42 protein-coding genes and 5 pseudogenes are annotated in these 48,989 nt (G+C 45.2%); 26 read left to right on the forward strand and 21 right to left on the reverse strand.

Annotation, left to right across the window (positions count from 1 at the left end; genetic code table 11):
* Positions 1-614: 614 nt before the first annotated feature.
* The 3 genes from U5K35_RS17535 to U5K35_RS17545 form a co-directional block, all read right to left on the reverse strand.
* The gene (locus U5K35_RS17535; RefSeq protein ID WP_416221667.1) at positions 615-2,114 is read right to left on the reverse strand and encodes a S10 family peptidase; all 1,500 of its coding nucleotides are present in this window, start codon (positions 2,112-2,114) and stop codon (positions 615-617) included.
* A gap of 280 nt (positions 2,115-2,394) precedes the next feature.
* On the reverse strand, positions 2,395-2,703 hold the full coding sequence (locus U5K35_RS17540; protein ID WP_322572822.1) for a hypothetical protein: 309 nt from the start codon (positions 2,701-2,703) through the stop codon (positions 2,395-2,397).
* Entirely contained in the window at positions 2,700-3,827 is a 1,128-nt protein-coding gene (locus tag U5K35_RS17545) for a Fic family protein (RefSeq protein WP_322572823.1), read from the reverse strand. The genes U5K35_RS17540 and U5K35_RS17545 overlap by 4 nt, the downstream gene beginning before the upstream one ends.
* 244 nt (positions 3,828-4,071) lie before the next feature.
* Between U5K35_RS17545 and U5K35_RS17550 the strand changes: the two genes are divergently transcribed.
* Positions 4,072-4,431: a hypothetical protein gene (locus U5K35_RS17550; protein ID WP_322572824.1), complete on the forward strand. Its 360-nt coding sequence runs from the start codon at positions 4,072-4,074 to the stop codon at positions 4,429-4,431.
* A gap of 27 nt (positions 4,432-4,458) precedes the next feature.
* Here the strand turns inward: U5K35_RS17550 and U5K35_RS17555 are convergent, their stop codons facing one another.
* From U5K35_RS17555 to U5K35_RS17565, 3 genes are all read right to left on the reverse strand, one after another.
* A complete protein-coding gene (locus U5K35_RS17555) occupies positions 4,459-6,543 on the reverse strand; it encodes a S9 family peptidase (RefSeq protein ID WP_322572825.1) in 2,085 nt (694 codons plus the stop codon).
* A 117-nt stretch (positions 6,544-6,660) separates the two neighbouring features.
* Entirely contained in the window at positions 6,661-8,394 is a 1,734-nt protein-coding gene (locus U5K35_RS17560; protein ID WP_322572826.1) for a Na/Pi cotransporter family protein, read from the reverse strand.
* 112 nt (positions 8,395-8,506) lie between these two features.
* Positions 8,507-10,030 (reverse strand): bifunctional GNAT family N-acetyltransferase/carbon-nitrogen hydrolase family protein, encoded by a 1,524-nt coding sequence (locus tag U5K35_RS17565; RefSeq protein ID WP_322572827.1) that lies wholly within the window; start codon positions 10,028-10,030, stop codon positions 8,507-8,509.
* Positions 10,031-10,088: 58 nt separating this feature from the next.
* Here U5K35_RS17565 and U5K35_RS17570 point away from each other — a divergent pair, with 58 nt between their 5' ends.
* A complete protein-coding gene (locus tag U5K35_RS17570; protein WP_322572828.1) occupies positions 10,089-10,424 on the forward strand; it encodes a hypothetical protein in 336 nt (111 codons plus the stop codon).
* A gap of 824 nt (positions 10,425-11,248) precedes the next feature.
* Here the strand turns inward: U5K35_RS17570 and U5K35_RS17575 are convergent.
* Positions 11,249-13,219: a fructose-1,6-bisphosphatase gene (locus U5K35_RS17575; protein WP_322572829.1), complete on the reverse strand. Its 1,971-nt coding sequence runs from the start codon at positions 13,217-13,219 to the stop codon at positions 11,249-11,251.
* 268 nt (positions 13,220-13,487) lie between these two features.
* On the opposite strand from U5K35_RS17575, the gene U5K35_RS17580 reads away from it, so the two are divergent.
* The 6 genes and pseudogenes from U5K35_RS17580 (at position 13,488) to U5K35_RS17615 (ending at position 21,108) form a co-directional block, all read left to right on the forward strand.
* Complete coding sequence (locus U5K35_RS17580; protein ID WP_322570518.1) at positions 13,488-14,126, forward strand: hypothetical protein; 639 nt, start codon at positions 13,488-13,490, stop codon at positions 14,124-14,126.
* A 2-nt stretch (positions 14,127-14,128) separates the two neighbouring features.
* Complete coding sequence (locus tag U5K35_RS17585) at positions 14,129-14,350, forward strand: hypothetical protein (protein WP_322570517.1); 222 nt, start codon at positions 14,129-14,131, stop codon at positions 14,348-14,350.
* A 69-nt stretch (positions 14,351-14,419) separates the two neighbouring features.
* A complete protein-coding gene (locus U5K35_RS17590) occupies positions 14,420-15,316 on the forward strand; it encodes a pitrilysin family protein (protein ID WP_322572830.1) in 897 nt (298 codons plus the stop codon).
* The gene (locus tag U5K35_RS17595; protein ID WP_322572831.1) at positions 15,274-17,241 is read left to right on the forward strand and encodes a M16 family metallopeptidase; all 1,968 of its coding nucleotides are present in this window, start codon (positions 15,274-15,276) and stop codon (positions 17,239-17,241) included. Before U5K35_RS17590 ends, U5K35_RS17595 begins: the two co-directional genes overlap by 43 nt.
* A 275-nt stretch (positions 17,242-17,516) precedes the next feature.
* A pseudogene (locus tag U5K35_RS17605) lies at positions 17,517-19,242 on the forward strand (carbon starvation protein A).
* 576 nt (positions 19,243-19,818) lie between these two features.
* Positions 19,819-21,108 carry a DEAD/DEAH box helicase gene (locus U5K35_RS17615; RefSeq protein WP_322572834.1) on the forward strand — a complete coding sequence of 430 codons (1,290 nt, stop codon included), beginning with the start codon at positions 19,819-19,821 and terminating at the stop codon, positions 21,106-21,108.
* Between the two features lie 82 nt (positions 21,109-21,190).
* Here U5K35_RS17615 and U5K35_RS17620 read toward each other — a convergent pair whose 3' ends face one another.
* Positions 21,191-23,707 carry a M14 metallopeptidase family protein gene (locus U5K35_RS17620; RefSeq protein WP_322572835.1) on the reverse strand — a complete coding sequence of 839 codons (2,517 nt, stop codon included), beginning with the start codon at positions 23,705-23,707 and terminating at the stop codon, positions 21,191-21,193.
* Between the two features lie 85 nt (positions 23,708-23,792).
* Between U5K35_RS17620 and U5K35_RS17625 the strand changes: the two genes are divergently transcribed.
* The 5 genes from U5K35_RS17625 to U5K35_RS17640 all read left to right on the forward strand — a co-directional run bounded on the left by U5K35_RS17625 (position 23,793) and on the right by U5K35_RS17640 (position 29,468).
* Positions 23,793-25,703 carry a bifunctional metallophosphatase/5'-nucleotidase gene (locus tag U5K35_RS17625; RefSeq protein WP_322572836.1) on the forward strand — a complete coding sequence of 637 codons (1,911 nt, stop codon included), beginning with the start codon at positions 23,793-23,795 and terminating at the stop codon, positions 25,701-25,703.
* Positions 25,704-25,733: 30 nt separating this feature from the next.
* Positions 25,734-26,615: a sterol desaturase family protein gene (locus U5K35_RS17630; protein ID WP_322572837.1), complete on the forward strand. Its 882-nt coding sequence runs from the start codon at positions 25,734-25,736 to the stop codon at positions 26,613-26,615.
* 24 nt (positions 26,616-26,639) lie between these two features.
* On the forward strand, positions 26,640-26,828 hold the full coding sequence (locus tag U5K35_RS19840) for a GNAT family N-acetyltransferase (RefSeq protein WP_416221663.1): 189 nt from the start codon (positions 26,640-26,642) through the stop codon (positions 26,826-26,828).
* Positions 26,788-26,931: a GNAT family N-acetyltransferase gene (locus U5K35_RS17635; RefSeq protein WP_416221664.1), complete on the forward strand. Its 144-nt coding sequence runs from the start codon at positions 26,788-26,790 to the stop codon at positions 26,929-26,931. Before U5K35_RS19840 ends, U5K35_RS17635 begins: the two co-directional genes overlap by 41 nt.
* Before the next feature lie 101 nt (positions 26,932-27,032).
* Positions 27,033-29,468 carry a zinc-dependent metalloprotease gene (locus tag U5K35_RS17640; protein WP_322572839.1) on the forward strand — a complete coding sequence of 812 codons (2,436 nt, stop codon included), beginning with the start codon at positions 27,033-27,035 and terminating at the stop codon, positions 29,466-29,468.
* Between the two features lie 289 nt (positions 29,469-29,757).
* Here U5K35_RS17640 and aat read toward each other — a convergent pair whose 3' ends face one another.
* The 3 genes from aat to uvrB all read right to left on the reverse strand — a co-directional run bounded on the left by aat (position 29,758) and on the right by uvrB (position 33,237).
* Positions 29,758-30,291: a leucyl/phenylalanyl-tRNA--protein transferase gene (gene aat, locus U5K35_RS17645; RefSeq protein ID WP_322572840.1), complete on the reverse strand. Its 534-nt coding sequence runs from the start codon at positions 30,289-30,291 to the stop codon at positions 29,758-29,760.
* 314 nt (positions 30,292-30,605) lie between these two features.
* On the reverse strand, positions 30,606-31,169 hold the full coding sequence (locus U5K35_RS17650) for a class I SAM-dependent methyltransferase (protein ID WP_322572841.1): 564 nt from the start codon (positions 31,167-31,169) through the stop codon (positions 30,606-30,608).
* Positions 31,170-31,188: 19 nt separating this feature from the next.
* Entirely contained in the window at positions 31,189-33,237 is a 2,049-nt protein-coding gene (gene uvrB / locus U5K35_RS17655; RefSeq protein WP_322570504.1) for an excinuclease ABC subunit UvrB, read from the reverse strand.
* Positions 33,238-33,377: 140 nt separating this feature from the next.
* On the opposite strand from uvrB, the gene tyrA reads away from it, so the two are divergent.
* Positions 33,378-34,508, forward strand: a complete 1,131-nt coding sequence (gene tyrA / locus U5K35_RS17660; protein WP_322572842.1) for a bifunctional chorismate mutase/prephenate dehydrogenase — start codon at positions 33,378-33,380, stop codon at positions 34,506-34,508.
* Positions 34,509-34,812: 304 nt separating this feature from the next.
* Complete coding sequence (locus U5K35_RS17665; RefSeq protein ID WP_322572843.1) at positions 34,813-35,280, forward strand: GNAT family N-acetyltransferase; 468 nt, start codon at positions 34,813-34,815, stop codon at positions 35,278-35,280.
* Between the two features lie 211 nt (positions 35,281-35,491).
* On the opposite strand, the gene U5K35_RS17670 is transcribed toward U5K35_RS17665, so the two are convergent.
* Positions 35,492-37,549: a glycoside hydrolase family 97 protein gene (locus U5K35_RS17670; RefSeq protein ID WP_322572844.1), complete on the reverse strand. Its 2,058-nt coding sequence runs from the start codon at positions 37,547-37,549 to the stop codon at positions 35,492-35,494.
* 235 nt (positions 37,550-37,784) lie between these two features.
* Between U5K35_RS17670 and lpdA the strand changes: the two are divergent.
* The 10 genes and pseudogenes from lpdA to U5K35_RS17735 all read left to right on the forward strand — a co-directional run bounded on the left by lpdA (position 37,785) and on the right by U5K35_RS17735 (position 44,990).
* A pseudogene (gene lpdA, locus U5K35_RS17680) lies at positions 37,785-39,207 on the forward strand (dihydrolipoyl dehydrogenase).
* Between the two features lie 331 nt (positions 39,208-39,538).
* On the forward strand, positions 39,539-40,129 hold the full coding sequence (locus tag U5K35_RS17685) for an energy transducer TonB (RefSeq protein ID WP_322572864.1): 591 nt from the start codon (positions 39,539-39,541) through the stop codon (positions 40,127-40,129).
* Between the two features lie 177 nt (positions 40,130-40,306).
* Positions 40,307-41,085 (forward strand): annotated as a pseudogene (gene lipB / locus U5K35_RS19845) (lipoyl(octanoyl) transferase LipB).
* Positions 41,082-41,962: pseudogene (gene lipA, locus U5K35_RS17705) on the forward strand (lipoyl synthase). Before lipB ends, lipA begins: the two co-directional pseudogenes overlap by 4 nt.
* A gap of 67 nt (positions 41,963-42,029) precedes the next feature.
* Positions 42,030-42,605: a glycerol-3-phosphate acyltransferase gene (locus U5K35_RS17710; protein ID WP_322572850.1), complete on the forward strand. Its 576-nt coding sequence runs from the start codon at positions 42,030-42,032 to the stop codon at positions 42,603-42,605.
* Positions 42,606-42,734: 129 nt separating this feature from the next.
* Complete coding sequence (locus tag U5K35_RS17715; protein ID WP_322572851.1) at positions 42,735-43,010, forward strand: NAD(P)-binding domain-containing protein; 276 nt, start codon at positions 42,735-42,737, stop codon at positions 43,008-43,010.
* A 315-nt stretch (positions 43,011-43,325) separates the two neighbouring features.
* Positions 43,326-43,746 (forward strand): annotated as a pseudogene (locus U5K35_RS19850) (NAD(P)H-dependent glycerol-3-phosphate dehydrogenase).
* Between the two features lie 53 nt (positions 43,747-43,799).
* Complete coding sequence (locus U5K35_RS17725) at positions 43,800-44,294, forward strand: helix-turn-helix domain-containing protein (protein ID WP_322572853.1); 495 nt, start codon at positions 43,800-43,802, stop codon at positions 44,292-44,294.
* A 331-nt stretch (positions 44,295-44,625) separates the two neighbouring features.
* Positions 44,626-44,772 (forward strand): hypothetical protein, encoded by a 147-nt coding sequence (locus U5K35_RS17730; protein ID WP_322572854.1) that lies wholly within the window; start codon positions 44,626-44,628, stop codon positions 44,770-44,772.
* An 8-nt stretch (positions 44,773-44,780) separates the two neighbouring features.
* Positions 44,781-44,990 (forward strand): hypothetical protein, encoded by a 210-nt coding sequence (locus tag U5K35_RS17735; RefSeq protein ID WP_322572855.1) that lies wholly within the window; start codon positions 44,781-44,783, stop codon positions 44,988-44,990.
* 355 nt (positions 44,991-45,345) lie between these two features.
* Here the strand turns inward: U5K35_RS17735 and U5K35_RS17740 are convergent, their stop codons facing one another.
* From U5K35_RS17740 to U5K35_RS17750, 5 genes are all read right to left on the reverse strand, one after another.
* Positions 45,346-45,546, reverse strand: a complete 201-nt coding sequence (locus tag U5K35_RS17740) for a hypothetical protein (protein WP_322572856.1) — start codon at positions 45,544-45,546, stop codon at positions 45,346-45,348.
* 146 nt (positions 45,547-45,692) lie between these two features.
* Positions 45,693-45,881, reverse strand: a complete 189-nt coding sequence (locus U5K35_RS17745; RefSeq protein ID WP_322572857.1) for a hypothetical protein — start codon at positions 45,879-45,881, stop codon at positions 45,693-45,695.
* Positions 45,882-46,462: 581 nt separating this feature from the next.
* Positions 46,463-46,630 carry an Hsp33 family molecular chaperone HslO gene (locus tag U5K35_RS19855; protein ID WP_416221665.1) on the reverse strand — a complete coding sequence of 56 codons (168 nt, stop codon included), beginning with the start codon at positions 46,628-46,630 and terminating at the stop codon, positions 46,463-46,465.
* Positions 46,631-46,696: 66 nt separating this feature from the next.
* The gene (locus tag U5K35_RS19860) at positions 46,697-46,909 is read right to left on the reverse strand and encodes an Hsp33 family molecular chaperone HslO (RefSeq protein WP_416221668.1); all 213 of its coding nucleotides are present in this window, start codon (positions 46,907-46,909) and stop codon (positions 46,697-46,699) included.
* Positions 46,910-46,920: 11 nt separating this feature from the next.
* Positions 46,921-47,127: a hypothetical protein gene (locus tag U5K35_RS17750; protein ID WP_322572858.1), complete on the reverse strand. Its 207-nt coding sequence runs from the start codon at positions 47,125-47,127 to the stop codon at positions 46,921-46,923.
* A gap of 172 nt (positions 47,128-47,299) precedes the next feature.
* Here U5K35_RS17750 and U5K35_RS17755 point away from each other — a divergent pair, with 172 nt between their 5' ends.
* Positions 47,300-47,503 carry a hypothetical protein gene (locus tag U5K35_RS17755; RefSeq protein ID WP_322572859.1) on the forward strand — a complete coding sequence of 68 codons (204 nt, stop codon included), beginning with the start codon at positions 47,300-47,302 and terminating at the stop codon, positions 47,501-47,503.
* Here U5K35_RS17755 and U5K35_RS19865 read toward each other — a convergent pair.
* The 4 genes from U5K35_RS19865 to U5K35_RS17770 form a co-directional block, all read right to left on the reverse strand.
* Positions 47,453-47,683 (reverse strand): DUF6159 family protein, encoded by a 231-nt coding sequence (locus U5K35_RS19865; RefSeq protein WP_416221669.1) that lies wholly within the window; start codon positions 47,681-47,683, stop codon positions 47,453-47,455. The genes U5K35_RS17755 and U5K35_RS19865 overlap by 51 nt on opposite strands.
* A gap of 467 nt (positions 47,684-48,150) precedes the next feature.
* Complete coding sequence (locus tag U5K35_RS17760; RefSeq protein WP_322572860.1) at positions 48,151-48,354, reverse strand: hypothetical protein; 204 nt, start codon at positions 48,352-48,354, stop codon at positions 48,151-48,153.
* Positions 48,347-48,526, reverse strand: a complete 180-nt coding sequence (locus U5K35_RS17765) for a hypothetical protein (protein WP_322572861.1) — start codon at positions 48,524-48,526, stop codon at positions 48,347-48,349. Before U5K35_RS17765 ends, U5K35_RS17760 begins: the two co-directional genes overlap by 8 nt.
* Before the next feature lie 119 nt (positions 48,527-48,645).
* Positions 48,646-48,915, reverse strand: coding sequence for a hypothetical protein (locus U5K35_RS17770; RefSeq protein ID WP_322572862.1), 270 nt, complete (start codon positions 48,913-48,915; stop codon positions 48,646-48,648).
* Positions 48,916-48,989: the final 74 nt, after the last annotated feature.

A 48,989-nucleotide genomic window follows, 5' to 3' on the forward strand; every position in this document is an offset into this window, starting at 1 on the left:
TTTCAAAAATCCGATTTTTTTGCCTTTTAAGGTTTGGTAATGAACGCTATTGTCTATTAATAATCTAATCGCTGTACCGTCCTGTAGGGACGGAATATGGGTAAAAAAATGCGACCTCCCCATATAAAACCGTGCCGTAGGTACGGAATATCTTTAAACGCAATCCACACCGATATAGAAAACAGCTCTTATGTTGCGTACCTAACGGCACGCCGGTATTCGATGTGATTACTCTTTTTCTACCCATATTATGTCCCTAGCGGGACATTTGGGTAGCCAATCAGTTTATTTGCAAAAAGCTCCTGTCATGCGTGTGAATAAAGGATTTAGGCATTTCTCGCGGAGTTACGCGGATTTTACCGAGGATTTTCGCAGAGAATACTTCGTGGCAAAAAGTGACTCCAAATCCATTATTTATGCAGGTGAGGGATTCAATCAAGTGAGGTTCATTTTTCATATTTCTTGAAGGAAAAAACCGTTCCAACCACCCCTAGCCCCTCCTTCATAAGGAGGGGATTCTACTATTTTCAACTACTTTTCTGTAAAGTTAACGCAAATGCCCCTAACTCCTCCTTTGTATGGAGGGGAAGGTTTTAAAGCGGTCAAAATTGGAATCAATATTTTGCAGATTCTCCATTTGTAAGAGAGTTACGAATGAACTCCCGGATGTGCTCGTTGGATGTGGCTAAATCTTCCTGCCGCAGATACATCATGTGTCCGCTTCGATACCCTTCAAACCGCAGGCGATCCGAAACCTTTCCGCTTCGATCCATATTCCACATTACATATTTGGCAGAAAAGTAGTCAGTGGCTCCATCAAAATATCCGCTTTGAATCATAACGTGCAGAAATGGATTTTCACCCATTGCGCGGCGGAGATTGTTTGCAGTGTTATTTTCGCTTCGATCCCATGGATGAACAGGTCCGAAGATGTTGTATTGAAGATCTGTTTCGTAGCCTAATTCCTCACGCAGATAGTAGTTGATTGCAGAGGTAAAAGAGTGATTCCAGGCTGTAAGAGCCGGATCATGATCATAACCGTCACCGGCATCCTGCCGGTCTATTCCTCTGTAGCGGGAGTCAAGCCGGCCCACGGTCATGCCCTCATCACGCAGCAGCTCCTTCCAGTAAAATGAAGTGGGGAGTGTCAAATTGTGATTTAAAATATGCTGCTTGTCAATGCCGGAGTAGCGGGATACGGTTTCTGCAATTTGATCTCGTCGCTCAGCCGGCAAAGAGCCGCCGCGCGCAACAGCAGGCAGATATTCATTGATGGTGAACTCCTCAACTTCAGGCAGAATTTCGTATAGATCACGCTGTTGAAGATCGGGTGTCAAAACATTGTGATACCAGGCTGTGGCAGCATAATAGGGAAGTTTAAGAATTTCAGACCGCGGTGTCATAGCAGGTGGCTCCAGCCCCATACCGGTTGGTGATACTAAAATCACACCATTTACGAATATCCAATGAGAGCTTTGAAGCTGTCCGGCGAGACCGGCCACACGTGTTGTTCCGTAGCTTTCACCCTTCAGGTATTTTGGTGACGTCCAGCGGTTGTGCCGGGATACGAAATTATCGATCCACTCGGCGAGATATTGTATATCTGCGTTCACACCAAAGAACTCGCTGCGTTCGGCCTCTTCATTCAGAATCCGGGAGAATCCCGTATTGACCGGATCCACGTAAACAATGTCGGCCACATCCAGGATGGAGTGCTCATTATCGGAAACCCCGTAAGGCTGAACCGGATGTCCTTCATCATCAATGTTAAGAAACTTTGGGCCGGTATAGCCGATGTGCATCCATACAGATGCTGAACCGGGACCTCCGTTAAATGAGAAAACCAGCGGACGATTGGAAACATCATCCACATCTGTTCGCCGGTAATAGACGTAAAAAAGGGAAGCATCGGGCTCACCATCATCGTTCCAGACGGGCTGGGTTCCTGCGGTTGCTTCATATCGGATGCGATTGCCCTTGATGGTCACCTCGCCCTCTGTTGTTACGGCGCTTTCGGCTTCAAGAACCGGCTGGGCATGTGAACTGGAAACAGTTGACAGGTTGATTACAAAAATGATCAGGAGCGGGAATAGTGTAGAGAGTAAAGTTTTCATCATTTGTTATGAGGTTTAATGGCAGGTAAAATTGAATGTTAATATAGCTGACGGTTTGAAACTGAACAATAAGAAGGAAAAAGAGCTATTTTTTTTATTAGCGTAAATTCGATACAAGAAAACAGATGACGGATTTGACCAATTCTCCCCTATTAAGAGGCTCCGAGCGACAACGACACGTGAAACGAAATTAAGAGGGGTAACCAAAGTAAATTTCATTTTTTGATGAAGATCCCCCTCACCCTCCTTTTTTCTAAGGGGGGAGTTTAAATTCTAAATATCATTTCGAGCTCACATTAATTAAAAATAAAAGCGGTTGGCTTTGCATAATAAGAATGTTTTTTATTGCCGGTATAGTTGCTGTTTCAGTTTGAACACCGACTTTCCTTGTCAGCTCATTAAGATCTCGGTCTATGATGTTAGGTATGTATCCTTGCTTTTCCAGAAACGGACGCAGTTGAGCTTCCTCTACATTTGAGGTTCCCTCCCTGTACTGCCAATCCCCGAGGTAGTCGTATTTAAGTCGATCTCGGAATAGTTTTACTACCCGGTTTTGTGTATTGCGTTCTATCTGACCTACGTCTGTCATGATTTAAATAGGTCTAAATATTCTTTAAAAATGTACAGCCGGTTTCTTTCAGCACCGGTTACCTCGTACAAAATTCCGTGCTCTTCAAGTGAATTTATGAGCTTGTAAGCGGTTGGCATAGATACTTCGGCTACTTCACTTGCTCGATCTGCAGAAATAAGAGGGCGCTTATATAGGTGATTAACCACTTTTTGTGCATTCGCGGATCTGGCTCCCATGGCTTGTAGCACCTTATCCACGTCTTTCTGCAGTTTCAGAATGCCATCAAAGGTTTGACTACTGCTTTTCGCAGTTTCAATAACTCCTTTCAAAAAGAATTGAATCCATGCTGAAAGATCATCCTTTAGCCTCACTCTCATCAGGTAATCATAGTAATCTGTTCGGTTTTTCTCAAAATAGTCGGACAGGTAGAGTATAGGCTGCTTCAATATTCCGCAGCTCACAAGAAATAGTGTAATCATCAGCCTGCCAACCCGACCGTTTCCATCCAGAAAAGGGTGAATCGTTTCAAACTGGTAGTGCATAATGCCAATTTTAATCAGGTCGGGCAGATGGAGGTTTTCATCGTGCATAAAGTTCTCCAAGTCTCCCATTAATTTCGGGATATTTTCATGAATAGGGGGTACGAACATAGCCTCGGAAACAGTTCCTCCCCCAATCCAATTCTGACTTTTTCGAAACTCTCCGGGCTGTTTCGTCTCCCCGCGCACTCCCTGCATGAGCACACTGTGGGTATTCCGGATAAGCCTGGAGGAAAATGGCAGCTTTTCAAGTTCGTGAATGGCACTGCTCATGGCTGCGATATAGTTCTGAACTTCCTCCCAGTCATCGCGCTTCTCTGCCGGCACATTCTCCTTGTCCATCAGCGCTTCCTCGATATGCGTTTGAGTTCCCTCGATCTTGGAGCTTTGGGTAGCCTCCTTGGTAACGTGCATACTAATGAACAGATCGATATTTGGGATGTACTCAGAGTACATATCCAAACGGCCAAGCTGACGGTCCGCTTTACTTAAAAGCTCAATAACCTTCAGATCGTCAAGCTGCCACTCCCTGTGCAGAAGTGAGGGCTCAAAACTCTCGTAATGTCCCTGGCTGACATATTTTCCTGCTTTAAAGTTTTTCATGAAAAGTTAAATAGTGCTATTCTTATTTAAGATATTCGATAAAAACTTAAATAAGGAACTTTACTATTTAAGGCAAATGCGATTTTCTTAAATAAGAAGCGTTAAAACCAAGTACTTATATTAGATCACGCAACCTAATAAGGCTAAAATTGAATGTTAATATAGCTGAGGGTTTGAAGCTGAACAATAAAAAAGGAAAAGGTTTGTTATTATTACAATTAAGAACAAAATCGGCTGGCTAAGCATGAAAAAAATATTTTTTATTGCCGGTATAGTTGCTGTTTCAGGTATTGTAAATGTGGTTTCGGCCCGGCAGTCTGATTCACTCGAGTCTTCGGATTCAACTGCGGTATTCCGGCAATGGGTTGAAAGTTTGCCGGATTCCGTAAAAGTATCCGTCCCTTCCGACTCTCTTAAAAGTATTTTCTTTAACTGCATGGATAACCAATTCAGTATGCCAATTTTTGAACCTGACACTGAGTTGACAGAAAATATGCCTCAGTTAAAGCCACCGAAAGTGGATGAAAAAATGATTCTCCCACAGTTTGAAAAATGCCCCGATCAAAAATGGCCGATACAAAAAAAGAGGGATAATAAGCCCTAGCTTCCCATCCCCCGTTTTTCAGTTAATCTATTCCTGATTTAACCAGTGGTCAAACCAGCTACGCTTTCTTTCAAGTCGATCGACCAGAAGCCAAGGCTCGCCGGTTCGCGATAATCCGTGAGAAGAGCGAGGATATCGGACAAACTCCACGGGTACCTGCATCTTCTTTAAAGCGATATACCACTGTTCCCCGTCTGTTATCGGTGTTCTCCAGTCTTCTTCACTGTGTATAATCAAGGTCGGGGCTTCTACATCTTCCACATATTTCAGCGGAGACAGATCCCAGTAGAGTTCCTGTTGCTCCCATGGGTAGCCGCCAAATTCAAAGTCTGTAAGTCCCTGTGCATCGGAAGACCCGTACCAGCTGAACCAGTTTGATATAGACCGGCTGGTTACTGCAGCTTTAAACCTGTCGGGAAATCGGGCGGTAAGCCAGTTGGTCATATATCCGCCGTAACTTCCACCCCCAACGCCTATACGATTCTCATCGATATCAGGATATTTTTCAAGAACGGCCTCGATACCTGTCATGAAGTCCTCTTCATCCAGAAAGCCCCACTGTTCTTTGGTGGCATACATGAAGTCGTGGCCGTAAGAGGAGGAGCCTCTCGGATTTGGGTAGAAGACAAACATTCCTGAAGCTGACAGCGTATGAAACGCCTGAAACCAGGTGTTGCCGTAATAGGAGTGCGGTCCGCCATGAATTTTCATCACCAGCGGGTAGGATTCACCCTCTTCATAGCCAACCGGCTTGATAACCCATCCCTGAATTTCGGTACCGTCATCCACGGTCCACAAAATCTCTTCCGCAGGATTAACGGTTCGGTCTGCCATCCACTCTTCGTTGAAGCGGGTGAGCTGAGCTTCCCGGCTTCCATCGGCTCGGGAAACAAAAACCTCGGCCGGTGTAACGGCATCCGTTGAGGTATATGCCATAAAACGACCATTATCTGTTGTTGAGAAACTACCTAACCTGCGTTCACCCTCTGTAACCTGCCTGACCTCGCCACCGGTTCGGTTGACTTCAAACAGATGTGAGTTTCCACGGATTTGCGAACCGAATCGTAGGGCGTTTCCATTTGCTGTCCACTCGGGTGTACCCGGCGAGAGATCCCAGTTTGCAGTCAGGTTTGTAACCGATCCGGTGGGTTCTCCGTTACGATTTAAGGTGGTGATCATGATATCGGTTTGAGCTCCACGTTCATCAGACTGAAGGAATGCCATAAACCGGCCGTTGGGTGAAACTGCCGGTGAACGTTGAGTACCGTCCATTTCAAAAACCTGAGAGACCTCTTTCGAGTTAAGGTCTATCATGTAGATGTTGCGGGTGTAGTCTTCATTATACTCATCATCCTCGAGCGGATCTCCGGAAAAATAGATTCTGTTTCCATCAGGTGACCACTCCACATCACCAGCATTAAATTCCAGTTCAGTAATCTGTTCGGATTCACCGCCATCTGCTGATATGATATGAAGCTGCTGTTTTTCATTAATTGAAGGATGAGGAAGCCATGCAGTTGTTCCGTCTCGCTTGTAACGCATTTGAGTGATAACGCGTCCGTCAAAGCGCTCGGCATCCAGGGTATTGGTGATGGCATCCGGTGCAATCCAGCCTGCGCGGTCTTCTTGTTCCTCTTCAGATTCCGGTGTACTCGTAAATGCAATTTGTGATCCGTCAGGCGACCAAATGGGTGAGCTGTCCAGCCCTTCAATGGTAAAGGCCTCACCGCCCGGAGCCGTCACTCGAATAAAGCGAACAGAGTTATCGTCTTCTCCCCGGCTCGATTGAATTCCCAAAAGTTTTCCATCGGGCGACCACTGCGGATTTGATGATTCAACGGTGGGATCCGTAAAGCGGAAAGGTTCGCCATCAGGCTGGCCATTATTCAATTTTTGCATCCACACCTCGCGATGACGCTTGTTGTTTTCAACGTCGATGGTGGTACGAGTAAAGGCTACATAACTGCCATCAGGTGAGATTTCAGTTTGGCTTACAAAAACGGTTTTATAGTAGTCTTCCGGAAGAATTCCCTGCTGAGCAAAGAGAGGCGCTGCCACCCAGAAAACGAAAAGTAGGAGTATGGGTATCGGTTTTACGTATCGGTTCCTCATCGTCTGTGATTGGTTTCTTAAAGTTGAAGAACCGTAATGTAATTGAACGGAGGGTGGTTTTAAAATAAGAACGGCCCGGGATGGGCCGTTTTACAAAATTTTTATAAATAGACGTTATCACTGAGTGATCAAGTCGCTGTGAACTTTCATCTTTTTACCGGCCAATGCTTCATTTACGTTGAAGATGTGGTCACCGATTTTTTCAAGGCGAGTGAGATAATCCAGGTATGTAACACCTGCCGTAGAGGTGTAGACGCCATCTTCCAGGCGTTTGAAATGAGCATCTTTCATTTGATCTCGTTTTGAATTGATCTCCTGTTCAATTTCAATCGAAGGATTTAGATCAATATCCTCACCAAAGTGCTCCATATTGGTTCTCATAATCTTGATGGCATCGCGTACAGTATCCAGCAAACTTGCAATTTCATCCTTGGCTTCCTGAGGCAAGGCAATATTTTCATTTTCCATATGCTCAAACGTTTTAGACATCTGAAAGTAGATATCACCTACACGTTCCAGGTCGTTGATCATACTATGCATCAGGCGGATTTTACGCGTTGATTTTTCAGTCAGATTACTGCTTGAAATTTTTGTGAGATACTCGGCAACTTCCAGTTCAATGTTGTCTGTAATCTGTTCCCGCTTCTTGATCTTTTTAAGGAATTTTTCCTGTTTATTTTGCTTCTTGAAAAACAGGCCGTTAAAACTGATATGCATTTTCTCAATAAGACGGCCAAACAGTTCGATCTCCTTAAATGCCTGTGCAATGGATAGTTCGGAAGATGACATTAAACCTCCGGAAATATGTTTAAGACGGAATGTCTGATCGGAACCCTCTTCTTCTTTTTGAATACGTTCAACAAATTTTGTGATAGCCGGAACAAATCCAATAAGCAGTAAAACGTTCAGCACATTAAATGTGGTGTGGAAAAGCGAAATACCAAGCGTGGCTGCTGCACGTGCTTCCTGTGAGTCATCAAAGATAGAGCCAATTTCCGGCTGGAAATAGTGCATTACGTTGTCAATTCCCATTAAGAAGGGGTTAATTAACAGGAGCATCCATACGACCCCGACCACATTGAAAATGAAGTGGAACCTCGCTGCCCGTTTTGCATGAACGTTACCAACAATAGCTGCTATGTTTGCGGTAACCGTTGTTCCTATATTTTCTCCCAATACCATGGCAGCCGCAATCGGAAAAGTAACCCATCCCTGAAATAACATCACAAGAGTGATAGCTGTAGCGGCTGAAGAAGACTGGGTGAGAAGGGTTAAAAGCGTACCTACAAAAACAAAAATAACCATGGAGGCAAACCCAAATTCCGTAAATGAATCCAAAAAGGCGAACATCTCCGGGTTATCCTGAATATTGGGTACGGCATCTTTGATGAACTCCAGGCCAATAAAAAGAATACCGAAACCAATCATCGCTTCAGCAAGATTATTCAGTTTCTCTTTCCCTACAAATAGAAACGGGAAAAAGACACCGATCAAAGCCACAGCAATGGGTGTGATCTGCATCTTAAAGCCAAAAACAGCAACCATCCACGCGGTAACGGTGGTACCAATGTTGGCCCCCATAATCACACCGGTAGACTCGACAAACGTGATCAAACCGGCATTTACAAAACTCACCACCATCACTGTAGTGGTTGTGGAAGACTGTGTAATGGTTGTGGCCGTAAAACCGGTAAATATCCCCCGAATCCGGCTGGTTGTCATTCCCTTTAGAATAGAGCGCAGACGTGATCCTGCAACTTTTTGAAGGCCATCACTGAACACTTTCATTCCATAAATGAAAATTCCCAGTGACCCTACCAGCTGCAGGAAATCAAATAAGGTGTAGTTCATTCTGTAAGTTTTGCCCTTAAGGCTTTATGTAATAACTAATAACGGCTTTTTTATTGAGTGTAAGTTCTCAACATTATGTGATTATTACAAATCATACAGATTAGAGAATGAGTTATTTTTCGATTGAAATCACGTCATACAGATCCGTTCGGCGATCTTTCATTGTCCGCACGCTTCCCTGTTCGTGGAGCTCCTTCAGTAGGTCCAGATCCACATCCACAATCAGAATCATCTCCGTGTTGGGTGTGGCTTCCGCTTTAATACCGTTTGTGGGAAAGGAGAAATCGCAGGGCGTAAACACGACGGATTGCGCAAAGGAGATATCCATGTTGTGAACCTTGGGCAGATTGCCCACACTTCCGGCAATGGCCACGTAGCACTCATTTTCAATGGCGCGAGCGATGGCGCAGTTACGAACGCGGGAGTATCCGTTCTGGGTGTCGGTCAGAAAAGGAACAAAGAGAATATCCATCTCTTGTTTTGCAAGCAGACGGCTGAGCTCAGGGAACTCTACATCATAGCAGATTAAAATCCCGATTTTCCCGGCATCGGTATCAAATGTTTTGATCTGAGTTCCGCCGGTCATTCCCCAAACTTTCACCTCATCAGGTGTAGGATGGATTTTCTCATACCTCTCAATTTCCCCATTTCGCTTGCAGAGATAGCCAATGTTTTTGAGAACGTCATCCTTAAACTCAGGCATGCTCCCCGTAATGATGTTGGTGTTGTAGGAGATGGCGTATTCAGCAAATGTATCTCTTAATTTCTCCGTGTATCCCGCCAATTTACGAATGGCATCAGGCTCGGAGAGGTGGTTGTATTCAGCCATTAAGGGTGCGTTTACATACTCAGGAAAGAGCAGGAAATCAGCCCGGTAACCGGATACAGCATCCACAAAATATTCGATCTGCTCGGTCAGATCGTCCCACCCTGCATATGGACGCATTCCCCATTGAACAAGACCGAGCCGCACTACGCTTTTCTGCGGTTTATACTTTTTCTGCGGCTTTTGGTAGTAGATGTTGGACCACTCCAGAAGGGCAGCATACGACTCTGAAGCATCATCTTCGGGCAGGTAGTTTTTAACCACACGTTTAACGTGAAAATCATTGGAGAGCTGAAAGTTTAGTACCGGATCGTGAATCTCTTTATTCTTGACCTTTTCGATATACTGCTTGGCACTCAGGTCGTCAAATTTATGGAAGTTGGGCAGTCTTCCGCCAAAAACAATGCTCTTCAGGTTCATCTCTTCGCACAGCTCTTTCCGGTAGTCATAAAGTCGCCGGCCAAGTCGCAAACCACGGTAATCAGGATGAACCAGCATATCCAGCCCGTACATTGTATCACCATCAGGCGAGTGAGTTTTGAAAGTGTCGTTAGCGGTAATATCCAGATATGTGTGTTTGTCATCAAAAAGCTGGTAATCGATGATAATGGCCAGGGCACAGGCTACCATCTCACCATCCACTTTAATGACCGTCTGTCCCTCGGGGAAGATTGTGGTTAGTTTATTGATTTGATCTTTGGTCCATGCCGGATCCTGTACTTTGGGATAGCATTTGATCATCAGCTCCTGAAGGGTTTTATATTCGGAAAATTTCAGATGCTGTAACTCAATTTTGTCGATGGATTTCATAGCGGATGATGACTAATGATGAATGGATGTGACACAGACAAATGTAAGAAACAGGCGGATGAATATTGAATATTACAGAGAGGTATTTTTTAATCCGGGACGGGGTGGAGAGTCGCCCCCGGTGACGGAGGCTATGATTTTCGCTTGTGCTCAAATACCCGCGCTCATCCCGATGTTTTTTATTCAGGAGGGGCCTACTATCTGTCGTTCAGCAAAAGCTGAACTACCTAACTCCCAAACGATAAAGCAGCAGGAAGACTCAAGAGTGGAAATCTTCACTAATTTTCTACAAGTGGAATATAATTGGTATGGAGATCTGAAAGAGCGCCAGATCATAACCCGGGGTAACAGGCAATACAAAATCACCGCCGAACAGAGGGGCTGCTTGAAATAATGGGCAGATATGAGGCGGTGCAACTGGTGATTGGTTTGGGACATCAATTCACTTGAATGAATTGTGTTGAAATAATCGACATCATATGTCATGGAGTTATCATTTTTTGATTTTGAGGTTTATACCAATTCTTAATTGAACACACCCCTCAATCCCCTCTCGAGAGGGGAGGTGTTCTTTTCAGCGCAAAAAAATTGATGTATGATTTGATATAATCGGTTCTCAGCTCTGAAAGAGCGGCCGATCCTAGCCCTGGGTGCAGCGCAGCGAAACCCGGGGTAACAGTCAATCAAAAATCACCGCCGAAAAGAGGGCGTTGTTTGAAATAAAGGGCAGATATGAGACGGTACAACTCAGGACTGGTTTGGGATATCATTTCACTTGAATGAATTGTGTTGAAATAATCGACATCATATGTCATGGAGTTATCATTTTTTGATTTTGAGGTTTATACCAATTCTTAATTGAACACACCCCTCAATCCCCTCTCGAGAGGGGAGGTGTTCTTTTTCAGCGCAAAAAAATTGATGTATGATTTGATATTACCGGTTCTCAGCTCTGAAAGAGCGGCCGATCCTAGCCCCGGGTGAAGCGCAGCGAAACCCGGGGTAACAGTCAATATAAAAATCACCGCCGAACAGAGGGCATTGTTTGAAATGAAGGATAGAAATGAGGCGGTGCAACTCGTGATTGGTTTGGAATATAAAACCGGTTTAAGTGAATAAGCCAGGTGAAGAGAAATGAACCTCATCCCAACCTTCAAATTAAATCTAAAAAATCCTGAAAAGCTGAAATCCACAGAATGTATTTTACACAATCACAATCTAAAGTTTATACGACTCCTTGATTGCTCCTGAGCGATACGCTTTCAGAAGATTTTTCAGATCTTTTATCTTTTCTCCGATCTCCTCTCCTTTATCCGTATCCCTTACCCTAATTCTTTTTCTGTTATGCTCCAGGATCTCAGTGTTGGAATGAATATCCTGAGCTTTTTCGATAGCAATCTGGGTCGAATCAAATGATTCGTGAGCGGCAAGAAGAAGCCCGTAGGAGTTAAATATAAGCGTGTATCCGGCAATTCCGGTCTTTTCCTGATATGCCTTGGCAAAGCCACCGTCTATCACCAGCAGTTTACCGCCTGCTTTAACGGGACTTTCCCCTTTTTTCACTTTAACCGGAACATGGCCATTGATGATGTGACCGGCTGCGGGATCAAGCCCGAATTCAGTTAAAATCTTTTTGGCCACCTCTTCATCCGTCCGGAAATCATAGTAGGGATTCATCTCTTCAGTGTGAGTTTCGGAATCGCTAATGAAATAGCGCTCAAACGTAGCCATCTTGGATTTGCCAAAAAGCGGTGACTGTTCCCCGCTCCATAAATACCACATCGTATCCTGCCCATACTGTTTCTTGTCGGGATTATCGGTTGTAAAGTAACCCTGGCGAGCCAGACGCTCGAGCCTGTCCATAAACTCTTTAGGTCTGTGGGAGACATCATCAAATGTGAAGTGGCGGAGCTTTCCGCTTTTGGTCATGGGAATACAGCCGTGGTAGAGCAGGTTGCCGTTGTATTTCAGGTACATGCTTCCCTTCGAAAAGAGAAATCGGACATGCTCCTGTAACCGCTCGCTGTTTGCAAAAGAGAGACAGAGTTTTTCCATAACCATCTCTTCCTGTTCGGTGAGGGTGTAGGGGTCTGCCGGATTAATTGTTGGGAAATATTGATCCAGCAATGGGTATGTGTTCTCGCCGATCTGAACTGTACCAGCTTCAAAATCTATTTTATCCAGTAACAAGCGGTCTTCCATTCCAAAATGTGACCGCCTTTTAACAATCTGTCCCTCCAGTTTCAGCTGGATGACAGTGATGGCCTTATGCATTCTTGCCATCAGCAGCTTCTCGTTTTCAGTAAATTCGTCTGTACTACCTTTGGTTCTGAACTGCTTACATGAGTCATTGCCATACACATCCATTGCAAGTGATACAAGCGGCAGCATACTAATTGCGTAGCCGTTTTCGAGCGTCTCCATATTTGAGTAGCGAAGGGATACACGAATCACATTTGTAATACAGGCTTTGCTGCCCGAGGCGGCGCCCATCCAAACGATATCGTGGTTTCCCCATTGAAAATCGACGGAGTGATAGTCGAGCAGAGTATCCATGATAATGTGTGCACCCGGCCCGCGATCGTATACATCACCGATCACATGCAGGCGCGCAATGGCAAGCCTCTGAACCAGTTCAGACAGGGCGATAATAAATGCGTCAGCGCGCCCGGTGTTTATAATGGAATCGATAATGCTGCTATAATACTCCTGGCGGTTTATAGCACTTTCCTGTTCGTGCAGAAGCTCTTCGATGATGTACGCAAAATCCTTTGGCAGGGCTTTCCGCACTTTGCTCCGGGTGTATTTTGATGAGGAGATCCGGCACAATTTGATCAGCCTGAAAAGCGTAATTCTGTACCATTCATCTTTGTTTTCCACATCTTTTAAAATGAGCGGGAGTTTTTTCTGTGGATAGTAGATCAGCGTAGCCAGGTTCTGTTTCTCCTGTTTCAGCAGTGTGTCCTGAAATATTTCTTCAATGTGTCTTTTTATTGAGCCCGAGCCATTGCGGAGTACATGCAAAAAAGACTCATATTCTCCGTGGATGTCCGATATAAAATGCTCTGTACCTTTTGGCAATTCCATAATGGCACTCAGGTTGATGATCTCGGTGGAAGCTGCCGGGATGGTTGGGTACTGTTTGGCAAGCAGGTTCAGGTAGCGCATTTCTTTTTCAGACAGCTCCATAGTGGTCAAAATTTATACATCTATATTAAATGTTAAACTATAACAAAGAAGTGAATTGTCTCAGATAATGCAATGGTAGCGTTTATCTTGAAACGGATTTATAAACAGGCGAACAGGCTGAACCGCCGCTGTGATAGAAAATCATGTCTGTATGAGGTATTGAAAATTGTCAGATTCATTTTGTAGAAAAAATATTCTGAGCTAAATATATTGTGTCATAACCTTGAATTTACTATGCTTATGTAAACTGAACAAAACCCGGATCATTATGAACTTTGATAAAGATAAATACAAAGTCTATACCTGGAAAAACTGGATGATACTGCACTATCTCTTAAATCCGGGTCTGGTCATTAATGAGCTTATTCTGGGTCAGCGGGTACCGAAAGTATCACTTGAGGATAAAACATCTGAAAAACCGTTTCTTGAACGAAGCTATGTGCCGTGTCCGCACTGCGAAACGCTTCACGACGGGAGAACCTGGTCGACACAAAATGGCACGGCATTTAAAAACTGGTTTGGCCTCTACTGTCCGAATTGCGGAGAAATTATCCCATGTCTCATGAATCTGACAACACTCCTTGTTTTGACAGTCACGTTTCCAATCTGGGGATGGTTCAAAAATAGTTTAAAACAGAGGTGGATTGAAAATCAACCGGCCAGATATAAAGATATCGATACGGATCAGATTGAAAATCCATTTGAAGGCCTTGGCTGGATCAAAGAAGGTTTGAGTTGGGGGGTTTTGACGAGTATTTTATTGCTCATCTTATTTCCGCTTATCGGAATCGATATACTCTCAAGGCAGGTTATTGTTACTTTCTTGGGTCTTATAGTTGTAGGCGGGCCGCTGTTTGGTTTTATCATGAAACTGTTTTTTGAAAAAACTGGAGCCAAGGCTGCTTAATTATGCCATTAGTCAGAAAAGAGGAAGAGAAAAAAGTTACAAGTTTTCAATACATCTTCAGCATCGGCCTGTTTTTGGTAACTTTAATGATGTGGTTGGTTTGGGATACAAGCACCATTACTGTGCTACTAACGGGAGTGGCGGCGCTTACTGTGATTATCAACAGTTACCAACAAAAAGAAGGGAAAGATCCGAAGAGTGGATTTAGGTTCAGACGAAACTAATTATTACAATTTCTTCGCGATAAATCGTGTACATTCCCAACTGACAATTCACCCAAATATACACGATACATGAAGTTATCCTATCCGATTTTTGCTACTCTTATTGGCGCCTTGCTCTTTTTGGTCGGCGCATGCAGCTCTTCTTCCGATACCGACTTTTCCGTTGAATATGAGAAATTTACACTTGATAACGGGCTGGAAGTTATTTTTCACAAGGACGATTCTGATCCGGTTACGGCCGTAGCTCTGACGTTTCATGTCGGGTCTGCTCGCGAACTTCCCGGGCGAACCGGTTTTGCACATCTCTTTGAGCACCTGCTTTTTCTTGAATCAGAAAACCTTGGGCGGGGCGGACTGGATCAGATGAGTGCCAGAATTGGAGGATCAGGTGCAAACGGTTCCACCAGCCGCGATCGGACGAACTACTTTCAAACCGTACCGAATGACGCCCTCGAGAAGATGATCTGGGCAGAAGCCGATAAGATGGGCTATTTCATCAATACAGTAAATGAAATGGTGCTTGAGAAAGAGAAACAGGTGGTGAAAAATGAAAAACGACAGGGTGTGGACAATGCGCCTTACGGTCATACCGGTTATGTGATCGATAAAAATCTCTACCCAGAAGGACATCCCTACAGCTGGCAGGTGATCGGTTCGCTCGAAGATCTTCAGGCCGCTACGCTGGATGATGTGGTCAATTTCTACAACACCTGGTATGTGCCGAATAACGCCACACTGGTTATAGCCGGTGATTTTGATTCTGATCAAGCCCGAGAGTGGGTTCAGAAATATTTTGATGAGATTCCACGCGGAGACGAGATCGAGCCGCTTGAAAAGCAGCCGGCAAAACTGGATGAAACCAAAAAGTTATATCATGTGGATAATTTTGCTCGACTGCCGGAACTTCGCCTCACCTGGCCGGGGTGGAGAACTATCACGATGACGCGTACGCACTGCAAATTTTGACGCAGCTGCTGGCAGACGGAAGAACAGCACCGCTTTATGAAGTATTGGTTGAAGAAAAAGAGCTCACTCCGGGAGCAAACATGTACAGCAGCAATTCGGAGCTGGCCGGAGAAATCACTCTTCAGGTAAGAGGTTATTCCGGTATTGACTTGAATGATGCACTGGCCGGTGTAGAGGAAGCTTTTGCACGATATGAAGAGAATGGATTTACAGAACAGGATCTGGAACGGGTAAAATCCGGCATTGAAACGAGATTCTACACCGGGCTTTCCAGCGTTTTAGGTAAAGCGTTTCAGCTGGCGCAGTACAATATTTTTGCCGGCGATCCGGGTTACATCAATCAGGACATTCAGAAAACACTGGATGTAACACTTGATGACGTGAACCGAGTGTATGAACAATACATCAAGGGTAAGGATTATGTGGCAACGAGCTTTGTGCCTCGCGGTGAGGCTGATCTGGCTTTGGCAGGATCTGTTGAGGCGGAAATTGAAACAGAGCAAATCGTACAGGGAGCGGAAGGTGAGGATTTTATCCTGCCGGAAGATACCGAATATGAACGAACACCCTCTTCGTTCGACCGGTCGGAAGAGCCACCTTACGGCTCCGAGCCTGAGATATCCGTACCGCAAGTATGGACTTCTGAATTGAGTAACGGACTGGATGTATATGGAATTGAAAATCGTGAACTGCCGCTGGTTCAGTTCAACATCAGAATTGATGGCGGACTTTTGGTTGAAAATTCTGATAAAGTGGGTGTTTCAAATCTGTTGGCTGATGTTATGACCCGGGGAACGGCAAACAAAACTCCGGCTGAGCTTGAGCAGGCTATTGACCTTCTCGGTGCGAGCATAAATGTTAGCTCAGGACGTCAGTATTTCACTATTTCAGGAAATACACTGGCCAGAAATTATGATGCAACGCTCGATCTGGTTGAGGAGATTCTGCTCGAGCCGCGATGGGATGAACGTGAGTTTGACCTGGCGAAACAGAGTGTGTTGAGCCGGATAGCTCAGCAGCAGTCTAATCCAAACAGCATTGCCACAAATGAGTTCAACAAGTTGCTCTATGGTGATGGGCATATTCTATCATTCAGCAGCTTGGGCACTGAAGAGAGTGTGGAATCCATTACGCTGGATGATTTGAAAGCTTATTACGAAGATTACATCAATCCATCCGTTGCTACGTATCACATCGCCGGTGCCATCAATCAGAGTAATGCGGTAGCGTCTCTGTCTGATTTGGAGTCGCGATGGGAATCCAGTCCTGTAAATATTCCTGAATTTGAGTTTCCTGAGCCTCCGGCGCAATCCCGGGTCTATTTCTACGATGTACCGAATGCGTCACAATCGGTGTTGAGAATCGGATATCTGGCGATGCCGGAAACGGATGACGACTACTATCCTGCAACGGTGATGAACTACATTCTTGGAGGCGGAGGATTTGCATCACGTCTCACGCAGGAGCTTCGTGAAGGAAAAGGGTATACCTACGGCATTCGGTCAGGATTTTCGGGCAGCAGTCTGCCGGGACCGTTTAGCGTAAGCAGCGGGGTGAGAAGCAATATTACCTTCGAAGCTGTAGAGTTGATTCGGGATATCATGGCAGACTACCCCGATACATTCACAGAACAGGACCTCGACAACACGCAGAGCTTTCTGTTGAAGAGCAATGCCCGCGCATTTGAAACGCTTGGAGCCAAACTGGGAATTCTTCAAACCATGAGTGCCAACGGATGGTCGGCGGATTACATTAATGCGCAGCAGGATGTTGTTCGTGAGATGAGCCGTGAAGAGATCAGCGAACTGGCCGGCGAGTATGCCAACCCCGACAGAATGTACTATGTGATTGTGGGTGATGCCCGGACACAACTGAAGCGTTTGAGCGGCCTCGGTTACGGTGAGCCCGTTTTATTAAATGATTGATTTGAAAGAATGTCGAACCGCAGAATACTGAATGTCAAATATCGAAGTGACCTTACTTCGAAATTCGATATTCAGAGTTCAACATTCTGCGGTTCAATAGCTCCAACTCAATGAATATTCTTCAGTGAAATCCGTGTTTCGCTTCGCGTCAAAAGATGTGCCGTGGCGATATTATTCAGTTGCAGATTTGCTTTAAAACTTTATTTTGGATGATGGATTGGGATGTAAGCCTATCCTGCTCTTAAATAGGCAGTAGAATCAAAACAAACTGAACCGTGCCGGCAAGCTTAGTCGCTGCTTTATCGCTCGTTCTCTTCTTTATCGGATACCGATACTACTCAAAGTATCTGGCTGAGAAAATCTATCAGCTCGATCCGGATTTTATGACTCCCGCTCATGAGTTCAAAGATGGCAGGGATTATGTTCCGGCCAACAAATTTGTACTGCTGGGCCATCATTTTACATCCATCGCCGGTGCTGCACCCATCGTAGGACCGGCAATTGCCGTCTACTGGGGCTGGGTTCCCGCAATGTTGTGGGTGGTTCTCGGAACCATCTTTGCAGCCGGTGTTCATGATTTTGGAACCATGGTCCTCTCGGTTCGCAACAAAGGTCAATCTGTAGGCACACTTGCCAGATAAACTGGTTGGGCGCCGGGGACGCCTTCTTTTTCTATTCATTATCCTGATTCTCGTACTGATGGTAAATGCCGTATTTGCCTGGGTAATTTCAAACCTGTTCATCAGTTTTCCGGCCACGGTGCTCTCCATATTTATTCAGATTCCGCTGGCTATCTGGATCGGATTTCGTGTATATAAAGCCAGCGGAAGTATGCTCATTCCCTCCATTGTTGTTCTCTTTGTGATGTATTTTACCGCCATCATCGCCAGCTATGTGCCGGTCTTGCAGATCGACCTGGTTCAATATTTCGGCGGTGAGGAGGCAACGCTTCTGTTTGGACTGAGCGGAGTTGAGATGGCGTTTCTGACATGGATCATCGTGCTAATGGTTTACGTCTATTTTGCATCCACGCTTCCGGTCTGGATGCTTCTTCAGCCGCGTGATCTGATCAACGCTTATCAGCTGATACTTGGGCTGGCCATCCTTTACCTTGGGCTTTTTGTGATCAGTCCGGAAATTACGGCTCCGCCAACCAATACCGATACAAGCGATGTGAGCTGGTTTCCGCTTCTGTTTATCACCATTGCCTGCGGGGCGATCTCCGGATTTCACGGACTGGTTTCCTCGGGTACCACGGCCAAGCAGCTCGATAAAGAGACTGATGCCAGGTTTGTCGGGTACCTCGGTGCAATTGGCGAAGGTTCACTCGCCCTGATTACCATTGTAGCTATTGTCACCTATTTCAACACAACCGGAGAGTTTCTGGAAAACTACCACTCCTTTGAAGCGGCCGGCTCAAGCGGTTTGAATATCTTTGTTGAAGGCGCTGCCCGCCTGGCTACCGGACTGATGATTCCGTTGGAGGTAGCTCAAACGATTATTGCAGTAATCGTGATCAGTTTTGCTGCAACGACCCTGGATACTTCCGTACGCCTGATGCGATATATTTTGAATGAACTGGGTGAGGAGTACAAGGTGAAGCCACTGACCAAACTTCACACCTCCACGATGATAGCTGTTGGCGCAAGTGCTGCGTTGGTGATACTGCCGGAGGGACCACGCGGCCTCGGCTCGGGCGGATATATCTCTCTGGCCGCTCTTTGGGACATCCAATCAGCTTTTGGCGGGAATTAGTTTGTTGCTGATTACAATCTGGCTGAAGCGACAGGGTCGGCCTATAATTTACACTCTCGTGCCCATGATATTTGTTCTGTTTATGACGCTGTGGGCTATGATTGAGCAGGTTATTTTTGATTGGTCCGGAGCCGGGAATCTGACTTCAATCTGCTTCTATTTTCGTTTGGAGCAGTAATACTAGGTTTTTCAATCTGGATTATGCTTGAAGCGTATGCTCTGTTTCGAAATAAGAGTAGTGAGTAGCAGGTATCAGGCAGAAAGTATAAAGTATTTCGCTTCATACTCGATTAATGAAATTAAAAGAGGTTGACAACCCTGAATAACAGCTGTTTCATTTCTCGCAGATTGACGCGGATAATTCCGCTGAGTCTCGCAGATACTCTGCGCAAATCTGCGTATAAATTTGCGATACTCAGCGAGAAAGAAAATATCAAACTGGTTATAATCTTCTTTTATTTCCATTAATCATTTTGGGCAGTATTGATTCAATGCTTATTACTCCAAAACCTATAGCAATAAATCCATTTCTTATCCGTACCTTATGCCCCTTCAACTGACGTTCGACGTTGACCTGCCCAACTCGGTACCTTTTTGCCTCTCTTCAGTAGTTCTCTCCTGAATGTTTGTAAATCGCGCTTTTGGCCAGGGAGTATCTCCGAAATGTTTAAAAAAACACAAGAGCGGAGCGATGCGCGAGGAGAGCGACAGATATTTCAAAATCAGGATACATAGGATAGGTATATCGTAATCCGGGTGAACGTATGTTCACTTTTTATCGAGAGCCTCAGTCCGGCTATCCAATACAAACATCAGACAAAAATGAAAAATTCTTCTTTTTCAGAGCTGGGAATTCAGCCTGAAATCCTCAAAGCCGTAAACGATATGGGCTTTGAAGCACCAACATCCATTCAAGAAAAGTGTATACCCCAAATATTAGCGGGTAAAGACCTGGTAGGACAGGCTCAAACCGGTACGGGTAAAACCGCAGCGTTTGGTATTCCGGCACTGCAGATGGCCAACAAAGGCTCAAAATCTCCAAGCGTTTTAATTTTAACTCCAACTAGGGAATTGGCTATTCAGGTAACCGGCGAACTGATCAAACTTGCAAAGCACGTAAACGGCGTATTTACCGTACCTGTTTATGGCGGACAGCCAATCAGCAGGCAGCTTAAGGCCCTGAAAAAAGGAGCACAGATAGTAGTGGGAACTCCGGGACGGGTAATTGATCACCTGAAGCGCGGTACGTTAAAATTGGGTGCACTCGAAATGGTTGTACTTGATGAAGCCGATGAGATGCTGAACATGGGTTTCCGAGAAGATCTCGAGCAGATTTTAAGCTACAGTAAAGGCAAATCGCAAACGGTTATGTTCTCCGCAACCGTGCCAAATGCGATCAAAAATATTATGAATCGCTGGATGGATAAGCCGGAGATGATCAAAGTTGAGGGACGGGCTCAAACAGCTGAAGGTGTTGAACAGTATGTGATGGAAGTCCGGGACTCTATGCGAGTAGAGGCGATCTCACGCGTGATTGATATGACCGGTGCCAATCTCACACTGGTTTTTTCAAATACAAAGCGCAGATGCGATTCTCTTGTACAGGAATTTCAGGCCCGCGGTTTTTCTGCCGATGCGCTCCATGGCGATATGCGCCAGAACGTGCGCGATAAGGTGATGAACAAGTTCAGAAACGGAAAAATCGAGCTTTTGGTAGCTACGGATGTTGCAGCACGCGGATTGGATGTGGATGATATTGATATCGTCTTCAACTACGATGTACCCCAGGATCCGGAGTTCTATGTCCACCGAATTGGGCGAACAGCACGCGCAGGTAAATCCGGAATGGCTATTACATTCTCTACCGGAAGGAAGAGAAAAAGTATCCGTTTTATTGAAAAAATTATCGGTGCCAAGCTGATGCCGTTGCCGATGCCTTCATCCAAAGAGGTGCAAATGTCGAAGATGGAATCGCACCTGGATGAAATCGTTGAGGTCCTTCAAAAAGGCGGGCTGAGAGAATATATTGATCAGCTGGAGCCACTTGCAGAAAGTAATTATTCACCCATTGAAATTGCGGCTGCATTGATGAAGATGAAGTTTGAAAAGTAGGTCAATGAAATGAGTTAAGAGTCCAGAGTCAAGAGGTAAATCTCTAGACTCAGGACTCAGATCTCAAATCTGAATTAGTTTCCTACAAAGAACAGGCTGTTGGCAACCAGCAGTTTTCCATTCTCCCAGAATCCCTGAAGAGCGGATTTTCAACCATATAAACCACCTGTCCGCTGCCGTAGCTCTGAACGCCGAAAGAGAGTGAGTTCTCAATCATTGGTTCTGCTTCAGTTCCCACAAATCCACTCCGGTAGGAGTTTTCACGGACGGTTCCCACATTCCAGCCGGAATCCAAATAGCTGTAGGAGTCTGCACTCAATTTGAGCGTGTAGTACTCTGTATCGTAGCCGTAAGCTAACGGATGCGTTGTGTCGAGAGTTACTTCAAATGCCGATCCTGATGTGGTGTTACTAATATAGCGTCTCGACCGGTTGTCGTAAGGTGCCAGCATCTCTTCGTTTGTCGGTTCCTCGGCCTCGGCTTGTTTTCGTGCCAGCTGGAAACCGTTTCTATCTGTGAAGTTTCGGTTTGCATTCGCAATCAATACCAGATTCCCACCTTCACGAACCCAACTCGAAATTTTCTCGATGGCGCTGTCAGTTAGTACGCTGTTGTAAGAACCTGACGGCAGAATCAGCGTGGTAAATTTGGACAGATCAGCACGCATTAGATCATCCGTATTGAGTTGTGTATTCGGGTAGTGAAGCTGCTGATCGAAAAAGTGCCACACTTCGCCTGCACTTAAAGATGAAGTTCCTTCACCCATCATAACAGCAATTTCAGGTTTTTCGATATAGCGTACGTTATTTGAACCGAAGTCAGAACCGGATGTTACAAATCCTGTGGATGCTCCAAACAGATCCCGGCTGTGATTTTCTGCTGCAGAACGAACAATCTCATCAAATTCATCATCCAAATGAGAGTTGTTACCGCGCATAATAATCAGTGATCCGCGCTTAAAGGATTCCCCTTCTATTTCAAAATCGACGGTGGAGAATCGGCTTTTCACTCCGTTTTTGGTAATCTCAGCTAAAAACCGCGCATCATCCATGCTGTCCCAATCGGTTACATAGGCGTAAGGTTTGTCTGCACCGGAAATGGTGCTGCTTCTGTAATCTTCCGCTGAAATATTTTGATTCGGATTGATATTGGATTCCAGTGCGAAGCCTTCCAGTCCAAAACGGTAGTGCGCTTCCCAGGTGGTAATATCGTATGTGAGAGAGTCGGAAAGTTCAGGATTTGGCTCAAAGAACACGCGAGCCAATTGTCCTTGCGGCTGATAAACACTTACAACAACATCATTTTCTGAAATTGAAACACGCTCATTTTGCCCGCTATTATAGTTATAACCGTTTGTGTTTTGGTTTGAGCCGGCTGTGCCATATTCAATCTGTTGAGAATCGAGGAAGGTCAGCAGGTGATGAATTTTGTCTGGATCGTTGTCTGCTTTAACCACAAACGATTTGTAGGTGCCTGCAGGTTCGTTTGCCGCTTTATCAAAATAGTTGGCAAACTCCCGAACTACACGGTCAGCATTGTTGGCCGTCACTTCAATCGTGGATATCCCCGCAACGTGGTGATGGGTCAGTCGATCTTTCAGGGTTAATACTTCACCCTCTTCTGTGGTTACCGCCGCACCGGCACTCCCGCCACCGGCTTTCTCGTACGTCATACCGATCGCGCCGTTGTATGTTGGCCAGGTATCGCCATAGCTTGGATAGAAGAGATCAAAAACCTCGCGTGTGTAGTACAGCCAGCTGTTTTCATCGAAATATTTAGTGTGATTTTTACCGATAATGGTTTGAAATTCCTCTTGCCAGTCGGTAATCACGTTGTGATACGGTTTGGCAGCCGGCGCAAAATAGTATGGAGAGTTGTACCCCATTTCATGGAAATCAACGTGAACGTGCGGCATCCACTGCTGATAAACTTCAATTCTCTGCTGCGACTCAACCTGAGTTTGCCACGCCCAGTCGCGGTTCAAATCAAACAGGTAGTGATTGGCTCGTCCGCCCGGCCATGGTTCGCGGTGTTCCCGTGCAATAGGATCGGGATTGTACTCAGTGCCAATTACAGTGTTAAACCAATTAACGTACCGGTCCCGACCGTCCGGGTTTATCATCGGGTCAATGATTACTACAGAATCATTCAGCCATGCTTTGCTTTCCCGGTTTGCCGGATCAACCAGCTCATAGAGCGTTTTCATGGCAGCTTCACTGCTGTTCGTCTCATTTCCATGAACGTTGTAGCTAAGCCAGGTAATTGCTTTTTGATTTTCTGTAGGCTCACCCTCTTCGAGTCCGGTCAGTTTGAGATTGTTTAAACGAATCTCTTCGAGGTTGGCGTGATTTTCTTCAGATGTAACGACAAGGTACACGAGCTCACGGTGTTCGTAAGTTTTACCATAATGGTGAATTGTCACCAATTCGGAGTTGTCGGCCACGTGGGTAACATAGCTCAAAACTCTGTAGTGAGGTGTATATCGGTCTCCAAGTTCATAACCGAGGTAATCTTCAGGTGATTGAAGCTGAGCAAACGCCCCGGTTGAAAAAAGAAAGAGTATCAGAAATGCGCTTATGCTTTTTAACGGTTTTTTCATAATCTAAGATGCCTGTTGATTTGGTTGCAGCAAATTGAGACGTAACATAATCAAAACCGATAACTGCTAAAAGTCCCTAATTAGTTTGAGATTTAAATTTACAATCTTTGTCATTCTCCTTTTATGGTCGGCACAGCTGCAAGGCCGCCAATCTACTGAAACAGATCTACGATTTACAATTCTGCACACTAATGACGAGCATTCTCACCTGATTCCGATTCCGGCAGTGAACGATCATCCTGAATACAGAAACCTGGCCGACGGGGGTATCGCCAGATTGGCCGGAGCAATTGACATGATACGGACAGAAAAAAAGCAGACAGGCGAGCCTGTACTTCTATTTTCGGCCGGAGATATCTTAGGAGGCCCCGCTTTTGGCTGGCTTCCGCTGCAAGAGGGGCTGGCTCCCGAGCTGAACCTGTTTCAGAAAATGGGGTACGATGCCATCACCATTGGTAATCACGAATTCGACTACGGCTCAGATGTCTATGCCCGCTACCTGTCGGATGCAGGATATCCCGCTGCAGCCGAAAAGACGGTGATTTTAGGAACCAATGTACGTCCGCCTCAGGATCATCCATTGAGTGAACGCGGGATTAAAAACCATTTTATTAAAGAACTGGATAATGGACTGCGTATCGGAATCTTTGGTCTGATTGGAAATGATGCGATCTCGAAAACGGCGGAACCCGGCCCGGTTCAGTTTGATGATCCATTTGAATCAGCTAAAAAAGCTGTTGAAGAACTCCAGAAGCAAAATGTAGACCTCATCATTTCAATAAACCACTCCGGTGTATCAGAGGATCGGCAACTGGCTGAGCTTCTGCCTGAGATTGATATTATTGTCGGCGGACATACTCACACCGCACTTCATAGCCCGATTTATGTAGAAGACACGATAATCGTTCAAGCCGGCAACTACATGCAATATCTTGGCAGGCTGGAGCTGAGCTATAACCGGGAGCTTGATAAGCTTTCGGTTCTGAATGAGGAAAACGGCAACGATTTCTTGATCCCGATTGATTCAACGATTAATGAAGATGAGGATGTATCTGCGGAAGTGGAGCGGTATACGGAGATTTTAAATGACTGGCTGAGGGATTTTACCGACGGAGCAGTAAGCAGTATTCGAGAGACAATCGCTTATTCAGATTTCCCGGTTTACCGGAATGAAATTCAGCGTGAATCAGCAATTGGAAATTTTGTGACGGATGCCATGAAATTTTCTGCTGAAAGAGTATTGGATCAGCCTATCGATATTGCCGTTCAGGCAAATGGCGCTATTCGAAGTGATATCAAGCCGGGGACGGAGGTTTGGAATCAGGGCGAAATAACATTTTATGATATGATGATGGCTTTCGGGCTGGGATCGGGAGATGATGGATCACCGGGCTATCCCCTGGTCTCCTTTTACTTAACAGAAGAAGAAGTTCGAAATGCCCTCGAAGTTTCCATCCTGCTTTCAGAGCTAATGGGGGACAACTATTTTCTGCAGTTTTCAGGGTTGAATATGATCTATAATCCGGAACGAGCCGTATTGTTTACCATTCCTTTTGCGGGCACACCTATACCGTCTTCAAGAGCTGTACTGGGTGCCGAACTTGTTGATGGAGAAGAAACCAGAACGTTACGAAAAGATTCGGATCAACTGATTCACGTAGTGACCGACTACTATATCGCAGGCTTTTTACCGATGGTTGGAGAAAGGCTGCCCGGTCTTGCAATCACTTTGCGGGATGAAAATGGGCGGGCTATTTCGCTTGATGAAGCCATCATCACGGATGGAGATCATCAGCTGAAGGTTTGGACCGGTGTATTGGACTATGTTCAGTCTCTGGAAAAAAATGAAGATGGAATCCCGGTTATTCCGGCTCGTTATGAAACCCCGGAAGGAAGGTTGACCATAACCTATACTCTTCCGTTGTGGGTATGGCCGGTTGCCGCATTGCTTCTGATAGGTTTGGTTATCTTCCTGATTCTGAGGAGAAGGAAGTAGACGGGCAAAATTTCAACGAACATTAACCGTATGGAAACGATCATCACATTTTTTGAAGATGTTCCAACTACCTTCAGGGCATTTATTCTGATTGGAGGCATTTTCATATTTTGGGTGATGGAGGGTGTAATTCCTCTCTTTCAGTTCACCTACAACAAGGTTCGTCACGCCGGGATCAATCTCACTTTCACTCTTTTTACAGCTATTATCGGATTTGGACTGGCAGGTGTTCTCTACTTCACATCTTACTGGGTAACCGAAAATGAGTTTGGACTCCTGCACCTGGCAGATTTTCCTCTCTGGGCGAAAATCATAATCGGCGTGATGCTGCTTGATTTTATGGGCGCCTGGCTGATTCACTGGATTGAGCACAAAATAAAATGGATGTGGAAATTTCATCTGGTTCACCACAGCGATACAACCGTGGATGTGACCACCGGCCTGCGGCACCATCCCGGCGAAACTGTATTTAGAATCTTCTTTACCATTCTGGGAGTCTTTCTGGTGGGAATACCGATCGGAATTGTGATGCTTTACCAAAGCATGTCTGTACTTTTTGCGCATATCACTCACGCCAATATCAACATGCCGCGAAAAATAGACCGGGCTCTGTCCTACTTTTTCATCACGCCCAACATGCACAAAGTTCACCACCACTACACCCAGCCTCTTACGGATACCAATTACGGAAATATATTTGCCGTCTGGGACCGATTGTTTGGCACATTTGCTGAGGTGAATGATGTTCAGCACCTAAAATATGGAATTGATACGCATTTGGATCCGACTGAAATTGAGCATTTGGGTAATTTGCTAAAGATTCCCTTTCAGGAATACCGCCCGCCTACAGACGCAAAATTGAGCGATACAGCCGACTTGAAAGTGGAAAAGCTCGGTAAAAACAGAAGATAAATGTAAAACTTAACGCTTAGCGAGATGGCCGAAGTAAAAAACAATAAAGAGAAGAACCGGTATGAGCTGTCGGTAGATGGAAAAACGGCAGTTGCAGAATATATACTGAACAAACAGGGCGTACTCTTCTTTACTCATACTGAAGTGCCGGATGAATTCGAAGGGGCAAGGTGTGGCATCAAAATTAATGGAAGGCGCTTTCAAGGATGCTGAGGAGAGAGATTTGAAAATTGCTCCAATCTGTCCGTTTGTGAAAGTCTACCTGCAACGGCATCCGGAGTGGAAACGATTACTGGCAGAAGAGCACAAATTTTAAGCCGTCATTTTTTCAACCTTTTGCAGTGAATGAATATTACTATTCGTTTATTTAGTACTAACAGGAAAACTCAATCGAAAACGAACAGAATCCATCATCTGATGAATCAAATGATACGAAATCTTTCTTTTATTCTATTTGCAGGGATTTTTGCAATCTCTTGCGCGACAACAGAGCCAGCAAGCGAATCATCAAACGGGCAGTCTTCCCGGGGTGACCGCAGCTCAGGACCGGATGATTACAGCAGCATTATTACATCCGAAGCCAAAACCCAGAACGGTGTTGTGGACGTTCACACCGTGGGCGATAAAATATATTATGAAATTCCCGATTCACTTCTCGGCCGGGATTTTCTGATGGTAAGCCGTGTGGCAAGTGTTCCGAATAATTTCTTTGGGTTCACCAGCAGCGGTTCCAAAACTGCAGAACAGGTCATTGCTTTTGAAAAAGTGAACGACAAAATTAATATCCGTCAGCGGCTTTACAACAGCGTTGCGCCGGACTCCCTTCCTATTTCCCGATCTGTTCGTGCAAACAACTATGAGCCTATCATTGCATCTTTTGATGTGGAAGCAATCGGCCCGGACAGTACGACTACGGTTATTGAAGTAAACAGCTTGTTTGAAACAGACGTGCCGGCTATTTCCGGCCTTCAGGGATGGTTAAGAAGCTCCTATCAGGTCCGACGATTGGATGGAGACCGAAGCTACATAGAACGCGTTCGAACCTACCCGGAAAATGTGGAAGTTCGTCATGTGATGACCTACGAGGCGATGAATCCGCCGTCTTCTTCCAATACCAACAGTATTTCATTGTTGATGAACCAGTCAATGGTTCTGCTTCCAAGTGAGCCTATGCGTCCGCGCTTTTATGATTATCGTGTTGGATGGTTTACCGTCAATCAGCTCGATTTTGGCTCAGATGAACAGAAAGCTGCAACCCGCTCGTTGCTTCGCCGATGGAGACTGGAGCCATCCGATCCCGAAGCCTACGCCCGCGGTGAGCTTGTTGAGCCGGTTGAGCCTATTGTTTACTACGTAGATCCCGGAACACCGGATGAGTATCGTCAGGCTGTGATTCAAGGGGTGGAAGACTGGAATGTTACGTTCGAAGAAGCCGGTTTCAAAAATGCGATTCAGGCTAAACTTCCGCCTACAGAAGAAGAGGATCCTGATTTTGAACCGGAAGATATTCGGTACAATATGGTTCGCTGGATTGCCAACACTACACGAAATGCAACCGGTCCGAGTATGACGGATCCACGAACCGGTGAGATTATCGGGAGTGATATCATCTGGTATCACAATCACATTCGTTCATACCGGAACCGCCTGATGCTGGAGACCGGAGCCGCCAATCCAAAGGCCCGAAATCTGCGAATTGATGACGACTACCTGAAAGAGGCGATCCGGCAGGTGATTGCTCACGAAATTGGTCACGCGCTTGGGCTGCCTCACAACATGAAGGCAAACTCTTCCTACCCGGTCGAGTCTCTGAGGGATCCTGAATTTACTTCGGAGTATGGAGTATCGGCTTCCATTATGGATTATGCCCGACAGAACTACATTGCCCAGCCGGGTGACGGTGTGGAGCGATTTATCCGAAAAATCGGACCGTATGACAAGTACGCCATCAATTGGGGGTACAGGGTTATTCCGGATGCGGAAACGCCTGAGGACGAAGTTTCGACACTGAATCAATGGATTCTTGATAAAGCAGACGATCCGATGTACCGCTTCGGGCAGTCAACCGGATATGATCCGTCTGCACAGACCGAAGCACTTTCTGACGATCCTGTTCAGGCGTCAACGTATGGAATGATGAACCTGCAGCGAGTTACACCAAATCTGGTTGAGTGGACATCGCGTCGGGGAGAGGGCTACGACGATCTGGAAGAGATTTACGGAGAGCTGATCGGTCAGTGGAATCGCTATGTCGGACATGTTATTACCAACATTGGCGGAGTTTACATGGAGCGCATTGCTTCAAACCAGGATGGAAATGTTTATCGGCCGGTAAGTAAAGAGTATCAGGAAAAAGCGATGCAGTTTATGGTGGAGAACGCGTTTACAACACCTGAATGGCTGCTCGATGAAAACATCCTGAGAAATATTGAGCATTCCGGCGCTGTTGAGCGGATTCAGGCGCTTCAGGGACGTCATCTTCGCAGTGTGATGAATTCGTCACGAATGTTGCGTCTGATTGAAGATGAGACTTTCCGGGGTAATGATGCCTACACGATTAGCGAGATGCTGGAAGATGTTCGGTTAGGAGTTTGGAGCGAACTCTCCTCCAGCTCGTCCATAGATGTTTATCGCAGAAATCTTCAGCGAACCTATCTGAATCACATTAAATCTCTGATGGAGAGTGAGGATGATGACGTGGATGGAAGCGACATCAAACCACTGCTTCGAGAGGAGCTCAGAACACTGAAAACAGAAGTGGATCGCGCCGTGAACAGAACGGTAGATCGCAGAACGGTTGTCCATCTTCAGGATGTTCAAAACCGGATTGAGAATATTCTGGATCCAAAATAGTAATCACCCGTCAGACCGCTCCCCGCGGTCAGACGGATAATATTTAACGTGAGTTCGTCAAAAAAAACTGCTGACGTATTTGACAAATTCTCCCCTAATAAGGGGCTCCGAGCGATAGCGACACGTGAAACGAAATTAAGAGGGGTGTTCGTTATTTCATCACTGGGGTGGAGTTTCTATATTTGATAAACATCCCACTTAATTAAGGTTAGATAGCTATATTTTAAACGTTCGTGTTTCTTTCTCCAATGCTTTCTCAAGCCGATCTTGATACTCGTCCGATGGAATTTCAATACAACCAAACTGAGCCAAGGTGATCGGTATAGAATTGCGTATCCCAAAGCTCAAATCCATTCTTCTGTAATATTTGATGGCAGTGCCAGAGAGCCACTTTATCTGCTTCCTTATCATTTTTGAACATCGATTCACCAAAAAAGGCTGCTCCCAGGGAAACACCATAAAGGCCACCTGCGAGTTTACCGTCCGAATTGTACATCTCAACGGAGTGGGCATGACCGGCCAGATGCAGCACTTCAAATGAATCGATAATCAAGTCAGAGATCCAGGTAGTATTTCGATCGGCACACTCTTTCATCACCGTCCTAAAGCGGGTATCTACCTTGCATTTGAATCTGCCCTGACGAATTATCCGCTCTACGTTAGAGGAGACTTTGAAATTCTCCATCGGAATAATGCCGCGCTTTCGGGCAGAGTACCAACCAACTGTGCTATCATCCCGCGACTCACTCATCGGAAAAATACCCTGACTATACGCCTCCAGAAGAGATTCAGGCGGTATGATTTTCTTTCCGTTTGTGTCCATTTAATTGAATCTCAATTAAAGCCTGTTCTAAAAGGTAGTTTTCTACGATTAACGCTTAAATAATTTAGGTTTTTTATTCAGACTCACCCTCTCTCCCTCTCTATCAAATAGAGAGGGATTAAATGTCTAAATTATTTAAGCTCATTTACGAGAAACATCACTTTTGGGAGTGTCCCGACTAGCATTTATCGGGACGAGGGGTGTTCTGTCTCCCGGGATGTATTTAAGTTTGACTGGTTTTATCAAACTCAAATGCCCGGTGAAGAAACTCAACTTATCCGCCTGATCGCGTGTAGCGGCCTGACGGGGTTAGATCAATGCCCGTTTTTGTGGATTTTGTAAATAAAGTACGGTGGGATATTGAGTGGCTCGAAATCTGTTTCAAAATTTCCAAATACCTCCATCACAGGCTTTTTCAGGTGGCCGCTGGTTTGATAGGCGAGAAATTTCCCATCATCCTTTAAAATTTTCTTAGTAGCCTGAAGTACCTCAATTTTCCGATCCCACTCTAAGAAAGAAAACGGAATTCCGGATAGCACGTAATCCACATTGCCAATAACATCATCACTAAGCACTGACTCAACATCTCCGGCTAGTATATTGTGAATTTCAACCCGGGGATCATCAATTGAATCTTTTAAGGATGATACAAAATTCTGGTTTGCCTCAATTAAAATCAGCCTGGAGCCGGGCGACATTTTTTCAATCAAATAGTGAGTGAAAGCGCCGTTTCCGGGCCCGTACTCAACTAAAGTAAAATCTTTCGTGAAATCGATGTTTGAGCATACTTTTTTTACACATCGCGGCGAGGTGGGGATGACTGAAGCGACATCGCGATCTTTAACAAATGTTTTAAAGAATTCAATTTTCTTACCCATGAAGTGATCAATAATTGTTTTAGATTTCTTTTTCTAGTGTAGCGATCTGGTCGCGAATACGGGCGGCTTCCTCAAACTCCATGTTTTTGGCAGCCTGCAGCATCGATCCGCGTAAATAATCGAGAAACTTCTCTTTACTTTCAAATGTAACTTCTTTCATGGCCGGGTTTGCCCTGTACTGAATGCCATCTTCGGCCACTCTTACAGTCTCCAGATAATCCTGCTGTTCCTGTTCAGATGAATCAAGAGTAAAGTCTTGGGTGGAAATCAGTGCCGGATCTACCAGCGGTTTTAACTCTTTCTGTATAGTCTGAGGAGTGATTCCATGTTCCTCGTTGTATTTTCTTTGAATCTCCCGGCGCCTGTTTGTTTCATCAATTACCTTCTGCATACTTTTTGTGATCTTGTTGGCATAGAGAATCGCCCTGCCTTCAACATTACGGGCAGCACGCCCAACAATTTGAAAAAGTGCTGTTTCGGAGCGTAAAAATCCTTCTTTATCAGCGTCTAAAATAGCAACAAGACTCAGTTCAGGAATATCGATTCCTTCCCGAAGCAGATTAATACCGACAAGCACTTTAAAGTCGCCGCGCCGGAATTTGTAGAGTACTTCCACACGCTGCATCGCGTCCAGCTCGCTATGCATGTAGGCTGCCGGAATGCCGAGATTTTTCAGGTATTCACTTAACTCCTCACTGAGTCTCTTCGTAAGAGTAATACAGAGCACCCGTTCATTCTTCTCAGCCCGTTTTCGAATCTCTTCGAGAAGATCATCCACCTGCGTATCGAGTGGGCGAACTTCAATTTCGGGCTCCATCAGTCCGGTTGGGCGAATAATCTGCTCAACATAAATTCCGTCTGATTTTTCCAATTCGTAATCACTCGGTGTAGCGCTCACAAAAATCGCCTGATTGACCATCGATTCCCACTCTTCGAATGTAAGCGGCCGGTTGTCCATCGCGGACGGAAGTCTGAACCCGTGTTCAACCAGTTCTATTTTTCGCGATCTGTCGCCGCCATACATGGCCCCGACCTGAGGTACGGTTTGATGGCTCTCATCCACGACAAGCAAATAATCATCCGGGAAGTAGTCCATCAGGGTGTAGGGACGTTCACCGGGTTTACGGGCACTGAGGTAGCGGGAATAGTTCTCAATTCCGGAACAGTAGCCGATCTCCTGCATCATCTCAATGTCAAAAAGAGTGCGCTGCTCCAGGCGTTTGGCTTCCAGAAATCTTTGTTCGTCCTGAAGCACATCAACCCTCCAGTGCATCTCATCTCTAATCTGTTTGATCGACTCTTCCAGTCGGCCCTGGGTTGTCACATAGTGTGACGCGGGAAAGATTCGAAATTCATCCACATCGTCGATGATGTTGCCTGATTCCACATCAAAAACCTGCATCTTTTCAATTTCATCACCCCACATGGTAATTCGCAATCCTTCCTCAGAGTACGCGGGATAGATGTCAATCACATCACCTCTTACCCTGAAGGTTCCCCGCGTAAACTCATGATCGCTTCTTCGATAGTGAAGATCTACCAGATCATACAGTAGTGTATTCCGTGGAATATCCTGTCCCACCTTCAGATTGATAATCAACTTTTCATATTCTGAAGGCGATCCGATTCCGTAAATACAACTTACGGAGGATACAATAATCACATCCCGTCGGCCGGATAGCAGTGAGCTTGTTGCCCGCAGCCTCAGTTTTTGAATCTCCTCATTAATAGAGAGGTCTTTTTCAATGTATTTATCCTGTGAGGAGAGATACGCTTCCGGTTGGTAGTAATCGTAATATGAGATGAAAAACTCCACCCTGTTTTCCGGGAAAAAGTCACTTAACTCGCGATAAAGCTGAGCCGCAAGCGTTTTGTTGTGACTCATCACCAGCGTGGGTTTTTGCACGTTTTCAATCACGCCGGCTACGGTTCGTGTCTTACCTGAACCGGTAATACCTAAAAGTGTCTGAAATTTGTCGTTATTCTGGATGCCTTCAGTGAGTTCTTCGATGGCGTTTGGCTGATCGCCGGCGGGCTCCCAGGGTGAATGAAGCTTAAAATTTGACATAAACCAAAGATAACTATGTATTCACCCGATTAAAACATTTATAGCACAAAATCATTCTCTATTACACATTTTTGCAGGAATTAGGGTACTTTTGTTCATCATACTATTTGACACCGGTTTTTTACTCAATATTTTAAAAAATGTCCGACCAGAAGTACTTAAAAGAACAACGCGAACAGATCGACGATATTGACAATCAAATTCTTGAGCTTTTACAAAGACGGAATCGGGTTGTTCAGGATGTCATTCAAACCAAAGTTGAAAAGCAGTTGCCGGTTTTTGTTGCCGGTCGTGAACAGGAAAAAACCGAAGCGTTTCGGCAAAAAGCTGAGGAGAGGGGAATTGATCCCGATTGGGCTGAAGATTTTCTGAGAATGGTTATGGCATCGAGCCGGGCGGCTCAGTCGGCTAAAACTTTTCCGCGTTCCACAGAAGAACCTAAGCATATCCTCTATGTAGGCGGTGAGGGCGGAATGGGATCTCTTTACAGGAAGTTCACGGAGAACAGCGAGCATATTGCATACAGTTTGGATAAATCGAACTGGTATCAACTGGATGAGATGGCGCCAAAACTGGATATGGTGATTGTGACCGTGCCAATTAATGTGACTGAAGATGTAATCCGGCGGCTGAGTCCAAAGCTGAAACCGGATACAATTCTGGCAGATTTTACCTCAAATAAATCAAAGCCGTTGCAAGTGATGCTGGATGCACATCCGGGACCGGTAGTGGGGCTCCACCCGATGCACGGGCCGTCCGTTCCTAACCTGTCCAAACAGCTGATGGTATTCTGTTCAGGACGGGATTCTGAAAAAGCCGACTGGTTCAAAGAACAGTGCAAGCTTTGGGGGATGCGGGTCATTGATGCCGAACCTGAAAAACATGATCACGTCATGAACCTGGTTCAGGGTTTAAGGCACTTCGTGGCGTTGCTGCATGGATCATTCATGAAGCAGTACGATCTGAATCCGGAGGAGATGCTCGAGTACTCCAGTCCCATCTACCGGGCTGAGCTGATGATGACCGGACGAATTTTTGCTCAGGATGCTGAACTTTATGCTGATATTGTATTTGCCAATAAAGAGCGCCGTGATCTGCTGCTTGCTTTCTTCAATCATCAGAAAAAGCTGATGGAGATGGTAGAGGCTGATGACAAAAAAGGCTTCATCAAAGAGTTTGAATCCGTAACGGACTTTTTTGGAAGTTTTGCTTCCCAGGCCCTGAAAGAGAGTGGGTACTTAATTAATCGACTGGCGGATCGATTTTCGTGAGCAGTTGTATTCGCGGGGATAAATCCCGCGCTCGTGTGTAAAACCCATGAATGGGTTTAGGGTGTAAGGATCTGTTAGCGTCTCTTGCTCAAACAGAAGTTCTTGCAGAGTAAACTTAGTGCATCTTCGTAGCTATATAATGCGAGTAGGCCACAAAGCACGAGTAGAGATATAAAAAAGCCTCAAAGATGTGGGCTTTACATATGAGTCTGCCTGCTCCCGATCCCGAAAACTATCGGGACGGGGCTTGGTGAATAATCCGGGTAAAGAATTTAAAATATCAGAAAGCTCAATAAATACAGGTATGAAAAAATTGGAAATCGTTGAAGCGGATTTAAATAACCCAAAGCATTCAGAAGCTTTATTGTTCAGCACAGATCAGTATGCCAGGGATGCAATGGGAATGAAACGCCCCCTTAAGGAAGAGGTAAAAAAGGTGTTGGTTGAAAAGTTGAAAAATTTCCCCTGCTATGTGGGATTTTTGGCATTTATGGATGATCAGCCTGCCGGAGTGGCGAATTGCGTGTATAGTTTTTCGACCTTTAAAGCGCAAAAGGTTATCAATATTCATGACCTGGCGGTAAATCCGCAGTATCGGGGAAACGGTATCGGAGAGGCGCTGTTGGCCGAAGTGGAAAGAAAAGCAAAAATGGAGAACTGCTGTAAAGTAACCCTTGAAGTCAGGGAGGATAATCGTGCCCGAAATCTCTACGAACGCTCCGGTTTTTCATACGGGGAGCCCAGAATGTTCTTTATGGAGAAAGAAGTGTAAGAATCCGCATTTTACTTTGGTTTGATTTTAATGTTGCCACGGCACATCTTTTGACGCGAAGCGAAACACGGAAGGCACTGAAATATCGATATTTTAACACACCCTCAATCCCCCTCTCGAGAGGGGAAGTATCCATATGCTAAAGTAAATATCTTTGAAGGCACAGTTTCATGTATCAATGTCCGTGGCAAAAAAATGGTTGAATTACCTTCTACTCTTCAACGTGCATAAACCGCACGGCCTGACCTCCGCCGGGAGCCAGGTTTACAGTAAATTCAGTCTCTGAGTCCACTTCCATCTCTTCAACAACAAACCCATATGGATTTGAATCCCAGTCGGCATCCTCACTGTCACGATAGATTTGGGCGATATATGAATCTCCTTCATTCAGGAAATCGAGTGTAAATGAAAACTCACGGGATTCCTCATCCGTGATGCTTCCCAAATACCAGTCTTCGCTGTTTCTGTCTTTCCGAACAGTTGTGATGTATTTGCCAACCTCTCCATTCAGAACCCGTGTATCGTGCCAGTCGGCGGGCACATCCTTGATAAACTGCAGTGCATCCGGTCGCTCTTCATAATGTTCCGGAAGGTCAGCAGCCATTTGCAGCGGACTGTAGATCACCACATAAAGCGCGAGCTCCTTTGCCAGCGTGTGATTGATTCGATTGTCCGGTTTATACTCATCGAAATACAAGTTTACAATTCCGGGAGTATAATCGAACGGGCCGGCAAGATTTCGGTGGAAAGGAAGAATAGTTACATAATTGGGTGGATTTCCGGGGCCGTTCCACACATTCTCTCCGCTGCCCCATGCATTATATTCTTGTCCGCGGGCAACCTCTCTGGTCATCAGGTTCGGCCAGGTTCTGCGAAGTCCGGTAGCTTTTACGCCCTCATGTACGTTCAGGGATATATTATACTTTGCTGCCAGCTCCACTACTCTTTGATGATGGCGAACCATATGCTGTCCGTGATGCCATTCATAATTCCGGTTGCCATCCTCATCAGTCCAGAAAATCTCCTGTCCGTGGCCAACATATCCCATTTTTACAGCCCGAACCCCCAGTTCTTTATAAAGCTGAAAGGCCTCTTCCATCTGGCCTTCGTAGTGCTCTACAGAAGCGGATGTTTCGTGATGTCCCATCAGCCTTACCCCATTATCGAGTGCATATTCGGCAACTTTTTCGAGGTCAAAGTCATCCATGGGCCGGGTGAAATCGAACACTACACCATCAGCAAACCAGTCGCCGTCCCAGCCGGGATTCCAGCCTTCAACCAGTACATGGTCAAACCCGTGCTCTGCGGCAAAGTCGATATATTTCATGGCATTTTCTGTGGTTGCTCCATGAATGGGTCCGGAGCCCCATGTTGATTTATCCAGATGCATTTCCCACCAGATCCCGACATATTTGGCAGGCTCAATCCAGGAGGTATCCTCAATTTTACTGGGCTCATTCAGATTCAGAATCAGGTACGATTCAACCAGGTCGCCGGCAGTTTCCCCAATTTGAAGCGTTCTCCACGGTGTTACGAAGGGAGTTGATGCGCGAACCAAAACACCATCATGCCATGGTATCAGATTGGCTTTCAGTTTGTTATCACCGGTGTGTTCAATGTTCATCGTTGAGTAATCAACCAGTGCGGCTTCATGTAAAGCAAGATGAAGTCCGTCATCGGTCTTCATGGTGAAAGGCGTTATAACCGTGTCTACCTCCGCCAGCTGTGTATGTTCAGGCAGATACTCATATCGGTTCCACTGGAGAGCACCGATCCACCAGCTCTCGTGATCATCTGTCATATTGAATTCAGTGAGTTCATCCATAATGTTGAACTCCTGCAAATTTGGCTGTTCCGGAAATTCATAGCGGAAACCGATGCCGTCATCATACGCGCGAAAAACAATGGTGAGTTCACGATTTGGCTCAAGCGTTTCCTGTAAGTTCACCTTCAGTTCGCTATAGTGATTTCGGATTTCCTCTTTTTCACCCCAAACCTGAGTCCATGTCTGGTCAAAATCTGATTTTTCAATAGAAGTTATTTCAAAACCGTCATTGAGCGCGGGCAGATCCTGAAGTTCAAATCCGAGCCGTGAAGCTTCGATAACCGGTTTACCCTGGTGCTGAACGGAGTAGAAAGGCGTACCTTCATCCAGGAAGAAATCGATGGTATTATTGCCGTTTGGCGACTCAATGTTGGTTTGCTGGCTTGAGCAGGCTGTGAGAAGTGAAATCAAAACAAATGAAAAAATAGTCGTTGTTAAGCGCATAATTCCGGCCTTTAGATGAATAGTTTTAACTCTTAAAATAGCTGAAATTGTGCTTCTAAATAAAATGTATTTCAGAATGATTTACGGATGTGAATTGGCAGATGATCAATTTAATTATCTGAATTAGATTCCGTAACTTTATGTGCTATTAAATAGGTATTTAAGCAGCAGGGCTAATTTTTGGAAAAAAGATGGTTCTGCAATAATTATTGAAATCATAAGATCTTAATTCGACATGGCAAAAGAATTCGACGTTTGTGTAATTGGAAGTGGACCGGGTGGATATGTAGCTGCTATTCGTGCCTCTCAACTTGGCTTTAAAACTGCAATTGTAGAAAAGAGATTTTTGGGCGGGGTTTGCCTGAATATCGGTTGTATTCCAACCAAGGCGCTGCTTCGTTCAGCGGAAGTGATGGAAACCATTTCGCACTCTTCCGACTACGGAGTGGATGTAAAGGAGTATTTCTCCGAATTTTGAGAAGATAATAAAGCGAAGCCGCGGCGTTGCCGATAAGATGAGCAAGGGCGTTAAGTTTCTGATGAAGGCGAATAACATTGAAGTTCTGAACGGCACCGGAGTATTCAAATCGAATAAAGAGCTGGCTATTCAGGATGAAAAAGGAAAAGAGCAAGAGACTGTAAAAGCAAAGCATTTTATTATTGCAACAGGAGCTCGTCCGCGACAGCTTCCAAACCTGGAGATCGACGGTGAGATGATTATCGACTCAGAAAAAGCAATGCAGCTCGAAAAACAGCCGAAGAAAATGGTGATTATCGGTGCCGGTGCTATCGGTGTTGAGTTTGCCTATTTCTACAACTCCATTGGAACAGAAGTGACGCTTGTGGAGCTTCAAAAATCAGTAGTACCAGTTGAGGATAAAGATGTTGGAAAAGAGCTTGGGAAAATCTACAAGAAAAAAGGCATTAACATTCTTACCGAAAGCACGGTTGAAAAGGTAGAGAAGAAAGGTAAAGGCGTAAAAGTAACTATTAAGACTAAGAAAGGTTCCGAAGAAGTGGAAGCCGACGTAGTTCTTTCTGCAGTAGGAGTTGTAGGTAATGTAGAAAATATTGGCCTCGAAAAGGCAGGTGTGAAGACCGAAAAAGGCGATATTGTTGTGGATAAAAGCACGTATAAAACCGATGCAGATGGAATTTACGCAATCGGTGACGTAATTGGCGCTCCGTGGCTGGCACACAAGGCTTCTCACGAAGGAATAGTTTGCGTTGAACAGCTAGCCGGTGAAAATCCGATTCCAATAAAATATGACAATATTCCGGGCTGTACCTATTGTGAGCCTCAGGTTGCTTCTGTTGGTATGACTGAAGAGCAGGCGAAAGAGGAAGGATACGATGTAATGGTTGGTAAATTTCCATTCTCTGCAAGCGGCAAGGCTGCCGGATTGGGTCATGAAGAGGGCTTTGTGAAAGTTATATTTGATTCGAAATACGGTGAGTGGCTCGGATGCCATATGATCGGTTCGCATGTAACCGAACTGATCGCTGAAGTTGTTGTAGCTCGCGATCTCGAAACAACTGGCCACGAAATAATCAGTGCGGTTCATCCTCACCCAACCATGAGTGAAGCGGTGATGGAAGCAGTTGCCGAAGCGTGTGGTGAAGGGGTTCACCTCGGTTCCAAGCCGAAGAAGAAATAAGCGCTGTTTTAGCTGATTTCTAATATTTCATAACTTATTAATTTAAGTGATTTTAAGGCAGGTTTAACGACCTGCCTTTTTTGTATTGGGTCTATTTAGGATAAAAAGGTATGTTATTACGTAAACTACATAAACTCTTAATAATTGGATGGTATTTTTAATACAGAGAGAAATAAAAAATAACCACGAAAAGATTTAAAGATCACTAAAATGAGAGGTTGGACATGAAAACAATGAATAGAAAACCCGGCCAGAGGGGAATAAGAATAGTAATATAGATCTGAGAAATTACTACACCATACTTTGGGAAACAGGCCTTATTCTTGCCTTGGTGATTTTTATTATACTGTTCCGCATTGATTTCATGCCGGCTGAAGAGGAAGAAAACATTGTGCTTGATACACAGGAAGAGGTGATGGTGGAGGAGATTGTTCAGACCCGTCAACAGCCTGATATACCACCGCCACCACGTCCGCCGGTTCCGGTAGAAGTACCCAATGATGAAATTATTGAAGATGTTAACATTGATATCAATTCAGAACTGGATCTGTTTTCAGAAAGCAGACTGCCACCACCCCCACCCCCGTCAGCTGCGGAAGAAGAAGAGGCTGAAGAGGAAGACTTTTTTGTATTTGTTGAGGAGATGCCTCAGCTGAAAGGAGACCTGATGGATTTGCAGAAACAGATCCGCTATCCCGAAAGAGCTCGAAAAGCCGGAATTGAAGGTCGCGTGCACATTCAGTTTATCGTGGATGAAACCGGCAAGGTTGTCGACCCGAAAGTGGTTCGAGGTATTGGTGGAGGTTGCGATGAAGAGGCACTGCGAGTTATTAAAACGGCTGAATTCACACCCGGCTTACAGCGCGGGAAACCTGTGAGAGTGCAGTACTCGCTGCCGATTTTTTTCAAAATTCAAGAATAGGTTAGTTTAAAATGGTTAACCGCTTCGTTTTACATACGAAGTATTGAAGATGCGATACCCGAATTTTAAAGGGTACTACGACATCTTATAGATTTTCAAAACTCACTTTTCTATTTGATAGAGATGGTCATCATCCGGAAAGATTAATTATGCAGAATTTTAATTATCTTTTCGGTTATGATGAAGTACATCGATGTATATGACTTGGGCAAAGCTTCCTATCGCCCTGTGTGGAATCTTCAAAAAGAGCTGCAAAACGGATTAATTACACGAAAAAGATTAATTCGTGACGGCCTTCTTGGATGAGCATACACAAAATGATATGCTCCTTTTCGTTGAGCATCCTCACGTTTACACGCTTGGCAAAAGCGGCAGCTCATCCCACATGCTGAAAGCTACCGAGGAGCTTGCACAAATCGATGCGGAATATATTGAAATTGACCGCGGTGGTGACATCACATATCACGGGCACGGGGCAAATGTAGGATATCCAATTCTCGATTTAGACAGGCACTTCACGGATATTCACAAATACCTCAGATTTTTAGAGGAAGTTATTATTCGAACCTGTGCAGATTTTCTGAACAGAAGCAGGAAGAATTGAGGGGCTGACGGGAGTGTGGGTTGGTCAGCAAAAAATTTGCGCAATGGGCATTCGATGCTCAAGATGGGTGACCATGCACGGTTTTGCATTCAATGTAAATACGGATCTAACCTACTTTGATCACATTGTACCCTGCGGCATAAGTGATAAATCAGTCACCAGTCTATCTGATCTGACCGGAGACCGGATAGAGCCCGAAAATGTAAAGAACTCTCTGAAAAAGCACTTTAGTGATGTTTTCAATGTTGTCTTAAATCCTAAGGTGCAAAAACCTGAACCAGAGCAACAATTTTCTTACCTTAACTCACTCAAATTGAAGGCCGAGGAACGGCGAAGACAGAACGTGTTATGATTAAAGAACTTGAAATTATAGATAAAGAAGGACCCTCAAAGCGCAGACCGGACTGGTTGCGCGTTAAGCTGCCATCAGGCGAGAAATTTAAAGAGGTTTCTGGAGACTATTCGGCGATAATAACCTGAATACGGTATGTTCTGAGGCCCGATGCCCAAATATGGGTGAATGCTGGGGTGCCGGTACAGCTACATTCATGATATTGGGTGATGTTTGGTACACGTTCCTGTTCTTTTTGCGCTGTTAAGACCGGACGTCCGGTTCAGGGCCTCGACTGGGATGAACCGCGCCGTGTAGCAGATGCTGCGGCAAAAATGAAATTAAAGCATGTAGTACTTACATCTGTGAACAGGGATGAGCGAAAAGACGGCGGAGCGCCAATTTTTGCTGAATGTCATAAAGTACTTCGCGAGACGATTGACGGAGTAACCATCGAGTCGTTAATTCCGGATTTCAGAGGAGCCTGGGATGCACTGCAAACCGTGATCGACACTCCTCCTGATGTTCTGAGTCATAACCTTGAAACTGTTCCAAGGCTTTACAGAACTGTTCGCCCACAAGCTAAATATGAGCGATCACTGGAGCTTTTAAAAAGAGTAAAAGCACAGGGTGTCCGATCCAAAACCGGTATCATGGTTGGTTTGGGAGAAACACGTGAAGAGGTGATCGAACTGATGCAGGATTGTGTAGATCACAATGTAGACGTTCTTACCATCGGCCAGTATATGCAGCCAACAAAAATGCACCATCCGGTAGTGGAGTGGGTTCATCCCGATCTGTTTGCGGAATACAAAGAGATTGGCGAAAAGCTGGGCATTGAACATGTAGAAAGCGGACCACTGTACGCTCTTCATATCATGCCGAGCGCCACGTTTAGCTTTTATCAAAAGTGATTTCTTTTAAAATAGGCTGAAAATTAACCCTGATCTTTAGGAACCGCTTCCATGCTATCCATACTTGTTGTATTCATTCTCTGCTACCTTATCGGGTCTATCCCTAGCTCCCTCTGGATGGGTAAAATATTTTATAAGGTAGATATACGCGAACATGGCAGCGGCAATGCCGGGGCAACCAACACATTTCGAATACTGGGATGGAAAGCAGGTACCCATTGTGCTTCTTTTCGATTTTGCGGAAAAGGTCTGCTCTTCTGCTTACTTGTTATCAGTCAGTTGGCGTACAGCATCGGTGACGGGCCCGTAAGTTTTTATCAAGGTTGGGATGTAGATGCTATGCTTCTCATCTTATCCGGTATGGGTGCGGTAATCGGCCACACGTTTCCGCTATATGCGACTCTTCAAAGGCGGAAAAGGTGCCGCTACAGCATGCGGTATGTCTCTATGGACATCGAACCGGTATCCATTAGTATCTCTTTGGGTCTTTTTCTGAATCCTGATGTTCAGCACCCGGTATGTCTCCGTAGGACCAATTTTGCATCCTTGATATATCCATTTTCCCAATCCGGGCATCCGCGCTATGGTTTGACTTTTGATATTGATGGCAGCATTATCTGTATTTAGCAGCGCCATCGCATTTGGCATCATTATCAAGCACATAAGGGAATATAAAGCGTCTTCTAAACGGTACGGAAAACCGCATAGGGTCCTTCAAGCCATCAAGTGGAAGGTTGAATAATAATGAGTCGTAAAATGAAAAGAATAAGCATCATTGGTGCGGGAAGTTTCGGTACGGCAATTGCTGTTGTATTGGGAGGAAAGAAATATTCTGTAACGATATGGGCGCGGGAAGAAGAGATCGTTAAAGGAATTAACACCAATAAAATCAACCCGTCTTACCTGACAGATGTAAAACTTCCCGATTCTATAGAGGCAACTCGTTCTTTGGAAGTAGCCCTTAAAGATTCAGATATGGTTGTGTTTGCCACACCCTCGCACGCCTTCAGAGAAGTAGCCCGAAAATGTTAAACCGTTCCTGAAAAAGGAAATGAAATTGTAGTCAGCGTTGCAGAAGGAATTGAAAAAGATAGCCCGATGGCTCCATCGCAAATTTTGGTGGACGTGTTGAGTGAAACCGTGCTGGAAGATCAAAGAGCGCGTTCCGGGCCGAGTCACGCAGAGGAAGCGGCTCTGCATAACGGCACAACTGGCTGTTGTTGCCGCGGCATATTACGACCAGGTGTGGCGCGGATTATACAAGAAACGTTTATGACATCGCGTTTTCGCGTTTATCTGAACAACGATATCATTGGTGTTGAAATTGGTGGAGCGGTAAAAAACATTATGGCTATAGCTGCCGGAATTGTTGACGGTGCGGGATTGGGAGATAATGCAAAAGCTGCCCTGATGACTCGCGGGCTTCACGAAATGAAACGCATGGGTGCAGTACTTGGAGCATCGATGGAGACTTTTTCCGGTTTAACAGGTATGGGCGATACTACTGGTGAACCTGCAAGTCAGCACAGCCGGAATAGATTCGTCGGATATAATATTGGTCAGGGGAAGAGCCTGAAGGAGATCACATCCGGCATGAACATGGTAGCTGAAGGTGTAAAAACAGCAGAATCAGTTTGTCAGTGGGCAAAAGAATAATGTGGAAATGCCGATCACTAATGCTGTATACAAAGTACTATTCGAAAATATTCCTCCCTCGGATGTCGTTGAAGAGCTGATGACGAGGAACCCTAAGAGAAAAAATGATTAGGTACATTCCTAACAGTTCATTGAAAACGGTATCAGTAACATCAGATTAGCAATATGAAACTGCCGAATGGAGAAATTGTCATTTCAGACATGAACCCCTCCGATCTCCGACATTCGCACTCCAACCGGCGAAGGTACACTTTGAGAGTTCTCAAAAAACTGTTACGAAAACCATCTAAAATTGCAAGAGAAATTGCTGCATCCGCCAACACTTCAGGTGGCACAATTCTTATTGGAGTTCATGCAATACATAAGCAGATTGCGGGCATAAGAGCCTATTTTGAGGAGGAATCTGGACTCCAGGAAGCCGCTCAGGAAATTTATGTGTTCCGCCCCGTTCAAATTTATATTGAACTGGTGCATCTGCCCGACGCCGAGCGTGATGGCTGTGCGGGGTGCCCGAATGAACGTCAAAACCGGGTATACCTGAAAGGGAAAAAGAGAACGGAGCAGGTTTTTGTTCGATTTCAGGATGAGAGTGTTCTGGCCAGCGATGAGCAAAACAGAAACTCTAAAACAACCGTATTCAAGCACGGGCGTAACGTTTGAATATGGGAAAAATGAACAGATGCTGTTTCGCTATTTGAATGAATACGGAGAAATCAACGTTCAAAAATTCTTCGTGAGCTTATAAACGTAACAAGCTATCGTGCGTCCAGAATTCTTGTTAATTGCAGCGAGCGCCGGGATATCTGAAACTGTTCAGAAAATCGGAGAAGGTTATTATTTTACCTTTGCAAATTCTGTGAGGTAACTGCAAAAATTTGTTTTTCGATATATGGCTAAGGAAAATGAAAATTTAGACGATGTAATCGCCTCTCTGATAGATGAAGAGCCGGATAAAGAGGTCGGCACAGAAAGAGAAGTTCCGTGAAACAGTTTGAAGAGCTTTCGAAAGGAGAAGGCGTTAAACTTGACCGGACGTGCTGCGAAACAGGTCCGCAAAATCAAACAGGACGAAAATCTTGATGACGAGCTCTATCTGCGTGTAGCTGTTGAACGGCGGTTGTTCCGGGTTAAGCTATAAGCTTGGATTTGATATCGCGCACCGATGAAGATGAACTGGTGGAAACACAGGGAATGGAAGTAATCGTGAAGCCGGATCATATGCTGTATCTGGACGGTGTTGTGATTGACTACCCGACGGTCTGGATGCACGCGGCTTTACCTTCGAAAACCCAAATGCCAGTGAAGCGTGCGGATGTGGATCTTCATTTGCCGTTTAGTCCGATCTTTTTTCACTGATAATTAAGATTTATTCTTGTCCGTCTGAGACGTATCGGGCCCGTCTCGTTATCAATCTGACTCCCCTCTTGAATGTTAAATAATGGAAAATCCATTCAGCGAAAACGCCGAACCGGTTTCTGAATACAAATCAGAAAAAAGATGTGAATTACGGACCGAAGCATCCTAGGCCAGGAATCCTGAGAGAATTTCAGCCCGCGTATATCGGCTACGGCTTTAGCTCTTCAGTATCGTCGCCATCTGACCCTTGTCTACATATTCAAGGAGAAGTACTTTGGACCGTTTCGCTTCTTCACCAAGTCAGCAAGATATTCCGCCGGCCTGAAGGGCTACGGGAGCAAGTGCCGGGAGTGGTTCACCACCCCCCATCTTTAACGTGAGCGGCACCCACTATCACCAAAATTGAATCGTGATCCGGAATGTTTAAAAATGTTTCCACAAATGCGCGTCCCATTTTGTCCAATTCACACTCTAAAGATTGAGCAGCGGCGATGCTTTTACACCTGCCGCCAAATAATATTTGGGGTTCACAAAATGAGTTTAAATCCACGGCCATCTTCCCGAATGGATTTGACAGGATCATTCAAAAGGACCTTCACACCCATTCCTTCAAGATTTGATTGGCTCTCATTCTGATAAACCCAGCAGAGCCGTTCAAAACATTTCCGGCGGCTTCGATCAGGATAACTTCCGTTCTTCGTTTTAAAATTTCGGGAAATCCCTCATCATATTTCGTTTTGCGATTTCAGCAATTGCGCCGCGATTGACTCCGGTTGGTCCGGTGCTGATGACAGCATATGTGATATTTTGAACTTGGGGGTCATCAAGCTTATCGGCTTCTTCTAAGAGAGGAATGCGCTCACGGACGAGAGCGCGGTTTAATGTCTTCAACCGGGAGCATGACTTTTCCAGCGTTCGTTTCCAAAAGTCGGGTATAGCACCGGGGGCGAGTATGAGATAGTCGAATTTGATAGAACCGTCATCGGCAAGATGAATAATGGCTTTGGCTTTATCTATGGAGACGACCTCACCAGAACGGCTCTACATTTTTATCATCGCCAAAATAGCGCGAATGGGTACCGCTATGTCTCCGTGAGAGAGCGGAGTGGTGATCCTGGTAGAGAAGAGGCTGAAAAATGCATTATTCCGTTCGTCTACAAGAGCAGTATTGCAGTTGGATTTGCGGAGCGCTTTTGCAACAGAGATGCCGCCAGCCTCCGCCTACAATTACAATCTCGGATTGATTTTTCAACTTATTAATTCATTTTCGCCTTCGTGTTTTAAGCCACCGACCTCGGCATATTTCCACTCCAGCTGAGTAGTTGCAAACAACTTCCTGGCTCTCTCCCGGCATCTCTTTCAGCTCTTCGTAACCGAGCATCGAAGTGCGTTTTTAAATTTTTTGGCGACAGCGGCACAAAATAACCGTTGGCGATCCAGCTCTTTTACAGAAAATGGCTTCGTTGCCACCTTCATAATGTCGTTGTTCTCAGCCTAATAATCGTTCGCAAGCTTTTTAGCGGAGGTAATTTTGTTAGTGTCTCCTGAAGTTTTTCAACGGTCTCTTCATCAGCTTCAGGAAGTCGCTGCAGAAGAACTCCGCCAGCATGATTTACTAAACCGTCATCATTCAGGCTCACATCCAGTAAGGAGACACCTGTTCACTGTGCCATAGAATGAGTGATATCAGAATCCATGTCTGTTTATCATGCAATGAGCTTTGTGCGGACCCGCTTCATTGTAAGGTTCTGGTAACTGTTAGCACCCTGTTCTCCGAACCGTCGGAGATTGTAGTATCCGGATTCTTTGATAGTTCGAACTCTATAGACGGATTTCTCCGAAGAGTAACCGCGAACTTCTCCCACACGATTGGCTTCGGCGGTTAACATTCCGACCGGACCGTCACCGTCAATTCGTATCTAATTGCTCCTCACCCTTTAGTTCGGAGCAAAGCGAGAAGCATGGCCGAGGTAAGAGTTTTACCCAGCAGAATTGTGTTAAGCAGTGAAAGGTTGGTGATTTTTCTGAGCAGTTCGGACAACATCGGTTGTTTAACTACGCTGATTTTAAACTGTCTGTCCGGTAACGATCCCTTGATTAAACGATCTTTGAACTTGAACTTCTTTTTGAGTGACATATGATATTGGTCTAATAAAAATTGGAGTAATTCAATGGCAGTGCAAGTTATCGTCAATAAATCGGTCATCACCCATCTGACGGCCTGGTCAATTTGTGCTTTTGAGAATCAGCCGGTAGCTGGTCTTCACGCACATGAAGATACAGAGTTGCCAAATTGATTGAAGAATCCATTGAAAAACACCGAGAATCAGCCCAAAGAGGATAAGCACCTGTATCCGATAAATATGATATTTCACCAAGCAAAAGCAGGGGATGGTGATAGAGCTGCTGCACTGACCAATAAAATCCGCAAAAATCAACCCGAAGCTGAAGTGGCATTACAATCAGCGGCTCATCCCGACCATCTTTTTCAACATTCCCGGCCGACTCCTTGAGCGATTCAATGGGCCCTTTCTTTCAATGACCAGAACCGGAAATACGAGAAAACTGGTAACCGTCCAGCTTAGCCCAATCAAGCCGGCTATCAAAGGCCCGCCGATAAAATCAGATTGATTTTCAACGGCGTTGATGATTATTCCCAGAGTTGCTGGAATCGCAGTCCATCCCGAGAAGATGGGCCAGCCGGTTTCTTACCGTTAAAAACACCACCGAATGTAGGCTCTTTATCTTGCACACGTTGAATGGCATACAGAATCGCACCCGAATTAAAGAAAAATAATGATGAAGTAGTTCAGGTAGTAGAACATAAAGAGTGAAAAACATCATCGTATCGGAGAGTGATTCAAATATGCCGATAGAACTTAGCCCGCCCGTAAAACAGAAGGGGATATTATAAATGTAAATTTATCAGCAGGGTGCAAACCCCGGAAAATACAGGGAAGAGCAACATTCTTTTATCTTCAAAGAGAATGGTTAGTGAACTCTTCATGAGTGACCAGGTAGCAGAAAATCGATTCATGATAAGTCAGATAGGTTTGAGTTGAAGGAGTTGTTTAATCTTACTTTTTGCCATAAAAAAAAGCAACCCGATTTTCACCGGGCTGCTCAGTCTGAAATAGCCCAGGGTCGTGTGCTGAGAGAATTATGCTCTGTCTCTCAGATACTGCTCGCCTTTTCGTTTTGAAAAATGACTTTCTGAAGAGATAGATCGTACCGACTTTTCCAACAGATTCAATTCTCTTTTTAAGTGAGAGCATTGGATGCTGCTAATAGTCGGGATGTTCTTTTCATCGGCGTAATCAAAAATTTCCAGGACGGTATCGTATATTCTGGATGTTTTACTCATTGCCAGATGCCCGCGTTATACCCTTCCAGTTCGCCGGCAATGTCTGATCAAACCACTGGAATGAATTACGTGAGTCCGGTGCATAAAGAATTCCTTTTTTGATCAGTTCATTCCCATGTTTCTCTTCATTGTCCAGGATATTGTTGGCTCCACCGGCTATCATATCACACATTCCAGGTAGTCGATGGCGTCATCGTCCACTATACCGCCGGAACGCGCATGGGCTAAGAATGTCCACATCGAAGTGTATAGATGTCGTCACGGTTTTACAGACTTCAGCGCCGTTGCTGCTCAGCAAGCGTGTTTCGGCTCTCTCTTCAAAAATGTCTGTGATGAAGTTCTGCATTTCCTCGACGATGTAGTGCGCAAGATGAGATGCGACCCATCCGGCTCCCTGAATAGCAAACGGTTTCCCTCAAGTGAATCACTGCCGTAGGCTCGTTTAGCCGAAGCCTTCATACCCATGTAGACCCCGTACCCTGTTACAGGCTGGTACGGATCGCCGCTTTCCTCATCTCTTTCGGGATGCCGGTTACAAATTTTGTTTCTTAGAATATCCACTCCATATCTTTCTCCGTCATGCCCACATCTTCGGCTGTGATGTAGCGACCGCCGAGTCCGTCAACAAAACGCCC

This window comes from Rhodohalobacter sp. (genome assembly GCF_034521535.1).
Classification (GTDB): domain Bacteria; phylum Bacteroidota; class Rhodothermia; order Balneolales; family Balneolaceae; genus Rhodohalobacter.

What these genes read in the sequence shown, in the direction of transcription:
- U5K35_RS17535 (WP_416221667.1), bottom strand. Translation starts at nt 2,114, where the DNA reads ATGAAAACTTTACTCTCTACACTATTCCCGCTCCTGATCATTTTTGTA.
- U5K35_RS17540 (WP_322572822.1), bottom strand. Translation starts at nt 2,703, where the DNA reads ATGACAGACGTAGGTCAGATAGAACGCAATACACAAAACCGGGTAGTA.
- U5K35_RS17545 (WP_322572823.1), bottom strand. Translation starts at nt 3,827, where the DNA reads ATGAAAAACTTTAAAGCAGGAAAATATGTCAGCCAGGGACATTACGAG.
- U5K35_RS17550 (WP_322572824.1), top strand. Translation starts at nt 4,072, where the DNA reads ATGAAAAAAATATTTTTTATTGCCGGTATAGTTGCTGTTTCAGGTATT.
- U5K35_RS17555 (WP_322572825.1), bottom strand. Translation starts at nt 6,543, where the DNA reads ATGAGGAACCGATACGTAAAACCGATACCCATACTCCTACTTTTCGTT.
- U5K35_RS17560 (WP_322572826.1), bottom strand. Translation starts at nt 8,394, where the DNA reads ATGAACTACACCTTATTTGATTTCCTGCAGCTGGTAGGGTCACTGGGA.
- U5K35_RS17565 (WP_322572827.1), bottom strand. Translation starts at nt 10,030, where the DNA reads ATGAAATCCATCGACAAAATTGAGTTACAGCATCTGAAATTTTCCGAA.
- U5K35_RS17570 (WP_322572828.1), top strand. Translation starts at nt 10,089, where the DNA reads ATGAATATTGAATATTACAGAGAGGTATTTTTTAATCCGGGACGGGGT.
- U5K35_RS17575 (WP_322572829.1), bottom strand. Translation starts at nt 13,219, where the DNA reads ATGGAGCTGTCTGAAAAAGAAATGCGCTACCTGAACCTGCTTGCCAAA.
- U5K35_RS17580 (WP_322570518.1), top strand. Translation starts at nt 13,488, where the DNA reads ATGAACTTTGATAAAGATAAATACAAAGTCTATACCTGGAAAAACTGG.
- U5K35_RS17585 (WP_322570517.1), top strand. Translation starts at nt 14,129, where the DNA reads ATGCCATTAGTCAGAAAAGAGGAAGAGAAAAAAGTTACAAGTTTTCAA.
- U5K35_RS17590 (WP_322572830.1), top strand. Translation starts at nt 14,420, where the DNA reads ATGAAGTTATCCTATCCGATTTTTGCTACTCTTATTGGCGCCTTGCTC.
- U5K35_RS17615 (WP_322572834.1), top strand. Translation starts at nt 19,819, where the DNA reads ATGAAAAATTCTTCTTTTTCAGAGCTGGGAATTCAGCCTGAAATCCTC.
- U5K35_RS17620 (WP_322572835.1), bottom strand. Translation starts at nt 23,707, where the DNA reads ATGAAAAAACCGTTAAAAAGCATAAGCGCATTTCTGATACTCTTTCTT.
- U5K35_RS17630 (WP_322572837.1), top strand. Translation starts at nt 25,734, where the DNA reads ATGGAAACGATCATCACATTTTTTGAAGATGTTCCAACTACCTTCAGG.
- U5K35_RS19840 (WP_416221663.1), top strand. Translation starts at nt 26,640, where the DNA reads ATGGCCGAAGTAAAAAACAATAAAGAGAAGAACCGGTATGAGCTGTCG.
- U5K35_RS17640 (WP_322572839.1), top strand. Translation starts at nt 27,033, where the DNA reads ATGAATCAAATGATACGAAATCTTTCTTTTATTCTATTTGCAGGGATT.
- aat (WP_322572840.1), bottom strand. Translation starts at nt 30,291, where the DNA reads ATGGACACAAACGGAAAGAAAATCATACCGCCTGAATCTCTTCTGGAG.
- U5K35_RS17650 (WP_322572841.1), bottom strand. Translation starts at nt 31,169, where the DNA reads ATGGGTAAGAAAATTGAATTCTTTAAAACATTTGTTAAAGATCGCGAT.
- uvrB (WP_322570504.1), bottom strand. Translation starts at nt 33,237, where the DNA reads ATGTCAAATTTTAAGCTTCATTCACCCTGGGAGCCCGCCGGCGATCAG.
- tyrA (WP_322572842.1), top strand. Translation starts at nt 33,378, where the DNA reads ATGTCCGACCAGAAGTACTTAAAAGAACAACGCGAACAGATCGACGAT.
- U5K35_RS17665 (WP_322572843.1), top strand. Translation starts at nt 34,813, where the DNA reads ATGAAAAAATTGGAAATCGTTGAAGCGGATTTAAATAACCCAAAGCAT.
- U5K35_RS17670 (WP_322572844.1), bottom strand. Translation starts at nt 37,549, where the DNA reads ATGCGCTTAACAACGACTATTTTTTCATTTGTTTTGATTTCACTTCTC.
- U5K35_RS17710 (WP_322572850.1), top strand. Translation starts at nt 42,030, where the DNA reads ATGCTATCCATACTTGTTGTATTCATTCTCTGCTACCTTATCGGGTCT.
- U5K35_RS17715 (WP_322572851.1), top strand. Translation starts at nt 42,735, where the DNA reads ATGAAAAGAATAAGCATCATTGGTGCGGGAAGTTTCGGTACGGCAATT.
- U5K35_RS17725 (WP_322572853.1), top strand. Translation starts at nt 43,800, where the DNA reads ATGAAACTGCCGAATGGAGAAATTGTCATTTCAGACATGAACCCCTCC.
- U5K35_RS17740 (WP_322572856.1), bottom strand. Translation starts at nt 45,546, where the DNA reads ATGGCCGTGGATTTAAACTCATTTTGTGAACCCCAAATATTATTTGGC.
- U5K35_RS17750 (WP_322572858.1), bottom strand. Translation starts at nt 47,127, where the DNA reads ATGTCACTCAAAAAGAAGTTCAAGTTCAAAGATCGTTTAATCAAGGGA.
- U5K35_RS17760 (WP_322572860.1), bottom strand. Translation starts at nt 48,354, where the DNA reads ATGAGTAAAACATCCAGAATATACGATACCGTCCTGGAAATTTTTGAT.
- U5K35_RS17765 (WP_322572861.1), bottom strand. Translation starts at nt 48,526, where the DNA reads ATGTGTGATATGATAGCCGGTGGAGCCAACAATATCCTGGACAATGAA.